This window comes from Borrelia nietonii YOR (assembly GCF_023035795.1).
Lineage (GTDB): Bacteria > Spirochaetota > Spirochaetia > Borreliales > Borreliaceae > Borrelia > Borrelia hermsii.
Window position 1 is genome coordinate 1 of the sequence record NZ_CP073156.1, and the last position, 57,671, is coordinate 57,671.

The 57,671-nt window shown below is 30.0% G+C and carries 51 protein-coding genes and 20 pseudogenes (1 of these 71 running past the window's edge); 41 read left to right on the forward strand and 30 right to left on the reverse strand.

All coding sequences use genetic code 11. From position 1 onward, the window contains the following. Positions 1-1,311: 1,311 nt before the first annotated feature. The 4 genes and pseudogenes from bhYOR_RS06545 to bhYOR_RS06560 all read right to left on the reverse strand — a co-directional run. Positions 1,312-2,376, reverse strand: coding sequence for a variable large family protein (locus tag bhYOR_RS06545; protein WP_025434368.1), 1,065 nt, complete (start codon positions 2,374-2,376; stop codon positions 1,312-1,314). A 287-nt stretch (positions 2,377-2,663) separates the two neighbouring features. Next, on the reverse strand, positions 2,664-3,335 hold the full coding sequence (gene bdr, locus bhYOR_RS06550; RefSeq protein WP_025400430.1) for a Bdr family repetitive protein: 672 nt from the start codon (positions 3,333-3,335) through the stop codon (positions 2,664-2,666). A 74-nt stretch (positions 3,336-3,409) separates the two neighbouring features. Next, positions 3,410-4,063: pseudogene (locus bhYOR_RS06555) on the reverse strand (variable large family protein); the annotation flags it as partial. Between the two features lie 96 nt (positions 4,064-4,159). Beyond that, positions 4,160-4,504, reverse strand: a pseudogene (locus tag bhYOR_RS06560) (variable large family protein); the annotation flags it as partial. A gap of 16 nt (positions 4,505-4,520) precedes the next feature. Here bhYOR_RS06560 and bhYOR_RS06565 point away from each other — a divergent pair. The 3 genes and pseudogenes from bhYOR_RS06565 to bhYOR_RS06575 form a co-directional block, all read left to right on the forward strand. Then, positions 4,521-4,831, forward strand: a pseudogene (locus tag bhYOR_RS06565) (variable large family protein); the annotation flags it as partial. Between the two features lie 231 nt (positions 4,832-5,062). Beyond that, positions 5,063-5,707 (forward strand): Vsp/OspC family lipoprotein, encoded by a 645-nt coding sequence (locus bhYOR_RS06570; protein WP_025434370.1) that lies wholly within the window; start codon positions 5,063-5,065, stop codon positions 5,705-5,707. A gap of 494 nt (positions 5,708-6,201) precedes the next feature. After that, on the forward strand, positions 6,202-7,062 hold the full coding sequence (locus bhYOR_RS06575) for a P12 family lipoprotein (RefSeq protein WP_025434371.1): 861 nt from the start codon (positions 6,202-6,204) through the stop codon (positions 7,060-7,062). Positions 7,063-7,566: 504 nt separating this feature from the next. Here the strand turns inward: bhYOR_RS06575 and bhYOR_RS06580 are convergent. Then, a pseudogene (locus tag bhYOR_RS06580) lies at positions 7,567-7,671 on the reverse strand (FAD-dependent thymidylate synthase); the annotation flags it as partial. Between the two features lie 614 nt (positions 7,672-8,285). On the opposite strand from bhYOR_RS06580, the pseudogene bhYOR_RS06585 reads away from it, so the two are divergent. From bhYOR_RS06585 to bhYOR_RS06610, 7 genes and pseudogenes are all read left to right on the forward strand, one after another. Next, positions 8,286-8,558 (forward strand): annotated as a pseudogene (locus tag bhYOR_RS06585) (Vsp/OspC family lipoprotein); the annotation flags it as partial. Between the two features lie 352 nt (positions 8,559-8,910). After that, positions 8,911-8,979 (forward strand): annotated as a pseudogene (locus bhYOR_RS08475) (Vsp/OspC family lipoprotein); the annotation flags it as partial. Positions 8,980-9,013: 34 nt separating this feature from the next. Beyond that, entirely contained in the window at positions 9,014-9,526 is a 513-nt protein-coding gene (locus bhYOR_RS06590; RefSeq protein WP_330378882.1) for a Vsp/OspC family lipoprotein, read from the forward strand. 227 nt (positions 9,527-9,753) lie between these two features. Next, entirely contained in the window at positions 9,754-10,404 is a 651-nt protein-coding gene (locus tag bhYOR_RS06595) for a Vsp/OspC family lipoprotein (protein WP_236842443.1), read from the forward strand. 184 nt (positions 10,405-10,588) lie between these two features. Next, positions 10,589-11,640, forward strand: a pseudogene (locus bhYOR_RS06600) (variable large family protein). A 119-nt stretch (positions 11,641-11,759) separates the two neighbouring features. After that, positions 11,760-12,374, forward strand: a complete 615-nt coding sequence (locus bhYOR_RS06605; protein ID WP_025434372.1) for a Vsp/OspC family lipoprotein — start codon at positions 11,760-11,762, stop codon at positions 12,372-12,374. A gap of 379 nt (positions 12,375-12,753) precedes the next feature. Beyond that, positions 12,754-13,374, forward strand: a complete 621-nt coding sequence (locus tag bhYOR_RS06610) for a Vsp/OspC family lipoprotein (protein ID WP_025434373.1) — start codon at positions 12,754-12,756, stop codon at positions 13,372-13,374. A gap of 125 nt (positions 13,375-13,499) precedes the next feature. On the opposite strand, the gene bhYOR_RS06615 is transcribed toward bhYOR_RS06610, so the two are convergent. The 5 genes and pseudogenes from bhYOR_RS06615 to bhYOR_RS06635 form a co-directional block, all read right to left on the reverse strand. Continuing rightward, a complete protein-coding gene (locus tag bhYOR_RS06615; RefSeq protein WP_025434374.1) occupies positions 13,500-14,525 on the reverse strand; it encodes a variable large family protein in 1,026 nt (341 codons plus the stop codon). A gap of 152 nt (positions 14,526-14,677) precedes the next feature. Beyond that, on the reverse strand, positions 14,678-15,091 hold the full coding sequence (locus bhYOR_RS06620; protein WP_080684325.1) for a variable large family protein: 414 nt from the start codon (positions 15,089-15,091) through the stop codon (positions 14,678-14,680). Positions 15,092-15,517: 426 nt separating this feature from the next. Beyond that, a complete protein-coding gene (locus bhYOR_RS06625) occupies positions 15,518-15,670 on the reverse strand; it encodes a hypothetical protein (RefSeq protein WP_155265638.1) in 153 nt (50 codons plus the stop codon). Between the two features lie 301 nt (positions 15,671-15,971). Beyond that, entirely contained in the window at positions 15,972-17,045 is a 1,074-nt protein-coding gene (locus bhYOR_RS06630) for a variable large family protein (protein ID WP_247088532.1), read from the reverse strand. 151 nt (positions 17,046-17,196) lie between these two features. Next, a pseudogene (locus bhYOR_RS06635) lies at positions 17,197-17,352 on the reverse strand (variable large family protein); the annotation flags it as partial. 274 nt (positions 17,353-17,626) lie between these two features. On the opposite strand from bhYOR_RS06635, the gene bhYOR_RS08375 reads away from it, so the two are divergent. Beyond that, positions 17,627-17,929 (forward strand): hypothetical protein, encoded by a 303-nt coding sequence (locus tag bhYOR_RS08375; RefSeq protein ID WP_051473580.1) that lies wholly within the window; start codon positions 17,627-17,629, stop codon positions 17,927-17,929. A 208-nt stretch (positions 17,930-18,137) separates the two neighbouring features. Then, a pseudogene (locus bhYOR_RS08380) lies at positions 18,138-18,493 on the forward strand (chromosome replication/partitioning protein). Positions 18,494-18,805: 312 nt separating this feature from the next. Here the strand turns inward: bhYOR_RS08380 and bhYOR_RS06650 are convergent. After that, the gene (locus bhYOR_RS06650) at positions 18,806-19,189 is read right to left on the reverse strand and encodes a hypothetical protein (protein ID WP_051480177.1); all 384 of its coding nucleotides are present in this window, start codon (positions 19,187-19,189) and stop codon (positions 18,806-18,808) included. A gap of 552 nt (positions 19,190-19,741) precedes the next feature. Here bhYOR_RS06650 and bhYOR_RS06655 point away from each other — a divergent pair. The 4 genes and pseudogenes from bhYOR_RS06655 to bhYOR_RS06670 all read left to right on the forward strand — a co-directional run. Further along, positions 19,742-20,302, forward strand: a complete 561-nt coding sequence (locus bhYOR_RS06655) for a DUF603 domain-containing protein (protein ID WP_247088534.1) — start codon at positions 19,742-19,744, stop codon at positions 20,300-20,302. A 16-nt stretch (positions 20,303-20,318) separates the two neighbouring features. Then, the gene (locus bhYOR_RS06660; protein ID WP_247088536.1) at positions 20,319-21,671 is read left to right on the forward strand and encodes a PBSX family phage terminase large subunit; all 1,353 of its coding nucleotides are present in this window, start codon (positions 20,319-20,321) and stop codon (positions 21,669-21,671) included. A 40-nt stretch (positions 21,672-21,711) separates the two neighbouring features. Further along, positions 21,712-22,191, forward strand: a complete 480-nt coding sequence (bdr, locus tag bhYOR_RS06665; RefSeq protein WP_025434336.1) for a Bdr family repetitive protein — start codon at positions 21,712-21,714, stop codon at positions 22,189-22,191. A gap of 176 nt (positions 22,192-22,367) precedes the next feature. Continuing rightward, positions 22,368-23,123 (forward strand): annotated as a pseudogene (locus tag bhYOR_RS06670) (variable large family protein); the annotation flags it as partial. On the opposite strand, the pseudogene bhYOR_RS06675 reads toward bhYOR_RS06670, so the two are convergent. Together bhYOR_RS06675 and bhYOR_RS06680 are read right to left on the reverse strand one after the other, a co-directional pair. Beyond that, positions 23,063-23,684 (reverse strand): annotated as a pseudogene (locus tag bhYOR_RS06675) (variable large family protein); the annotation flags it as partial. The pseudogenes bhYOR_RS06670 and bhYOR_RS06675 overlap by 61 nt on opposite strands. A 198-nt stretch (positions 23,685-23,882) precedes the next feature. Next, positions 23,883-24,020: a hypothetical protein gene (locus bhYOR_RS06680; RefSeq protein WP_155265627.1), complete on the reverse strand. Its 138-nt coding sequence runs from the start codon at positions 24,018-24,020 to the stop codon at positions 23,883-23,885. Positions 24,021-24,304: 284 nt separating this feature from the next. Here bhYOR_RS06680 and bhYOR_RS06685 point away from each other — a divergent pair, with 284 nt between their 5' ends. The 9 genes from bhYOR_RS06685 to bhYOR_RS06720 all read left to right on the forward strand — a co-directional run bounded on the left by bhYOR_RS06685 (position 24,305) and on the right by bhYOR_RS06720 (position 30,270). Beyond that, entirely contained in the window at positions 24,305-25,399 is a 1,095-nt protein-coding gene (locus bhYOR_RS06685) for a plasmid maintenance protein (RefSeq protein WP_025400387.1), read from the forward strand. 9 nt (positions 25,400-25,408) lie between these two features. Continuing rightward, entirely contained in the window at positions 25,409-25,969 is a 561-nt protein-coding gene (locus tag bhYOR_RS06690) for a DUF226 domain-containing protein (RefSeq protein WP_247088538.1), read from the forward strand. After that, a complete protein-coding gene (locus bhYOR_RS06695; protein ID WP_025400389.1) occupies positions 25,945-26,697 on the forward strand; it encodes a ParA family protein in 753 nt (250 codons plus the stop codon). Before bhYOR_RS06690 ends, bhYOR_RS06695 begins: the two co-directional genes overlap by 25 nt. Before the next feature lie 40 nt (positions 26,698-26,737). Further along, positions 26,738-27,268, forward strand: a complete 531-nt coding sequence (locus tag bhYOR_RS06700) for a chromosome replication/partitioning protein (RefSeq protein WP_025400390.1) — start codon at positions 26,738-26,740, stop codon at positions 27,266-27,268. Between the two features lie 67 nt (positions 27,269-27,335). Then, positions 27,336-27,452, forward strand: coding sequence for a Bdr family repetitive protein (gene bdr / locus bhYOR_RS06705; RefSeq protein ID WP_241763746.1), 117 nt, complete (start codon positions 27,336-27,338; stop codon positions 27,450-27,452). A gap of 85 nt (positions 27,453-27,537) precedes the next feature. Continuing rightward, the gene (locus tag bhYOR_RS06710) at positions 27,538-27,732 is read left to right on the forward strand and encodes a hypothetical protein (protein ID WP_025400391.1); all 195 of its coding nucleotides are present in this window, start codon (positions 27,538-27,540) and stop codon (positions 27,730-27,732) included. Positions 27,733-28,443: 711 nt separating this feature from the next. After that, on the forward strand, positions 28,444-28,965 hold the full coding sequence (locus bhYOR_RS08385) for a ThiF family adenylyltransferase (RefSeq protein WP_281506157.1): 522 nt from the start codon (positions 28,444-28,446) through the stop codon (positions 28,963-28,965). A gap of 71 nt (positions 28,966-29,036) precedes the next feature. Further along, positions 29,037-29,489, forward strand: coding sequence for a hypothetical protein (locus bhYOR_RS06715; protein ID WP_407933132.1), 453 nt, complete (start codon positions 29,037-29,039; stop codon positions 29,487-29,489). Positions 29,490-29,694: 205 nt separating this feature from the next. Next, positions 29,695-30,270, forward strand: coding sequence for a hypothetical protein (locus bhYOR_RS06720; protein WP_331486844.1), 576 nt, complete (start codon positions 29,695-29,697; stop codon positions 30,268-30,270). Between the two features lie 737 nt (positions 30,271-31,007). On the opposite strand, the gene bhYOR_RS06725 is transcribed toward bhYOR_RS06720, so the two are convergent. Further along, positions 31,008-31,439, reverse strand: coding sequence for an Mlp family lipoprotein (locus tag bhYOR_RS06725; RefSeq protein WP_025434331.1), 432 nt, complete (start codon positions 31,437-31,439; stop codon positions 31,008-31,010). A gap of 196 nt (positions 31,440-31,635) precedes the next feature. Here bhYOR_RS06725 and bhYOR_RS06730 point away from each other — a divergent pair. Next, positions 31,636-32,686 (forward strand): annotated as a pseudogene (locus tag bhYOR_RS06730) (variable large family protein). 122 nt (positions 32,687-32,808) lie between these two features. Here bhYOR_RS06730 and bhYOR_RS06735 read toward each other — a convergent pair. Further along, positions 32,809-33,150: pseudogene (locus tag bhYOR_RS06735) on the reverse strand (variable large family protein); the annotation flags it as partial. Positions 33,151-33,366: 216 nt separating this feature from the next. On the opposite strand from bhYOR_RS06735, the gene bhYOR_RS06740 reads away from it, so the two are divergent. The 3 genes from bhYOR_RS06740 to bhYOR_RS06750 are packed head-to-tail and all read left to right on the forward strand — an operon-like array spanning position 33,367 to position 33,978. Continuing rightward, positions 33,367-33,642 carry a hypothetical protein gene (locus bhYOR_RS06740; RefSeq protein ID WP_025400417.1) on the forward strand — a complete coding sequence of 92 codons (276 nt, stop codon included), beginning with the start codon at positions 33,367-33,369 and terminating at the stop codon, positions 33,640-33,642. Continuing rightward, on the forward strand, positions 33,627-33,830 hold the full coding sequence (locus bhYOR_RS06745) for an Mlp family lipoprotein (protein WP_025400416.1): 204 nt from the start codon (positions 33,627-33,629) through the stop codon (positions 33,828-33,830). Before bhYOR_RS06740 ends, bhYOR_RS06745 begins: the two co-directional genes overlap by 16 nt. Next, the gene (locus tag bhYOR_RS06750) at positions 33,820-33,978 is read left to right on the forward strand and encodes a hypothetical protein (protein WP_155265626.1); all 159 of its coding nucleotides are present in this window, start codon (positions 33,820-33,822) and stop codon (positions 33,976-33,978) included. The genes bhYOR_RS06745 and bhYOR_RS06750 overlap by 11 nt, the downstream gene beginning before the upstream one ends. 938 nt (positions 33,979-34,916) lie before the next feature. Here the strand turns inward: bhYOR_RS06750 and bhYOR_RS06755 are convergent. Next, the gene (locus bhYOR_RS06755) at positions 34,917-35,075 is read right to left on the reverse strand and encodes a DUF261 family protein (RefSeq protein ID WP_080684314.1); all 159 of its coding nucleotides are present in this window, start codon (positions 35,073-35,075) and stop codon (positions 34,917-34,919) included. Between the two features lie 154 nt (positions 35,076-35,229). Here bhYOR_RS06755 and bhYOR_RS08180 point away from each other — a divergent pair, with 154 nt between their 5' ends. The 4 genes from bhYOR_RS08180 (at position 35,230) to bhYOR_RS08190 (ending at position 36,320) form a co-directional block, all read left to right on the forward strand. Continuing rightward, positions 35,230-35,598: a MupG family TIM beta-alpha barrel fold protein gene (locus tag bhYOR_RS08180; RefSeq protein WP_025434330.1), complete on the forward strand. Its 369-nt coding sequence runs from the start codon at positions 35,230-35,232 to the stop codon at positions 35,596-35,598. Positions 35,599-35,692: 94 nt separating this feature from the next. Beyond that, positions 35,693-36,019 (forward strand): MupG family TIM beta-alpha barrel fold protein, encoded by a 327-nt coding sequence (locus tag bhYOR_RS08390; RefSeq protein WP_407933134.1) that lies wholly within the window; start codon positions 35,693-35,695, stop codon positions 36,017-36,019. Positions 36,020-36,070: 51 nt separating this feature from the next. Beyond that, positions 36,071-36,178 (forward strand): hypothetical protein, encoded by a 108-nt coding sequence (locus bhYOR_RS08185; RefSeq protein ID WP_281506158.1) that lies wholly within the window; start codon positions 36,071-36,073, stop codon positions 36,176-36,178. A gap of 19 nt (positions 36,179-36,197) precedes the next feature. After that, a complete protein-coding gene (locus tag bhYOR_RS08190; RefSeq protein WP_276325104.1) occupies positions 36,198-36,320 on the forward strand; it encodes a phospho-sugar glycosidase domain-containing protein in 123 nt (40 codons plus the stop codon). A 708-nt stretch (positions 36,321-37,028) separates the two neighbouring features. Here the strand turns inward: bhYOR_RS08190 and bhYOR_RS06765 are convergent. From bhYOR_RS06765 to bhYOR_RS06780, 4 genes are all read right to left on the reverse strand, one after another. Beyond that, complete coding sequence (locus tag bhYOR_RS06765) at positions 37,029-40,175, reverse strand: type ISP restriction/modification enzyme (RefSeq protein ID WP_025434329.1); 3,147 nt, start codon at positions 40,173-40,175, stop codon at positions 37,029-37,031. 305 nt (positions 40,176-40,480) lie between these two features. After that, the gene (locus bhYOR_RS06770; RefSeq protein WP_155265625.1) at positions 40,481-40,657 is read right to left on the reverse strand and encodes a hypothetical protein; all 177 of its coding nucleotides are present in this window, start codon (positions 40,655-40,657) and stop codon (positions 40,481-40,483) included. A gap of 58 nt (positions 40,658-40,715) precedes the next feature. Next, positions 40,716-40,865, reverse strand: coding sequence for a hypothetical protein (locus bhYOR_RS06775; RefSeq protein WP_155265608.1), 150 nt, complete (start codon positions 40,863-40,865; stop codon positions 40,716-40,718). A 67-nt stretch (positions 40,866-40,932) separates the two neighbouring features. Then, on the reverse strand, positions 40,933-41,838 hold the full coding sequence (locus bhYOR_RS06780; protein WP_247088541.1) for a hypothetical protein: 906 nt from the start codon (positions 41,836-41,838) through the stop codon (positions 40,933-40,935). Between the two features lie 513 nt (positions 41,839-42,351). Between bhYOR_RS06780 and bhYOR_RS06785 the strand changes: the two genes are divergently transcribed. Together bhYOR_RS06785 and bhYOR_RS06790 are read left to right on the forward strand one after the other, a co-directional pair. Then, positions 42,352-42,555, forward strand: a complete 204-nt coding sequence (locus bhYOR_RS06785; protein WP_025400426.1) for a hypothetical protein — start codon at positions 42,352-42,354, stop codon at positions 42,553-42,555. Positions 42,556-42,950: 395 nt separating this feature from the next. Continuing rightward, complete coding sequence (locus bhYOR_RS06790; RefSeq protein ID WP_025434299.1) at positions 42,951-43,403, forward strand: hypothetical protein; 453 nt, start codon at positions 42,951-42,953, stop codon at positions 43,401-43,403. A gap of 392 nt (positions 43,404-43,795) precedes the next feature. Here bhYOR_RS06790 and bhYOR_RS06795 read toward each other — a convergent pair whose 3' ends face one another. Together bhYOR_RS06795 and bhYOR_RS06800 are read right to left on the reverse strand one after the other, a co-directional pair. Continuing rightward, positions 43,796-44,722, reverse strand: coding sequence for a P12 family lipoprotein (locus tag bhYOR_RS06795; protein WP_025434298.1), 927 nt, complete (start codon positions 44,720-44,722; stop codon positions 43,796-43,798). 481 nt (positions 44,723-45,203) lie between these two features. Next, complete coding sequence (locus bhYOR_RS06800; protein WP_247088543.1) at positions 45,204-45,344, reverse strand: hypothetical protein; 141 nt, start codon at positions 45,342-45,344, stop codon at positions 45,204-45,206. Here bhYOR_RS06800 and bdr (bhYOR_RS06805) point away from each other — a divergent pair. Next, positions 45,330-45,580, forward strand: a pseudogene (bdr, locus tag bhYOR_RS06805) (Bdr family repetitive protein); the annotation flags it as partial. The gene bhYOR_RS06800 and the pseudogene bdr (bhYOR_RS06805) overlap by 15 nt on opposite strands. Positions 45,581-45,922: 342 nt before the next feature. Then, positions 45,923-46,119, forward strand: a pseudogene (locus bhYOR_RS06810) (variable large family protein); the annotation flags it as partial. 382 nt (positions 46,120-46,501) lie between these two features. On the opposite strand, the pseudogene bhYOR_RS06815 reads toward bhYOR_RS06810, so the two are convergent. The 8 genes and pseudogenes from bhYOR_RS06815 to bhYOR_RS06850 form a co-directional block, all read right to left on the reverse strand. After that, positions 46,502-46,693: pseudogene (locus tag bhYOR_RS06815) on the reverse strand (variable large family protein); the annotation flags it as partial. A 221-nt stretch (positions 46,694-46,914) separates the two neighbouring features. Beyond that, complete coding sequence (locus tag bhYOR_RS06820; protein WP_155265619.1) at positions 46,915-47,301, reverse strand: Vsp/OspC family lipoprotein; 387 nt, start codon at positions 47,299-47,301, stop codon at positions 46,915-46,917. Between the two features lie 509 nt (positions 47,302-47,810). Continuing rightward, positions 47,811-48,908 carry a variable large family protein gene (locus bhYOR_RS06825; RefSeq protein ID WP_025434295.1) on the reverse strand — a complete coding sequence of 366 codons (1,098 nt, stop codon included), beginning with the start codon at positions 48,906-48,908 and terminating at the stop codon, positions 47,811-47,813. A gap of 139 nt (positions 48,909-49,047) precedes the next feature. Continuing rightward, positions 49,048-49,886: pseudogene (locus bhYOR_RS06830) on the reverse strand (variable large family protein); the annotation flags it as partial. A gap of 608 nt (positions 49,887-50,494) precedes the next feature. Further along, a complete protein-coding gene (locus bhYOR_RS06835) occupies positions 50,495-51,043 on the reverse strand; it encodes a chromosome replication/partitioning protein (protein ID WP_025434294.1) in 549 nt (182 codons plus the stop codon). 15 nt (positions 51,044-51,058) lie between these two features. Next, on the reverse strand, positions 51,059-51,841 hold the full coding sequence (locus tag bhYOR_RS06840) for a ParA family protein (protein WP_025434293.1): 783 nt from the start codon (positions 51,839-51,841) through the stop codon (positions 51,059-51,061). Continuing rightward, entirely contained in the window at positions 51,817-52,377 is a 561-nt protein-coding gene (locus tag bhYOR_RS06845) for a DUF226 domain-containing protein (protein ID WP_025400212.1), read from the reverse strand. The genes bhYOR_RS06840 and bhYOR_RS06845 overlap by 25 nt, the downstream gene beginning before the upstream one ends. An 8-nt stretch (positions 52,378-52,385) precedes the next feature. Beyond that, a complete protein-coding gene (locus bhYOR_RS06850) occupies positions 52,386-53,105 on the reverse strand; it encodes a plasmid maintenance protein (protein WP_025434292.1) in 720 nt (239 codons plus the stop codon). A gap of 1,584 nt (positions 53,106-54,689) precedes the next feature. Between bhYOR_RS06850 and bhYOR_RS08195 the strand changes: the two are divergent. From bhYOR_RS08195 to bhYOR_RS06865, 4 genes and pseudogenes are all read left to right on the forward strand, one after another. Next, positions 54,690-54,816 (forward strand): annotated as a pseudogene (locus bhYOR_RS08195) (variable large family protein); the annotation flags it as partial. Positions 54,817-54,920: 104 nt separating this feature from the next. Next, the gene (locus bhYOR_RS06855; protein ID WP_025434291.1) at positions 54,921-55,580 is read left to right on the forward strand and encodes a Vsp/OspC family lipoprotein; all 660 of its coding nucleotides are present in this window, start codon (positions 54,921-54,923) and stop codon (positions 55,578-55,580) included. A 432-nt stretch (positions 55,581-56,012) separates the two neighbouring features. Then, positions 56,013-56,998, forward strand: a pseudogene (locus tag bhYOR_RS06860) (variable large family protein); the annotation flags it as partial. Between the two features lie 119 nt (positions 56,999-57,117). Continuing rightward, a pseudogene (locus bhYOR_RS06865) lies at positions 57,118-57,671 on the forward strand (Vsp/OspC family lipoprotein) (it continues 75 nt past the right edge of the window).

Sequence of the window (57,671 nt, forward strand, 5' to 3'; positions counted from 1 at the left end):
TTTATAATTTGTTAATAGTATAGAATGTTTATCCATTTATATAACTCATAAGTTTCCACATATAACTCATAAGTTTGCTACTAAAAATTAATAGTTTACATAAAAACTCATAAGTCTATTCTACCTTTTTATACAAAATTAATAGTTTGCATAAAAAACTCAATAATTGCCTTAAAAAAAATATATAGTTACCTCCCTCTTTTCTATATTAATAGTATTATACTTATATATATATATGTTCTCTCTCTAAAAATTTATTTATTAATAATATACCTTATATCCCTATTTATAAAATTAACCCTGATGAATTTATTTTAATTAGTAATCATCTTATTCTCTCTTCTAGCACTATTCACGATTTACTCGGAATTATTATGGCTTCCGGTATACCTTTAACACATTTAAAAGATCCTTTTATAAAAATATTTTATACTTTTAATAACAATATTATTACTTATACATTAAGTAATGGTCTACAGTTTCAACAATATTCTTTACTCAAGCCCAATGCTATTGCTACTTCCATTAAAAATTTAAATAAAAATATTTTATCTTCTATTCATGCATACAAAATTAACTACATCGCTAAAAATATATTCAACTTCTCTATCACTACAAAACATATAATTTCTATCTACTCTTTGATTGCTAAGTCTAAAATTACCTTCAATATATCTATTACAATAATACTCATCTCAATATCCTATTAGATAATCAACCTTGTATACTAGACTTATACGAAAAAATAAACTATATTAAGTCTTTTAACAGACTAAAACTTAATAAAAATAACCTAGATCTATTTAAAAACCATACTAATAAAACTCTCTCTACTATCGCCTCTCTGGTTGAATCTTTCTTCCTTGATCAAACATCAAACAAAACCTACATACCCTCAAATCTTATATTAATCTACACCTCAAACAACTTGGTATACCTTATAAATCTACTAATAGATTGCAAAAACTACTATTCTCTCATATATTTTTGTAATAAAACAATGTACATTTTTGTGACAACTCTTAAAAAAAATACATAAAAGAAAATAACTTTGTTCATCTTAGTAGTAACAATTTGGTAACAACTATATATGAAAATATCTATATTTGTACAAATTTATATTTTTTTTGTACTATTGCAGTGAAATCCTAAAAATTTTTTCAACTCCCTAGCTTAATATCAATTAGTAAAAAGACTTACTTCATACTAATTACCACTAAAAATATTGAGTATTTAGATAAAAAAGCAGAAATACCTACAAGGAATCCCTACTTGTCAAAACTCATTCCAATGAATAAGCAACTTATTATATTACTTAGATTTCACTACACTACTGGAATCTTCTTTTATGCAATCAAAAATATCTTTTAAACATTTATCAACTGTTTTTCTTACAATAGATACTATCTCATTTACAGTTTTACCAACTACTCCTATTAATACTGCACTCACTGCTTGTCCTGGTGCATGAGTAGCAACAGTTGCTAATTTACCATCCTTTGCCATTGCCCTTAATGCTAAACCTGCTGCTATTGCTGATGCATTTGTTTTAATATCATCATGAGCATTTGTATCATCTTTAGTAGCAACTGCAATGTCATAAGCATTTTTTGCTGCACTAATATTACCTGCTTGCTTACTTGTATCCTTAGCTGCTTCAATTACTGCTAATATATCTGCACCACTAGCTGCAATTACTGCTCTCCTGGCTCCACTTAGTGCCTTAGCATCACCACCAACATCACCAGTGCCTTTAAATAACTTTGCAATCTCTTTAGAGTCATCAATAGTTTTATTAGCATTTCCTTTTGGCTCAGTACCAGCTTCCTTTGCTGCTTCATAAATTAAGTTAATCCCTTCAACAAGACCCTTTACACTTGCTGTATTTGCTGGTGCTGCATCCTCAGTATCACCAACATTACCACCAACTTTACCATTAGCACTACCAGTAGCATCCTTAATTTTCCTTGCTCCTTCAACTATCTTTCCTAAAGTATCAATTGCCTTAATAATTGTAGTTTCAGCTTTGTCTTTTATTAAATCAAATTGCTCATTTCCCTTTAGCTCTTCTAATTTATCTTTAGCTATTTTCACTGCTTCTCCAACCTTACCTAATTGTTCTCCCACTGCTTTTTTAGTTGTATCCGCAGTAAGACCAAATGTTTCTTTTAGTAAATTTCCAAAAGAAACAAAAGCATACAAAAATAATTGTCTTGAGCTTGCAATTACTGCACTTAAACTTTTTCCTCCTGTAGCTGCCTCGCCATCCTTACCTGCTTGTGGTTGTTGTCCACTGCCACAGCTAAGAAGTAAAAATAAAGTAATAAGTATAGTTATATTAAAGTTTTTAATTCTCTCACTTAATCTATGCTTCATATTATAGTCCCTCCTTATTGCAAGATAAAAATAAAGTCATTAATAACTCACTTAAAGTAATTCTTTTCATTATTACGTGCCTCCTTATTTTTTCTCAGGGGAACAAGATGGTTAACAAACTTTGAATAAAATAAAAAAAGCTAAGAACATAGATACTTTAATATTACAGAGACTGTGTGTGATACAACAATTAATGAAATTAAATTGTATTTAATGAATAATTAAATGATTTTGATAAGAAAATAATTGACAAAAAATCAATTAAATAAAAGGCTAATTAAATAAATTTACTTTACTAATAATGACATTAATGCTAAGAATATTCCTATATTAAGGGTAATAAGGGTACCAAACATCCAACCATGCAGTCTTAATGTACTCTTAAGTTCCATTTTGTTAACATCAATCTTATTATCTAAATCTTTAATGTCAGATTTTAATTCACTTCTGACTGTATCGACTTTGGTATCCAAGTCTTTAATATCAGATTTTAATTCACTTCTAACTGTATCGACTTTGGTATCCAAGTCTTTAATATCAGATTTTAATTCACTTCTGACTGTATCAATCTTATTATCGAGTTCATTGAATTTAGTATCTATCTTGATGTTAAGATTATTCTCAACATTATCTATTTTACTATCAAGATCTCTAATATCAGATTTTAATTCATTTCTAACGTTGTCAATTTTACTATCAAGATCTCTAATATCAGATTTTAACTCATTTCTAACGTTGTCAATTTTATTATCAAGGTCTCTAATATCGGATTGTAAGGTTGCTTCTACCTTTTCAAGTTTAAGGTTAAAAGTAGTCTCTAAATACTCAATATCCTTGTAAGTAAGTTCATTCTTATAATATCTATAAGATAAATCAATAGCAATATCTCTATTGATACCAGCTCTAGTAAGTTCTGCTATAACCATTTGTTGTGTAATAACAGGTTGTGCAAGTCCCATAAAATCTCCTTATTTGATTATTATATAATATTTTAAGTGTTATAGGAACCTTCTTTTAGTAAAATGTGATTAGCAGCTAATGCCCCAGCTTCATTAGTATTGTCACCAGAAACATTACCTGTCTTGACTTTAGTATTTTTGATTTTATTAATCATAGACCATGGATCTGCTTTAGCTACTTCAGCTGCTAGAGCAGGACCTGAATTAGCATCAGGAGCGGCACCAGCATTTTTACCAACAAGTGCAGTAGGTGCAGTAGCACCACCACCAGCTACCTGCCCACCAGCATCTCCAGCATTAATCTTTACTCCAGACTTATTTGCTACATCAATAATTGCATTTACATTTTCAATTATTGTATTAACGCTAGCCTCTTGAGCAGGTGCAGTAGCACCAGCAAGTTTAATTAGAGCAGCAATTAGTTGTTCAAAGACATCACTAGCACTGTTAATTGCACTCTTAACAGCTTCAATTGTGCTGCTATTAGCATTTTTTGCTTCAGATATTTTATTTGATAGCTCTTTTAACTTATCCTTAGTAGTTGTAAGTCTATCTCCGATCGTCTTAAAGTGTTCACCAACTTTACTTCTCTTATCACCCGATTTAACTGCTGTAAGTCCAAAAGCATCCCCAATAGCATTTCAAAAAATGCCAAAAATCTCTTGGAACCCATGTCCTATCTTAACTAATGAATCAAAGAAAGAAATTTTAGATTCAACAGCAAATTTAACTTCTTAAAGTTAATTACAACAATATAGAAGGCATCTTAGATTTATATCTAAGATGCCTTCTACTCTTATTTTTAAGCAATTAATCTATCTATTTTATTGCTGACCTACTGGTTTTGGAGTTCTTGCTTCATCTATTTTTTCTTTCGCTGTTTTAAGAACATTCTTTACTGTCTTTTTAATTATATCTTCTACTGCTACTAATAGTTTATTTACTGCTGTTATTCCTACTCCTTGTACTTCTTTCCCTCCTCCTGTAGCATTATCAGCTGCGCCTGCTGCTAGTTTACCTGTCTTAACTAATGAGCGTAGTGCTATTCCTCCCGCTACTGCTGCTGCTTTTGCATTAGTTTCACCTGCTAAGTGAGCTGCTTGACCTCCTTTGGCAAAAGAAATTGCACTTGTATCTACAGTCGCATTTCCAACTAATGCTGCATCACTTTTTTGTGCCTTAGCTAATGCAGCTGCTAATGCTGCTAAGGCTAATGCTAAAGATGGGACTATAGCAGGAGCTCTTGCTTTAAGAGCAATGGCAAAGGATGGTAAATTTGCTAATGCAAGTGCCGATGATGGTGGGGTTGTTGCTGCTGAGATTAAAGGAGCAGCTGTAAGTGCCGTTACTAAGGCATTAGATACATTAACTATTGCGATAAGAAAAACAATTGACGGGGGGGCCTTAAAATAATTAAAGAAGCTATGAAAATTAATGCTAATGATACTCCTATAAGTCCTGAGCATAGTACCCTTAAAGCTATTACTAATAACTAGTTAATAGTAAATTTAAAGGATAAAGTTATTGTAAGGGAATTGCTTTTCTTGTTTTTAATGCAGGGGTGTAAGTTTGCCTTATTAAGTAAAAGGTAAGAGCCAGGAGAAATAAAGTCAAGAAATAGAAAACTAAGGGCATAGTTTTCTTAGCTTTTGTTTCTATCTTATTCACAGCTTTTTAACTATCTTGTTCCTTCACTTAAATAGAGCAATAAGAAGGCACGTAAAAAAATGAGAAAAAGAATAAGTGCAATAATAATGACTTTATTTATGGTATTAATATCATGTAATAATGGAGGGCCAGAGCTTAAAAGTGACGAAGCAGCTAAGCCTGACGGAACAGTACTTGATTTGGCAAAAATAAGTAAAAAAATAAAAGATGCTAGTGAGTTTGCAGCAAGTGTAAAAGAAGTTCATACTTTAGTTAAGTCAATAGATGAGCTTGCTAAAGCTATTGGTAAGAAGATTAAGTCCGATGGGAAGTTTGATGCTATGGCTGGTAAGAATGGATCATTGCTTGCAGGGGTATATAATGTTGCGTTGGATATAAATAGTAAATTGACAGTATTAGATGTTAAGGCTGGACTCTCTTCTTTACTTAAGACAAAGGTTACTGCTGCAAAAACTAGTGGTGAATCATTCTCAAATAAATTAAAAACCGAACATACTGACCTTGGCAAAGAAGATGCTACAGATGCTCATGCAAAAAATGCCATAGATAAAAACGATAATACTGGAGGTAAAGGTAAGACTGAGCTTATTGCCCTAAACACAGCAATAGATGAGTTATTAAAGGCAGCTGAGGGTGAAGTAGAAGCTGCAATTGCAGAGCTTACAACTCCTGTTAAGGGAGAAAAACCTTCTCAAAATAACTAACTAGGAAATAAATAAGTTAAGTAGTTATTGTAAGATAAGTTAATTAAGTAAGCTGTAAGAGCTGGTAAAAATAAAGTCAAAAAGGAATAGGAAGCTAGGAGCGTAATGCTTTTAGCTTCTGATGTTATTTAGGGAGTGTTTGATTGTATATCAAATTATTTATATGAGTAAAGATTGAATATAAATAATTGCAAGTATGATATTAAGAGTATATTTTTATTGTAATCAAATAATTAACTATTTTAAAAGTAAGCTAAATGTGTGGTAAGGGCAAGAGGGAAATTATAAAGTTTAGATAATTAATACTAGTTTTATGTCAATGCCCGACAAGATATTTTTGTCCCGTTTTTAGTATTACAAAGTAAGATTATTGTATCATTTTTGGGAATTTATTTTTTTGTAATTTAGAGTAAGTGGTGTATGTTTGCCAATAATTATTGTATCTCAATATTGAGATACAAAATTCAAGTAATTTGATATCTCAGGAGGTAAATGTGAAAAAGAGTATTTTAGCAGTATGTATGTTAACGTTATTGTGTTTGTTATCATGTGATATAGATGCCCTTAATGAATTGCTAATCAAAGCAAGGGAAAAATTTTCAGATGAAAATAAAAATATAGAAGGTTCAGGCCATAATCAAGAAGATAAAGAAGAGCAATTAGATGTTGTTAAAAATATGGAAGAAAGAGGAGTACGTCAAGTGGTTCAGGGCGATCCTGTAGCATCTGTTAATGATGTTATTCCGGTATTGCAATATCCCCAACAAGAAACGATAGAAATAGGGGGCAAAGATTTAATTCCAAGTACTAAAAAAGAAAAGGAAGCAGAAGCAGAAATTGAAAAGGTAAAAAGTGCTCTTGGTAATTATGAATTTGCTAAATTAATTGAGGACGCATGTAAACTAAAAGGTGAATATGAGCAATTAGAATCTAGTTTTTATGATATACTCTCAGACCTCCAAAGGAAAACAAATAGTTATCCTCGAAAAAGTAGGATAGAGAGACAGAACCTAATTCAATTGCAAAATAAGTTAAAGATAAATCTTGAACTTGAAAGACTTATAAATCAAGTTGAAGAAGGACTTAACGAGCTACAGTCTGCAAAATTCTTTTTTGAGAAAGCACAAGGGACTTTAAAAGAAGCTATTGCTGAAAGATTAAAAAATGCATTACGGCCTTCTTTCAGAAGAGTAGCTAATTATTTACTAGTACAATTATCCAGAGAAGCACAACGATATGCAGGAAATTCTTTAGGACAATTAGAATCTTCTTCTATAAAGCTTAATGAAGCAAATGCAAAAAAGAAAGAGATAGAAGAACTCATTGAGGAGGCAAAATCTTCTCTAGCGAGTTGAGAGATAAAAAGGTACTTAAGTAGATTCTAACATTAGTTTTTTAAATAAGAGTTTCCTGTAAAAAGGGAGCTCTTATAGATTTATTTAAATAAATGTAATGTCCTTAGGTTGAATTTATTTAGATACTAATAGATTATTTTAAAGGTTTATGGGGATATGCTTTGTTGAATACTGAGATCGAGAAAGAGAGCTTATTAAATCAGGAATATAAGGTTTTAGACAAAGGTTTTTTTAAAGTCTATTGACTATATGGGTAGTAACGCAAGAATTTCGTATCGAGGAGAGAAGCATTAAGAGGGAAGATAATGAGCTTATCGATTATTTAATCAGAAATGAACAATCTATCATATTTTGATATAGCTCGTAACAAGATTTTTGACTTCTCTTTAAATTACTTATTATATCCTTTGTAAAGTTATGTGTAATTCCTTAATCCTCACCTTGACTATTTTCAAGATATTTGAATCTTTATGTCTTATTCTAAAGGCATATGAACTCTTATCTCAGCAAACTATACGAACCAGAAAACTCATTAATCCTTGCTGTTCTATGTCTCATCCATTGTCCTGCAACAAATATGAAAGCCTTAACATAAAATGTAAACACTACCAAATGGACTTATATGTTATGTGTAAAGGAAGTTTCTAGAATGGCTTTGCTCTTAAGCTTGTGTACTGAATGGTATTTGGCAGATTGATTTAAATAATCTTTTTCATTTTATCAAATTAAGATTGGGGATGTTTATACATTGCTATAAAAATTTATTGTCTTTAATATTATCAAGTTTAGTGTTAGTTATATGAATTATTAGATAGCGCACACCATATTTTGTAAATATTTTGATTTTAAGCAGTTTTATGCTGCTAAAGAAAGTTAGAGGGGATAAGTAATATTTCTTCCATGTGGTTCTTCTGCAAGAAATTTTGACTATTAATCCTTTATTTTGTAAAAGTTCGGTTTTCCAATATTTGGTGAGGTTGCATCATTAACACCGATATTTAAATTATTTTTTAATGCTCGTATGGTAAAGATAACTAAGTTCTGAGAGTATTGAGAGTGCATAAAGCTTTATTTTTATTTATGATAACAGGATAAAGGGCGTGGGGCAGTTCTGAAACAACAGCAACTACACCAAACGGAACAGTTCTTGATTTGAGAAAAATAGGTAAAAAGATAAAAGATGCTAGTGATTTTGCAGCAAGTGTTAATAAGTAGAGACCTTAGTTAAGCCAATAGATGAACTTGCTAAAGCTATTGGGAAGAAAATTAAGCAAAATTCCGGAGACCTTGAAGTGGATAATGGTAAAAATAATAAGAATGGGGAGTTAGTTGCAGGAGCATTTCAAGTAATGTTGACTGTGAAAGCTAAATTGGAAAAATTAGGGAACATGCCTGAAATTTCTGAAGAGCTGAAAGGCAAGATTACTGGTTCTAAGAGTAGATGTAAAGAATTTGTGGGTAAAGTAAAAGCAAATTCTGATATTTCTGAAGCATAGGGCTACAGATGCGCATGTAAAAAAGCTATAGATCAAGTAAATACTCCTGCTGGAGAAAAAGGTTGTGCTGAACTTGTTAAACTTAACAAATCAATAGGTGAGTTGTAACGCAGCAGTAGAAGCTGCAATTATTCCTGTTAAGGTAGCAATACCTGTTTAAAATAACTAAATCATCAGAACTATCGCTAGCTGATAGTTTCCTGTGCCGAAAACAAGAAAATAGTTTCCCTTAAATGATTTTATTTTTCCCAGCTCTTACCTTTTATTTAATTAACTTATCTGATAATAACTACTTAAATTATTTATTCCTTTAATTAGATAATGCATAAGTTAAAAGGAGGCACGTAAAGAAATGAGAAAAAGAATAAGTGCAATAATAATGACTTTATTTATGGTGTTTATGTCATGTAATAATGGAGGGCCAGAGCTTAAAAGTGACGAAGTAGCTAAGCCTGATGGAACTACTTGATTTGGCAAAAATAAGTGCAAAGATAAAAGAGATTAGTGCTTTTGCAGCAAGTGTTAAAGAAGTTCATACTTTAATTAAGTCAATAGGTGATCTTGCCAAAGCTATTGGTAAGAAAATTAAAACAGATGAGACTGGGACTTTAGAGTCTTCTACGGCGGATCAAAATGAACAGTTAGTTGCAGGGGCATTTCAAGTGGTATCAACCGTAAAAGGTGAATTGGAAAGTTTAGTGCAAGTAGATGGAATCTCAGATGACCTTAAGGCGAAGGTTAATGAGGCCAAGAATGCAAATGATGGTTTATTAAGTAAATTTAAGAGTTCTGCAAAGGATAACGAAAGTGTTAAAAAAGATGAAGAGGCAAAAAAAGTTATAGATCGAACCAATGCTTCTGCTACTGAGCTTAAGAAACTTGACACAGCAGTTGATGAGTTGTTAAAAGCTGCTAATGAGGCGGTAAGTGCTGCAATCGCAGAGCTTACCGCTCCTGCTAAGTCTTAGCTAAGGGAATAAATAATTTAAGTAGTTATTATAAGATAAGTTAATTAAGTAAGCTGTAAGAACAGGTAAAAATAAAGTCAAAAAGGAATAGGAAGCTAGGAGCGTAATGCTCTTGGCTTCTGATGTTATTTAGGATATAAATTGTTCTAATGGTTAGATTTAATGTGATCGAATTTCAAGTTTTAGATTAGAATTATGTTTTATTGTGAGTTAAGACATTAAAAAATGTGTGCGCAAGTAATAATTGTGAAAATAAAAAAATTAAGTGCGATAATAATGACTTTGTTTTATTTGTATCTTATGGTAGTGCAGGACCAGCAGAGCAAGGTCAAGTAACTAAGTCTGACGGAACAGTACTTGATTTGGCAAAAATAAGTGCAAAGATAAAAGAGGCTAGTACTTTTGTAGCAAGTGTTAAAGAAGTAGAGACCTTGGTTAAGTCAATAGATGAGCTTGCTAAAGCTATTGGTAAGAAAATTAAGCAAAATTCCGAAGACCTTGAAGTGGATAATGGCAAAAATAATAAGAATGGAGAGTTAGTCGCAGGAGCATTTCAAGTAATGTTGACTGTGAAAGCTAAATTGGAAAAATTAGGGAACACGCCTGAAATTTCTGAAGAGCTAAAAGGAAAGATTACTGATTCTAAAAGCAAATGTAAAGAATTTGTGGATAAAGTAAAAGCAGATTCTGATATTTCTAAAGCAGAGGCTACAGATGAGCATGTAAAAAAAGCTATAGATCAAGTAAATGCTCCTGCTGGAGAAAAAGGTGTTGTTGAACTTGTTAAACTTAACAAATCAATAGGTGAGTTGTTAAAGGCTGCTAACGCAGCAGCAGAAGCTGCAATCGCAGAGCTTACAGCTCCTGCTAAGTTTTAACTAAGGGAATAAATAAGTTAAGTAGTTATTATAATGATAAGTTAATTAAGTAAAAGGTAAGAGCTGGCAAAAATAAAATCATTTAAGGAAAACTCTTTTCTTGTTTTCGGCACAGGAAACTATTAGCTAACGATAGTTCTGATGATAATGCTAATGCATAAGTTAAAAGGAGGCACGTAAAAAAATGAGAAAAAGAATAAGTGCAATAATAATGACTTTATTTATGGTATTAGTAAGCTGTAATAGCGGTGGGGTTGCGGAAGATCCTCAGAGTAAATTTTTAAAGTCAGTAATAGACTTAGGTAATGATTTTTAAATGTGTTCACATCATTTGGAGATATAGTTTCCAAGGTATTAGGTTTTAGTACAGAGACAAAAAAGTCTGATGTTGGGGCTTATTTTAAGACAGTACAAGATACTATACAAGGCACTAAGGATAAACTTAATAAAATTGTTACTGACATGAAGAGTGAAGGCAATCCTAATGCTTCTGCAACTGAGACCGCTGTTAACAAACTAGTTACTGAAACATTTGATAAGATAATTGACGGAGCAAAGATTGCTAGTGATGCTATTGGAGATGCTAGCGACCCAATTGGTAATGTTGCTTCTCAAACAGTTGCTGGTGTTGTTGCTGAAGAAGCTTCGGTTAAGTCTCTTAGTGAAGGAATTGGAAAGATTGTAAATGTAGTACTTAAAAATATAGGAAGTGTTGATGCTGGTACCAATAAGAAAGCTGAAGATGGTAGCGCAAGAGGTAATAATGATGGAGCAGCGAAGTTGTTTGGTAATGCTGCTATTAATGCTGATTCAAAGAAATCAGGTACTGATGCAGCAAAAGCAGTCGGAACAGTAACTGGAGCTGACATATTACAAGCTATTTCTAAAGGCAATGAAGGCAAAGCTGTTAAATTGGCTAAGAATAATGCCGCTAATGCTGCTGATGCCGCTAATGCTAAGGATGCAGTTATAGCAGGAGGAATAGCTTTAAAAGCAATGGCTAAGAATGGTAAGTTTCCTGGTGGTGAGGCCGGTGGTCATGATGATTATGCTGCTGAAATTAAGGGTGCAGCTGTAATTGCTGTTACTAAGGCATTAGATACATTAACTATTGCGATAAGGAAAACAATTGACGGGGGCCTTAAAACAGTTAAAGAAGCTATGAAAATTAATGCTAATGATATTCCTATAAGTCCTGATCAGAGCGCTCCTAAAGCTACTACTAATAGTCAGTAAAGAATTATTAATAAAAAAATCAGTACTAAAAATAATAAAGTCGCTTAAAGGAAACACTTCTCTTATTTTGATGAGGCAGACAGGAAAGATGTTTTCTTGTTAAATTAGGTAAGATAATAATGACTTTATTTATGGTGTTTATGTCATGTAATAATGGAGGGCCAGAGCTTAAAAGTGACGAAGTAGCTAAGTCTGACGGAACAGTGCTTGATTTGGCAAAAATAAGTAAAAAGATAAAAGATGCTAGTGAGTTTGCAGCAAGTGTAAAAGAAGTTCATACTTTAGTTAAGTCAATAGATGAGCTTGCTAAAGCTATTGGTAAGAAGATTAAGGACGATGGTAGTCTTGAGGATGAGACTAATCATAATGGAGCATTAGTGACAGGGGTATATCAATTAATATCAGATGTAAAGAGTAAATTGACAAAATTGGAAACAGGGGCTAGCAAATTTGCTGCTCTAAAGGAGAAAGTTAGTGCTGCTAAGGCCTCAAGTGGAACATTCTTGGATAAATTGAAAGGGGAAAGTGACCTTCGTAAGGAGGGTGTTACTGATGCACATGCAAAGAGTGCCATACTTGTAACAGATGCCACTAAGGATAAAGGAGCAAAGGAACTAGGCGAGCTCAATACAGCAATAGATGAGTTATTAAAGGCAGCTAATGAGGCAGTAGAAGCTGCAATTAAAGAGCTTACAACTCCTGTTAAGGGAGAAAAACCTTCTCAAAATAACTAATTAGGGAATAAATAATTTAAGTAGTTATTATAAGATAAGTTAATTAAGTAAGCTGTAAGAGCAGGGAGAAATAAAGTCAAAAAGGAATAGGAAGCTAGGAGCGTAATGCTTTTAGCTTCTGATGTTATTTAGGGAGTGTTTGATTGTATATAAAATTATTTATATGAGTAAAGATTGAATATAAATAATTGTAAGTGTTGATATTAAGAGTATATTCTTATTGTAATCAAATAATTAACTATTTTAAAAGTAAGCTTACTTTGAATAAGTAAACCAAAAGCATAAAAACCCGTATAATAATGAGTTATGTTATATGTCAATACCAAAAAGTCATTGTGGGTTTTTATTTTTTTATGATATAGGGAAGACACGTAAAGAAATGAGAAAAAGAATAAGTGCAATAATAATGACTTTATTTATGGTATTAGTAAGCTGTAATAATGGAGGGCCAGAGCTTAAAAGTGACGAAGTAGCCAAGTCTGACGGAACAGTACTTGATTTGGCAAAAATAAGTAAAAAGATAAAAGATGCTAGTGATTTTGCAACAAGTGTTAAAGAAGTTCATACTTTAGTTAAGTCAATAGATGAGCTGGCTAAAGCTATTGGAAAAAAAGTTGGTGCTGCTGGTCTTGGTGAGATAGCCGATCATAATGGATCGTTAATTGCAGGAGCATATAGTGTGATAGAAGCTGTGGATACTAAATTAGGAATATTAGCAGGAAAAGTTGGGCTTTTTAGTGATTTGAAGACAAAGGTTAACGATGCTAAGGCTAAAAGTACGGCATTCTTGACTAAATTGAAAGGTTCTACTGCTGAATTTGATAAAGAAGGCGCTAGTGATGCTGATTCAAAGAAGGCTCTTCTTAAAGATAATGGTAATAAAACTAAAGGAGCTGAAGAGCTTGGTAAATTAAATACAGCAATTGATGAATTATTAAAGGCTGCTAACGCAGTAGTAGACGCTGCAATTACTGAGCTTACAACTCCCGATAAGTCTTAACTAAGGGATAAGTAATTTAAGTAGTTATTACAAGATAGGTTATTAAGTAAAAGGTAAACTACACTCCTGCATTAAAAACAAGAAAAGCGTTTCCTTTACAATAACTTCCTTTATACTTACCTTAACTAGTTAGTAGTAGTAGCTTTAGGGGCGCTCTGATCAGGACTTATAGGAGTATCATTAGCATTAATTTTCATAGCTTCTTTAACTGTTTTAAGGCCCACATCAATTGTTTTTCTTATTGCAATAGTTAATGTATCTAATGCTTTAGTTACTGCACTTATTGCTGCTCCTTTAATTGCAGTAACAGCATCATCAGCAGCAGCACTAGGGCCAGCAAATTTACCACCCTTAGCCATAACTCTTAAAGCTATACCTCCTGCTATAGCTCCATCTTTAGGGGCAGCGCCAGCATTTTGAGCAGTAGCTAATTTAGCAGCATCACCATTATCTTTAATCATAGCTTGTAATATGTCAGCACCTGTTACTGCTCCAACAGCTTTTGCTGCATCAGCTGCAACTTTTTTTGCATTATTAGCATCACCAGCAGCACCTGCACCAGCAGTAAATAATTTACCCGCTTCACCATCGCCAGCAGCAGCAGTTCTTGCAGTATTGCCATCTTCAGCCTTTTTATCATCACCAGCATCAGCATTTCCTTTGTCTTTAAGAACCACTTCTACAATTGCCTTTATTCCTTTTACTAGCTTATCAACTTCAGTCCCAGCAGCACCAGCAGCATTAGTAGCAGCAACATTACCAAGTAAGTCATCACCTGTAATACCAATAGCATCACTCGCTGTCTTTGCTCCTTCTATTATCTTATCAAGAGTATTATCAATTAGTGTTTTTACCGCAGTCTCAGTTGCAGAAGCATTAGGATTTCCTTCTCTCTTCATGTCAGCAACAATTTTATTAAGCTTGTCCTTAGTGCCTTGTATAGTATCTTGTACTGTCTTAAAATAAGCTCCAACATCAGACTTTTTTGCCTCTGTACTAAAACCTAATACCTTGGAAACTATATCTCCAAATGATGTAAACACATTTAAAAAATCATTACCTAAGTCTATTACTGACTTTAAAAATTTACTCTGAGGATCTTCCGCAACCCCACCGCTATTACAGCTTACTAATACCATAAATAAAGTCATTATTATTGCACTTATTCTTTTTCACTATTATATTTAACTTCTTATTTTTAATTTAACAAAAAAGAAAGCAACCTAGACACATCTCTAAGCTTGCCTTCTACTTTCATTCCTCAATAATCTAATCTAAATATCTCATATTCTTACTGACCTGGTTATTTTAACTTTTTTGTATTATCTACTTCTTGCTTTACTTTATCAAATACTTTTTTCATTATCTCCCTAATTATATCTTCTATTGCTCCTAACAGTTTATTTGTTGCTCTTGCTACCTCTACTTCTTTGTTATCATTATCAGAATGCAAAGCTAGTTTACCACCATCTTTAACTAAAGAGCATAGTGCTATCCCTCCACTCACAGCATCTGCTAATGCTGAAGTTTGTGCTAATTGAGATGCAGTAGACCCCCCTCTTTCAAACTTTAATGTACTTGTGGTGTTATATACATTGCTTGATATTGTTCCAGCTGCATCTGTCCTTGAAGATTCAACAATTGCTGCTAATATTTCTTTTTCGATCACTGCTGATACTATTGCTGCTGCTTCCAGTCTTGCTATTCCCTCCTGCATTAGAGCCTGCTGTTAAGACCTTGGCACCATTTTCTGAATTAGTTCCTATTGATTATTTTACTGTATTTTTTGGCTCTTCAGCCCTTTCCGTAGTAGCTGTAGTTACTATTCCTTTCAATGCATCATATGTTTGCTTCTAATTTAGCCTTATTTGTGCTACTTCATTTTGGCTGGGGCTTGTAACATCAACTAAACTTGTTAGAATCATCTATATCCTTTAACGACTCTACATGTCCCTTCAATGTTGTCAATGTACTCTTAGGATTTTCAAGCTCTTGATTTGATTTTCAAGCTGGTGCTGATTTTTGTTCATCTCCTGATGAGTTAATCTGATTTTCAATTTCTTGTAGTAATAGCTTGTTTTCTTTTTTTGCTAATTCTGTAAAATATCCCTATACTTTATCCCTAGTTGTATCTGTAGCTACATTAAAGCCCAACGCATCTGTTGCCAACTCTATAAACTAAGAATATTCCCTCAGTACTCCTGCCTATTTCACTTAAACCTCTCCTTGCTCCTCCTGATGTCGCACTCTTCCCTTTTGTTTGTTGTTCACATTCTATCATTAGAAACACTATCATTATTATGTACCCACATAATTTTAAAGTATTTAATTATTTGATTACAATAAAAACATGCTCTTAATATCATACTTACAATTATTTATATTCAATCTTTACTCATGTAAATAATTTGATATACAATCAAACACTCCCTAAATAACATCAGAAGCTAAGAGCATTACGCTCCTAGCTTCATATTCCTTTTTGACTTTATTTCTCCCTGCTCTTACAGCTTACTTAATAAGAGAAACTACACTCCTGCATTAAAAACAAGAAAAGCTTTTCCCTTACAATGACTTTATATTTTTAGTTTGACGATTTATTTAGTAGTTGGTTGAGCATCCCCAGATTCAGTAGCTTCACCAGTAGACTCAGAGTATTTTATTCCCTTTACTGCTTCTCTTATCTTATCTAGATTGCTACTTACTGTTTTCCTAATTATAAAATCAAGTACTCCTAATACCTTATTTACTGCGCTTACTGCTGCTGCTTTAACTGCTCCTTCTTCATTAGCAGCATTACTAAATTTACCACCTTTAGTCATTGCCTTAAGAGCAACAGCAGCAGATAAATCGGCATTTGTTTTAGCTCCAGTACTATTAGCATCAGCTATTTTAGTAGCTAGAGCTCCTACTTCATTATTATCACCAACAGCAAGATTAATACCAGTCTTAGCATTTTTAATTTTATTAATCATTGCCCATGGATCTGCTTTAGTCACCTCAGCAACTAATTTAGGACCAGAACCTGCAGCAGCCTGAGCATTTCCACCAAGTGCAGCAGGGGCATCAGTATTAGCAGCAGCTGTTACCTGATTACCAGCATTCCCCAATTCAATCTTTACACCAGATTTATCCGCTGCATCAATAATTTCCTTTACATTATCAATTACAGCTTTTACACTATTTTCATCAGCAGCTACTGCAGCGCCAGCATTATTAGCATCGCCAATATTAGTATCACCAGCTTCTTTAGCAGTATCAGCAAGTTTAGTTAGAGCACCAATTAATTTATCAAAAACATCACCCGCTCCTTTAATTGCACTCTTAACAACCTCAATGCTACTTCTATTAGCATTCTTTGCTTCAGATATTTCACCTGATAGCTCTTTTAACTTATCCTTAGCATCACCTAAACCTTTTTTTATTCTTTCAAAGTGTTCTCCTACTTTACTTCTCTTATCACCAGATTTAACAGCATTAAATCCTAATGCATCACCTATTGCATTTCCAAAAATTCCAAATATATCTTGAAATCCTTGTCCTATCTTCACTAATGAATCAAAGAAAGAATTTTTACTTTCTGCTGCTAGTTTCTCAGCCTCAAGTTGATTACTACAGCTTACTAATACCATAAATAAAGTCATTATTATTGCACTTATTCTTTTTCTCATTTTTTTACGTGCCTCCTTTTAACTTATGCATTAGATTCAGCATCAAAACCATCGCAAGCAAATAATTTCCCTGTTTTACAGAGAACAAGAGAAGAGTTTCCCTTAAATGACTTTATATATTTCTTATTAATTTTGATTATTTACTTTTAACTTAAGAAGTGCTCTGCTCAGGACTTATAGGAGTATCATTAGGATTAATTTTCATAGCATCTTTAACTGTTTTAAGCCCTGCATTAATAGTGTTTCTTATTGCAATAGTCAATGTATCTAGTGCTTTAGTTGCTGCACTTGTTGCTGCTCCTTTAATTTCAATAAGCAACATCAGTAAATTAGTATTGTAAGTAAGAATATATAGGGTCTTAAAAGAAAGATTAGATATTAATGACTCCATTGTAAATCTTAATAACAATTTAGATTAATATCTAGTTACATAAATTTACTAGTGGATCTATATCCCTTAAAGAGTTGGAATTAAGAGATAATTTACTTTTTTTAAAAACAGAATATGATTACATAATAATTGATGCGCATCCTAGTTTGGGACTTACATTGGTAATGCATTACTGTCCGGTGATTATGTAATGGTTCCAATGACAGCTGAAAAGTGGTCAATTGAAAGTTTGGATTTGTTGGAATTTTATATGAAAAAGTTAAGGATAAAACTTTCGATTTCCATTCTTATGACAAGATTTAAGAAAAATAATACTCATAAACAATTATTAAAACATGTCCAGTCAAAAAAGGGATTTCTAGGGTTTACCCACGAAATAGGAGACTTAAATAAAAAAATCGCCAAAAATGAAAACTTTGATTTTAGCAAGGATTATATTAAGGAATACGAAGATGTGTTATTAAAATTTTTAAAACAAATAAGAATACATTAAGTATGATTATCGGGAATCCGGACGATTGTGTTAACGGAGGAGTTTATATGAAAATTGAACTAAAGAAAAGGGTTCTAGTAAATGAAAAAGATCCTGATGAGCAAAAATTATTGTCTACTAATGAAGAAAAACCCTTGTATTATAATGCTTTGAAAGATTAAAAGCCAATTTTAGAAAAGAAATTTTTCATAAAATAGATAGCATTAGAATTTTAAAGGAAATAAAAGATAATGAATATTATAAGTTAGAGGGATATAAAACTTTTGATACTTTTATAAAAAGTTATAGACTTGCAAAAAATCAAGTCTATGTTTATTTAAAAATAGCAAATACTATGGAAGAAGGATTGGTTGAAGAACAATATATAATTGAGAATGGTATCCATGATTCTCTTCACTATATACAAACTAAGGAAAATATAAAAATAAAAAACTTGGGACAAAATTTAATAAAGCCATTAAGGTTTCGACTTAAAACCAAGTAAGTTATGCTTTTTATAAGAAAAATGTAAAACTTACTGAGTTTATATTAGACAAACTGTTTTTGCATAAAAAAATTTACTAAAGGAATTTATGAATGAATTTAGAAATTTCGAAAAGTAGAAAAGCTTAAGATAGGAAATAGGATGTTAAATCTTTTTTCATTAATAGGAATACCAATGATTATAACCATTATTATATGTCTATAATAAGCAAATTCTTTATAAACAGAAAGGGTTATTGATAAGTGTTAAAAATCATTTAATTAAAAAAAATGTAAATTATTATTTTAAATAATAATTTACATTTTTGAAAAAGATAAGTACGCTTTTTGTCTTTTCCTTTGCTTGCAAAATGTTCTTGATGTATTTGCATAATAGCATCAAATTCAGACTCACTAATAACTACTTCTCTTTTTTGCTACATTAACACGAAGAGAATAGAATACTTCACCATCACAGCTTGTCTCTTTAAAGACATCAGATAGTCTTACATTTTGTATCTCAACACCTCTGCAACCAGTAATACTTAAGATATATACAAACCATCCAGAGATTGGATTGATTTGTATAAGTTTTTTTATACATTTTTTTACTAGTCTGGTTGTTTTGTCATTTAGATAAAATCTTAAAGGAATGTTTTTTGCTTGTTTTGAAGCTTTATTTTTGCTCTTAAGTGTGCTTTTAAGTTGTGACAATTCTTCATTGAGGCGTTCATTTTGCTTTATTAGTTCATTAATAAAGTTAAGATTACTCTTAGTTAAGGGTTTCTTTTCATACATTTTATTGTTAACTAAAGATTTTAAAAATATTTAAAATTAGTTATAAGAATGTTAGCAAATACTAGTATGCAAAGTCAAATTTAGAAGTGTTTCATTGCATATAAAATATCCCCTCTAAGGTACTTTATGTAAGGGGAAAAGGTGTTTTTAGAGGTTGTAGCACAAGATATATAGAATACTTTGTGTTATATTTAACAAATACTTAAAAATATTCCCTGCATATACTCTATTCCTTATTTTAGTAGCTCTTCATTTTGCAATGGTACGTATTGCTCTTTAAAATTTAATTGCCTTCTCTTTGTTAACCAATTGTTTACTTTTTATCTTCTTTTACCATTTTTGTAACCAGTTTAATTTATTTATATTTACTACTTTTTCTAACAATCTCTATTCGTTTATTTTACTTATTTGTTTTTTTTGATTTAAATAATATGTAGCAGTTTTTCTTATGTTGTGTGAGCCTCTTATAAGTCTTAATTGTTTTTGTAAAGTTGATTGTTTTGTTATAAAGTTTATATTGGTTTTGTTAATTTAGACTAGGTTTAAAGAGATATGAGAAGAGTAAAGAAGTCATTTGATGATTATGTTGTGTATTTTAAAGAAGGCAGGCTTAATGACGCACAAATAGCAAAAGAGATGGGAGTAAGTCGTGTTAATGTAGGAAAGATGAGACGCAAGTGGGAAGAGGTTAAGGATGACCATGAATACGTTAAAGAAACTGCTAAGCTTACTATTCGTGAGGATACTTTAACTAATATTTTACTTCATGCTTCACAAAGTACAGCCCAAGCGCGTGATCTTAAAAGTCAGTTCAGTATGGCCAGGAGCATGTTGGGAATTGAATTTATAAATTCATTTAGTCGTTATTTGGAGTTGGAACTTAAAGCCCATAATCACGAGATAGAAGTATTAGAATCTAAGATTATAAGTTTTGATAATAAAATTAGGGATAATAATCTTTCGCATTCAGAAGAAGAGAGTAAGAAGCTTGAAGATTTAAAACTTAAACTGGATGAACTTAAAAGGGAAAGAGAACTTAAGAGGATGTCACTTTATTATAAGACAATGCTTAAACTTAAAGTTACTGATGTTGATGTGAGATCTAAATTTTAAATTTAAAGGTTAGGAAATGGATATATATAAACTACCTCTTTTTAAGGAAATGCAAAAAGAATACAAGCGTGAATTTGGTATTGATATAGCAGATTTAATTAAACTGAAAGCAACTGTAATTGATTTTAGAGGGTTTGAAAAGACATATTTAACTAAGAAACAATGTGAGGTTTTAAAATTAATTGAGAATAATAATCAAAGTAAAATTATCCTTTCAGGTGGCATTGCTAGTGGTAAAACATTCTTGGCTTGCTATCTATATCTAAAGATGCTCATTAAGAATAGACATTTTTATAAGCAGGATACCAATAATTTTATATTAGGTAATTCTCAAAAATCATTAGAGATTAATGTTTTAGGGCAGTTTGAAAAGATTGCTAGTATGCTTAAAGTGTCCTTTACGCCAAAGTTTTCTAATACATCATATTTTGAAATAGACTCCTTAAGAGTCAATCTATATGGGGGAGATAAGGCAAGTGATTTTGAAAGGTTTAGAGGTTCTAATTCCGCTCTTATTTACGTTAATGAAGCAACTACACTGCATAAGGAAACGCTAATAGAATGTTTAAAGAGACTTAGAGTAGGTATGGAAACTATTATATTTGATACAAATCCAGACAGTCCAGAACATTTTTTTAAAACTGATTACATTGATAACAAGAAAACTTATGCTACATATAACTTTACAACATATGATAATGAACTAATTTCAAAAGAATTTATTAAAAGCCAAGAAGAGATTTATAAAGACATGCCAACATATAAAGCAAGGGTACTCTTAGGAGAATGGGTTGCCTCATACGATTCGATATTTACCAATATTAATCTTACAAGTAATCATGAATTTAAGGCACCAATAGCATATTTAGATCCTGCATACAGTATTGGAGGTGATAATACTGCTCTTTGTGTTTTAGAAAGAGTAGATCAAAAGTATTATGCATTTATATTTCAAGAAAAGTTACCAGTCAGTGACCCTAGGGTATTAAATACAATTAAAACTATTTTAACAAACCTTAATGTACATACACTATATGTTGAAGATAGGGATGATACTTCTGGGCATGGGAATGTGACTAAAACTTTTCTTAAACTTAGAGCAGGTATGAATCATGAGTTTAGAATTGCGCCAATTAAACCTATAAGTAATAAATTTACTAGAATTGCTACGTTAATAGGACCATTTGCAAGTTCTAACTTAAGTATTCTAGACTATTCAAGCAAGTCAGCAATTGCTGATATTTATAAGTACAAAGGAGATGGAAAGAGTGCTGATGATTCATTAGATAGCCTCTCAGCAGCATATTTATTCTTAACTTCAGGTACGCGTTCTCTTAAAGCACATTTTACTAAAAGAAGGTTCCTATAACACTTAAAATATTATATAATAATTAAATAAGGAGATTTTTATGGGACTTGCACAACCAGTAATTACACAACAAATGGTTATAGCAGAACTTACTAAAGCTGGGATAAATAAAGAGATTGCTATTGATCTGTCTTACAGATATTATCGCAATGAGCTTACTTACAAAGATATTGAGTTTTTAAAAGAAAACTTTGATATAAAACTTGAAAAGGTAGAGTCAAGCTTGCAAGCTGAGATTAAAGCAGTCAAAACTGAGCTAGATAACAAGATTGACACTAAATTCAATGAACTTGATAATAAGATTGATACTAAATTCAATGAACTTGATAACAAAATAGACACTAGGTTCAATGAACTGGATAACAAAATTGATACTAAATTTACTGAACTTGATAACAAGATTGATACTAATACAATAGAACTTAAAAGCACATTAAGATTACATAATTGGATGTTTGGAACCCTTATCACCCTTAATATAGGAATATTTTTAGCATTAATATCGTTATTAGTAAAGTAAGCTTAAGTTAAGTAACTCCTTCTTTAATTGACTTTATGTTAATTATTTTTTATCAAAATCGTTTAAATTTTTGTTAAATACAATTAAACTTTGATAATTGTTTCATCAAGCTCAATATTTGAAAGGTTAAAGCACCTATGCTCTTATCTTTTGTTTTTATCTAGTCCTCTGAGTTAATAAGGAAGCACGTAATAATGAAAAGAATTACTTTAAGTGCGTTATTGATGACTTTATTTTTACTTCTTAGTTGTGGGAGTGGACAACAGGCTGCAAACTCAGGTAATCCTGGAACAGCGGGAGTAGAGCAACAAGGGGTGGGGAGTTTAAGTGCAGTGCTAATGGAGGTAGGTAGAAGTGCTGAGAATGCCTTTTATTCATTTTTAGAGTTACTCTCAGATACATTAGGCTTTACTGCTAAATCAACTACAAAGAAGAGTGATGTAGGAGATTATTTTAACAGCTTAGGTGAGAAGCTTGGAAAAGCATCAGATGAATTAGAAGAGGTAGCAAAAAACTCAAAGGTAGAAGGAGAGGGAGCTAAAGATGGAGCAATAGCTGTGGCAATTAGAAGTGCAGTTGATTCTGCTAAAACTACTTTAAGCACATTAAAAACCCATTTAGACTCTTTAGGTCAAGTAGGTGATGCTAACAAGGTAGGAGATGCAAATACTGTTCAAGGTGTAGGAACAACACCAGATGAGCCTAAGTTAAAAGCAGCATATGATGCATTTAAAGGGATAGTAGAGGAATCAGTTAATGCAGGTGTTGTAAAGCTAGAAACAGGAAATACAACATTAAAAGCAAATGAAGGCGCAGATAATAAGGATGGTGCTAAGATATTATCTACAAATACTAATCCAGATGCAGGAGATGTAGCTAAAGCTGCAGCAATACTAGCAACAGTAAGTGGCAAGGAAATACTAGCATCATTAGCAGCAGCAAACAATTTACCTGCTTCACCATTACCAGCAGCGGTTCTTGCGGTAGAACCATCTTCGGCTTTTTTATCATTTCCGGCATCAGCATTTCCTTTGTCTTTAAGAACCACTTCTACAATTGCCTTTATTCCTTTTACTAGTTTATCAACTTCAGTCCCAGCAACACCAGCAGCATTCTGAGCAGCAACATTACCAATTGGATCATTAGCATCTCCAATAACCTCACTAACGATCTTAGCGCCTTCTATTATCTTATCAAGTGTTTCAGTAATTAGTTTGTTTACAGCAGTCTCAGTTGCAGAAGCATTAGGATTTCCTTCTCTCTTCATGTCAGCAACAATTTTATTAAGCTTGTCCTTAGTGCCTTGTATAGTATCTTGTACTGTCTTAAAATAAGCTCCAACATCAGATTTTTTGTCTCTGTACTAAAACCTAATACTTGGAAACTATATCCCCAAATGATGTGAACACATTTAAAAAATCATTTCCTAAACTTACTACAAACTTTAAAAAGTTATTCTTTGCAAACCACCCATCTATTGTTGAACCAACCAAGTTATCACCATCCTTAACGCGTTTGAAATAATTATACTTGTCTATCCCATTAGCATATTTATTTTTATGAAAAACAGCAACTTCATCACCATACATACGTACAAATTCATCAAAACTTAAATTTTCTAATACCTTTCCTTTTCTCATGCTTAACTTTTCTTCAAATGGAATTTCTATATCCACAGCTCCCAAAACCTTTTAAAACATTAGCGTTGCAACACTATCAACACCAATAAACATGCTTTCAATTTCACTTGCCCCAATTCTAGACAGCTCTTGACGTTGAATACTAAATTTAACCTTAATTGTTAAACTTGAAACATGCGGTTTTGCCAACTTTCGGAAGCTTACGTCCTATTCTGCTTATTTTGCTTGTACCCTTCTGTTTATCCTTAATCCGCCCTTGGCCTTGAAACGCAAATGACTCAAAATCTTCTAACATTTTTTGATAATACAAACCAAATTGTTGCATGCCAACCCCTACTTTATTCCCATTTGTTTTTGTTATATTATTTTTTGTTAATTTTATACAAAAATCTTTTTACTAAAAGAACTGTTTACTTTTTAATATTTATTGAGTTATCATGGATAATATAAATTCATAGTACAGGAGAAAACATATGAAAAGCACAAAAAAACCTACCAACAAATACCAACATAAATTAATCGTTTTGATATCAACACTAAATTATATGAACCTAAATCTTGAACAATATACCCAAAGTGACATACTTTATTATTTCAATAATAATATGAAAAGAAATGGTCAAAAGCCTGTTAAACTTAAAACACTACAAAGCTATCTTTATAAATTAAAAAAAGAATTTAAAATAACAATTAATTATCACAGGCATTTGGGGGTTAACATGGGAACTGAAATTTATTATGAACTTAAATATCCCAAGAAAGAATGTTACAGCATAATCAATAAACTCTTTAGAGATAAAAAAGCAAACAGACACAAAAATCGCGTTAATGAATATCTTAAAAAAACTTGTAATCAAAATAGCAATGTAGAAAAATGGGAGTGTTCTTATAATATATATAATAATAAAGAGAAAGAAAAGAATTCAAAATCTATAGAAAGACTACAAATAAAGAAATACGCCAAGAAATGCAATTTCAAATCAAATAACTTCTACTTTATTCTCGATCTAAAAATAAGCAAAGAAGACAAGATTAAACTACTAAGAATATCCAAAACATCTGAAAACAGTACATACAAAAAAATCAATAGTATTAAGCCAAATAAAAGCAAGCTTAAAAGTAAACAGAAAGAATTAAGTAGAATACTAAGTGAAATAAAAACTAACTTAGAAAACGAAGGCTATGACGATAAACAGTTAGAAACCCAAATACAAAGCGTATACGAGCAATATCAAAACAAACCGCACTTTATCATAGAAAATGATAAATACAGTGATTTAAAGAAGATAATAGGAAAGATTAAAAATACAGTTGAGCATGTTAAAACAATTATAAAAGAAGATGCAAAAGGCACTAGGAACAACGTATTTAGCATACTTCTTGATCAGTTAAGAGATAAAGTGGACACATCGGTTTTAGTATCAATATTAAAAAATTATTTGAGTAAACAGGATAAATTAGAGTATAGCAAGGTATTTAGTAATCATTATTACCATGAGCTTTTAGAATTAGTAGGGGATGGTGGGAATTATTTAAAATTAGGAGAATCTGAGAAAATTACCAGTTAAGGATTAGTTATGGAGAGTGTATTAGAACGCCGTAAAAGAAAGGAATTAGAAATTAAGGAAAAAAGAGACAAGCCCATCTTCACCAAGATAGAAAGTTATAATAACAGGACGTTATATCACACAAAAATCATGATGGATTTCCTTGCATTTGGGGTTGATAAAAGACAAAAGTATAAGTTTTTTATCGCGTTGAGGGGCTTGTTTAATCAATCAAAAATAGAACTTTTTAGTTTATTTGCTTTAAGGGATGATGATAAGTTTTTGGGTATTTATTATGGCTACAGAAAACCAATAAGAAACATCATAACAAGATATGAGGAGAATGGGGTAATGAAAGTAGTCACGTTTTCAAAAGTTTACTACATAGAATTTAGATTTCAAAAGGGAAGTGTCTTTTGCTATATTAAAGGAATTTCTTACTTGCTTAGGAAAGAAAAAATTGATACGAAATATTACAAATCTTTAATTGAAAAACTTGTGAACTTAGAGGAGCAAGTATATGAATTTTACAATAAAAAATTACCAGATGGGGGTCTTATAACGAAATGGATAAAAAAAAGACAAAAATAATAACAATTGCAAGTATTAAGGGTGGTGTTGGCAAAAGTACAACTTGTTTGATATTTGCAACTTTATTAGCCCAAAAACATAAAGTGCTTTTAATAGATATGGATACTCAAGCTTCAGTTACTAGTTATTTTTTTATGACAATAGAAAAGCGGAATATAGATTTGAAAACCATTAATATATACGAAGTTTTAAGGAACAATGTAGGCATTCATGATTCAATTATAAATATTGGAAGCAATCTAGATTTAATTCCTAGCTACTTAAGTTTGCATAAGTTTAATAAAGAGGCAATAACATTCAAGGAGATTAAACTGCAAAAACAATTGCAAAATTTAGAATTAGATTATGATTATATAATAATAGATACAAATCCTAGCTTAGATTATACTTTAACCAACGCTCTTGTAGTTAGCAACTATATAATAGTACCTATGACTGCAGAAAAATGGGCAGTTGAGAGCTTGGAGCTTTTGAGTTTTTCTATCGATGACCTAGCGATAGAAATTCCTGTTTTTATAATTATAACAAGATTTAAAAAAAATAATACCCATAAAGAACTGTTTAATTTGCTTAAAGAAGATAAGAATTTTTTGGGATTAGTATCGGAACGAGAAGATTTAAACAAAAAAATAGCAAAAAATGATATATTCAATTTGGGTAAAGATTATATATTAGAGTATGAAAGTATATTAAATAATTTTTTAAAAAGGATTTCAATGTCCAGTTAACTGGACATTATTTCTTATCGTAGCAAGAAAGGCGGCATAAATGGATATTATAATAAATAAAAGAAATTTAGAAACATTGGATGAGATTAAGGGTTATTACAATAAGCTAAAACAAAAGTTAAAATCTAATTTTCAACAAGAAATTTATTATAAAATGGAAGCCATTAAAATTTTAAAAGAAATAAAAGATAATGAGTATTATAAGTTAGATGGATATAGAATATTTGAAGATTTTATTAAAGATTATAAGTTGGCAAGAAGTCAGGCTTATGATTATTTAAAGATAGCAACGGCTTTGGAAAATGGTATTTTGGACGAGAGCTATGTAGTAGAAAATGGAATTACGCAAGCGATTGCATTTTTAAGAACTACATCAAATAAGTTAAAAAAGTCCAAACGCAATCTAATAAAACCATTACGTTTTCAACTTAAGAGTCAAGAGAGTTATGATTTTTATAAGAAAAATGCAAGATTTACAGGCTTCATATTAGATATTCTCTTTTCAAGTAAAAAGGATTGGCTGAGACAACTTCAAAATGAATTTGAAATTTTTAAAACAAAAAATAAATAAAGAGCGTTTATGAATAATTTAGTGTATAGAACATATAGAGCAGAAGATTTAAGGATGGATTTCTTAAATGAGGGGGTTTACTGAAGAAGTAGCAGGTTTTATTTTACTTCATAATGATAATTATCATTATGAAGTCTTACAGAGAAAAAATGAATTTATTAGAATAACAAATGATTTAATGTAGGGAAGAATTTGCAAAAGGACATATCTAATTTAGAATGCAATTTACTTAAAAAATACAAAATAATAATACAGTCTTAAGAGAAGAAATGAAAAAAGATAATGCGATCTTAAAAGAAGAGTTGAAAAATAGTACTGCAGTGTTACTAGAAAAGCTTAAGGTAGGAAATAGAATGTTAAACTTTATTTCATTAATAGGAATGCTCATTATTACTTTTATTTTTGTATATAATAGCGAACTATTCTGGGAAAGGGTAATGATATTAAAAAATAAGAATAGTTGATTTTACTTTAGATTTATTGTATGCTAATTATTGTCAGTAGTGCTATTTGTTTTAGTGCTACCTGTACTATGATCATTTCAAGTAGCCTTTAGAGCTTAATTAAGAATTCTATTAAGGATGTTTAATTAAGCTCTAAATTTTTATATTCAGGTTTAATAAATTCAATATTTTGGTAGATTTTATGTTTTTCCAGGTACAGATGGAGAATCACTTAATACAAAACCTTACAATAAATGATAAAAAGAGAATCTATTAAATTAAAGTTTAACAAAAAAATATATTTTCATCTGTTGAGACACACCTGCCTTACAGAAATATATGGGGAAACCCAAAATATTAGAATTAGTTCAAGGAATTGCAGGCCATGCAGATATTTCAACTACAATGCTCTATATCCAAGTTGTTCCTATCAGAACAAATGAAATTATGATAAGATGAAAATACAAAGGAATTAGACAAACAAAAAGATATTGTGTTATTTATATTAATAAATAATTTACAAAAAAATGAGAAGTATTTTTATGGAGAATGATATAGAATTTAATATCTTGAAAATAAATTCATTTTTTTAATGAATTATATAAAAAAATAAGCTTAACGGAGGTAGCGATTATGCGTGGAAAAACACTTAACTGAGACTTAAAATCGAGTGTATCAAGTTGTTTATAAGCATTTGGTATGCTAGATTTTAAATATTTAAAGGTTATAAAAATGACTTATATAAAAAATCCAACTTCGTTTTTTAATAAATCCACTTCGGGGAATCTTATTAATTTAGGTCAATTTCAAATTGAAGTAGATGATAGTCTGTTTGAGCATTTGCTTGATATCGTAATATTTGCACAGAATGAAAAAACATATGAAGAATTAATATCATTTGCTACTGAAAATAATATTAATAGTAAAACTATTAAGTTGTCCTTAGATAAGAAAATATTAATTCCTTTTTATACACATACACATCCTCAAAATGGTATTTATCTAAAAAATAAATATTTCCTAGATCTTTTATTAACACATCCAGAAAATTTTAATTTAGAAAAAGAGCATGTTATTATCATTGGATGTGGTGGTATTGGAAATTTTATGACTTATTCTCTTGCTACTTTGGGATTAGGATCTATGACTTTTATAGATGAAGATAAAATAGAAGAATCTAACTTAAATAGACAATTTTTATTTGATTATGATTTTATAGGAGGTAATAAAGTAGATATAATTGAAAAAAAATAAAATCACTAAATAAAATTATTAAGACTCAAACATATAAACAAAAAGTTTCAACAAAGGTACTAGAAAGTATTTTGTGTAATTCAAAAATTAAACCATCTTTAATAGTATTATCAGCGGATGATGATTATTGTCTTCCTTTAGTTAATAAATTTTGTATTGAATATTCTGTTCCATTTATAAATATTGGCTATCTTAATGATTTTTCAGTTATTGGTCCATTTTATATTCCTGATATTTCGTCTTGTTCCTATTGTACTGATATTGGAGTTATAAAAATGCCATCATCTTCTATGATAGAAGACAAAATAATACTTGCAAATAAGGATTATCAAGCCCCTTCTTTTTTTACTAATAATGCAATTGCCTCAAGTATGGCTATTATTGATATAATGTTTTATTTTGGAGGTGAATATGAAAGGATTAATTCTTTAAATAAGCGAATTGGTATTAGCAATCATGATTTTTCATATCATTTTATTAATATTAAAAAAAATAAATTTTGTAATTGTAATAAAAATTTATGATAGAGTGTAAGCATCAAAGATATTATTTTTATTCATTATTTTTATCGGAATTTGCAAGGACATTGCCACATGCTGTTTTAACTATTATTTTAATAAATAAAGGTTTGCAATTGAGAGATATTGCTATAGTGCAAATGTTTTATATGTTAGCAATTATTTTTTTGAACTTCCTTCAGGTGTAATATCAGATATTTTTGATAGAAAAATTGTTTATTTATCATCGATTTTTTTATCAATGATTGCTTATTTTATTATTTTTCAAACATCATCATTTATAATTCTTTGTATTGCTTGGTTTATATATGGTATGTCATCTGCAGTTAATACTGGTACAATTGATGTTAGTTTTACTCGTGTATATCAAAGTAATTCGAAAAAGTTAAAAGCATTTATATCATCTATGAAAATAATTTTAGGTATTGGTGCTATTTCAGGTGGATATGCAGGAAGTGTATTATTTTTATATGTTGATGAAAAAATTTATCTTATTTCATTATTTCTGTATCTAGCCTCATCTTTAATTACAATTTTTTTTATATCAAGTGATAAAAATACGGATCATAAGAAGGAATGTTTAAAATTATATATTAATCAATTTAAAAGTAATATAATTACGTTATTAAAATCTAAAATGTTAATAGAGTTATTTATTTTAATTAGTTCTATTCAGTTTTTTTTCAACCTTTTTATTTGTACTGGCAAGCAATTTTTATTGATAAAAATGTTCCTATTAGTATATTTGGAATTATATATATATTATTTCGTTTATCAAATATTATAGGAGCATGGGTATTTAAAAAAATTAGACATTCAAGCTATGATTCTTATGTTATTTTAGGTATCATATTTTTATTATCAATTTTAATAAAAATAGTTTCACATATTTACGTATTTATTACTATAATGACATTTCTCGTAATTTTAGTTTCTCTTTATTCTAATAATTTAGAATATTTTTTACGAAAAAATATAGATTCAAAAATCTTAGGGACTATAGCTTCTATTAATAGTACAATATCTCGTTTATTTTCATTTTTAGTATTGACAGCATGTTCAATTTTAGCTAGCTTTATAAGCATAATAAATACATTTATTTTATTAATACTTATTTTTTGTATTTTATCTATCCTTGTGATATATAAATTTACGGATAATAAAAGAGAAGACATAAAGTAAATTTGAATTTGTGTTTAATACTTTAAAAGTAAATAATGAATTACTTTCATCAAGTAGTTATATGATTTTGATATTTTGGCACAAAATTATAGTTTCTTATTGCTTCCCTCTACAGGGTTTAATCCCCCTTCCTTTTTACCATAACTTAATTTTTCTCTCTTCTTCTAACATTTTTGTAATCAGTTTAATTGATTTCTTTATCTAATTCTTTTGTGAGAATTTCTATTTATTTGCTTTGTTATTGTTTTTGATTGCTTCACTTTCTCTTAAATCTTTATTTTTTAAATACGCTTTTTTAATTTTTTCCAAAACAGCATCTGAATTTTGTGTTATGGGTCTTATTTATCCACCTGTCCCACAAGTGCTTGATGCTTGTTCTTTAAATTTATCTAAATCATTACTATTACCTTCAAATGAACCTTTTACTATTTGTTTAAAAGTTTCCTTTTGCTGGCTAGCATTGTCACCTGTACATTTTGCAAGCTCACTCTGTATATGATCTAGTGCAAACTTTATCTTAGATTCATCAAAACTTAAAAATTTTTTAAAATCATTATCATCACCCAAAGCCCCTTTTAAGAAGTTTAATCCTTGTTTTTGGTTATCACTTAACTTGTCTCTTAATGCTTCCTCAGGTGTTTTTTGTACTTCTTGTGCTTGTTCCCTTAAGTCGTCTCTTTTAGATCTGCTTTTAATTCCTTTGTCCTTATTGGTATCTTGACCGCAACTACTAATTAGTAGTAATAAAACCAAAACAAAATTAATTTTACTCATATAAATCCCCTTATTTTTAATATTTGTGATTTAAACAATATATAGCAGTTCTTTTGGTGATGTGTGGATTTTTGTAAGTATGTATTGTTTTTGTAAAAATTATTACTTTTTTTGCATTTTAGTAGGTTGAAAAAGCTTTTTTGGCTATTTAGCTTTTTGATTTATAGAGAAGAGTAATAAGGGAGCACGTAAAAAAATGAGAAAAAGAATAAGTGCAATAATAATGACTTTATTTATGGTATTAGTAAGCTGTAATAGCGGTGGGGTTGCAGAGGATCCTAAACATGTATATTTAACATCTATAGCTAATTTAGGCAAAGGGATTCTTAGATGTTTTTGTGACTTTTAAAGATATGGTTATTGGAGCTTTTGGTATTAAGGCTGATACTAAGAAAAGTGATATAGGTAAGTATTTTACTGATATTGAGAGCACTATGACAACAGTTAAAGAGAAGTTGCAAGATGAAGTTGCAAAGAACGGTAATTACGTAAAAGTTAAAACAGTTGTTGATACGTTTATCACTGACACATTAGATAAGATTGCAAAAGGTGCAAAAGAAGCAGCCAAAGGTGCTACAGGAGAAGATAAGATTGGTGGTGCTCCTACTGCTGGTCAGGATGCGGCACCTGCAGAAGCAGCAAGTGTTAACGCTCTTGTTAAAGGAATTAAAGAAATAGTTGGAGTAGTTTTAAAAAAGGATGAGGGAAATGCAGACGCTACTAAGACAGCAGAAGCTGAGAAGAAATCAATTGGCAAGTTGTTTGGTACTAACGCTGCTGATGGAGCAGAAGCACATGCAGCAGCAGCAAGTGCATCAATAGGGGTAGTAAGTGGTGCTGACATCTTGCAAGCTATTGCTAAGTCTGATGAAGCTGGTGTTGGTGAAATTGAGATTAAGAAAGCAAAGAATGCGGCAGAGATTGCTGTTGCTAAAAAAGAAGCTGCTAAGGAACTTGAAGTAGCTGAAGTACAAAAGGATGCAGTTATTGCAGCTGGTATAGCATTAAGGGCAATGGCAAAGGATGGTAAATTCGCTGCTAAGAATAATGAAGAGAAATCTGCCCATGCAGTAAATGGAGCAGCAGCAAGTGCAGTAGGTAAGACATTAAGTACTCTAATAATAGCAATAAGGAATACAGTTGATAGTGGATTAAAAACAATAAATGAAGCATTAGCTACAGTTAAACAAGAAGATAAGTCAGCAGAAGCAACTAATCCTGCAGAAGCAACAACTAATGGGCAGTAAATAAATAACTAGTTAGGGGTAAGTATAAAGGATAAAGTTATTGTAAGGGAAACTTTTCTTGTTATTGATGCAGAGGGGTAGTTTACCTTATAATAATTTTATTATTTAATATTTATTTCTTATCAGTTATTAGTAGTAGCTTTAGGAGTGCTCTGTTCAGGACTTATAGGAGTATCATTGGCATTAATTTTCATAGCTTCTTTAACTGTTTTAAGGCCCCCGTCAATTGTTTTCCTTATTGCAATAGTTAATGTATCTAGTGCCTTAGTAACTGCACTTATTGCTGCTCCTTTAACTGCAGTAGCAACATCATTACCAGCAGTACCATTAGCAAACTTACCACCTTTAGCCATTGCTCTTAAAGCTATAGCTCTCGCTATAGTTCCATCTTTTGCATCAGCAGCGACACCAGCTTGAGCAATAGCGACACTATTCTTAGCTAGCTTAGCAGCATCACCATTATTTCAGCCAACCTTCACTGAAATATGCAACATACTCATAAAATGATTTCTTTAACCTATTCATACTTCTTTGACCACAGTTTAAGTAAGCATAAACCCTATAACGAGAAGTAAACTTTACACAATCAATAACCACTTACACCCACACAAATATCTATACATTATTAAAATAACTAGTTTATACTATTGCCTAAAGATTAAAAAAAGAGAAAGAATAATATGGTTAAATTTATAAAGCTATTAATATTTTGCGGTACATTATCTTTGTATTGTTGTAAAAATAATGAAGCAGCTAAAGTACAATCACTAAGTAGCTCTAAAGAGACTAGGAACGGTTTACAAAAAAGAAATCCTAGAAACATAGAAACGGTTATCACTCTGACCGATGATGAAAAAAGAAAATTTAATTCATTAAAACATGCATTTAATAAGGTACTTTTAGCACCACAGCATCAACTTAACAAAAATCGACTGCATAAATGCTTAAATTTTTGAATTGGCTTTATGGTAAAATACCAAAACAAAAAGAATTAGCTAATGCTTTTACTATTGCTTATAACTTCTTAAATGATAAGAGAAAATTAAAAGCAAGTAATAAAGATTTTGATATTTATATAAGCGATGGTATTAACTATCAAGTCAATAAAACCGGCAGTTGTCAAGGTGATGATGGTGGCAAATGATCATAATGGAAGTAATGCCATATACATATATTCCAAATCTACTCTAGAGCACATTTTTAACGAATATAGTAATGAAACAATGCTTGAACATCTTAAAAGCGATCTTTCATACCATGGTTCAGTAAATCTGTTCCAACTTTTACAATAGAAAAATTAATCGGATATGCCTTTAAATAAAGGAATAATGATAAAGAAATCTGGTAATTTAAATAATAAAAAACACAAAGCATGTGTAAAATACTAGATGGTTATTCTTATGCCAACAAATAAATAAGAATAAAAGTAAAATTTAAGAAAGTCGATTTAAGAAAGGTAATTAAAAAGAGAGATTTAAGAGGAACACAACTAAGTCAAGCTAAACTGATTACAAAAATGTTCAAAGAAGAGAAAAAATTAATTCGTAGTTGACAGAGTAGAAGAAATTAAATTTTAAAAGTAAACAAGTATCATTACAAAGTACAAAATTACTAAAATGATAAATAGAGTAATTGTAAAGTAAAATAGTAAGGATTTGTTAAAGGATCCCCGGGGCCCCGCGCCCCCCCCCCGCGGGCCCTTGCCTTAAAAAGGCTTCTTACTATTAACAATAGATACTCTACAAGCAATATTTACATACAATAAAATGACTGCAAAATTGATTTTGCATTTAAGTATTTTGATAGCTTTTAGTTAAAGACAAAATTGCACGAAAAAAGAACACCTAACTACTGATAACCTTAATTTTAAAATTACAGAGTTAATAAAATGAAATGAAGAATTGTCACAACTTAAAAGCACACTTAAAAAGATAAGACTAAACAATCAAAAAACACTTCTGTAAGGGTTTTACTTTAAAAATAAGACAAATCATATGTTTAAGCGGTATATAAAAGAGCTTAAACTCACTAAGCCAATAGCAGAATGGGACTGTATACTTGTTATCAATTAATGGCTATAGAGACGTTGAGATACAAAATGTAAAACTTACTGACGCGTCAAAATAAATGAATAGTGATTTTATTTTATATTCCTTACGTGTTAATGTAGCAAAGAAAAGAAGTAGTATTTGCATAAGAGAAGTAGTTATTAGTGAAGATAAATCCGATGCTATAAATGATATCCCGGAACACCTTTGATCTTAACTTCACTTATCTCAAATTCATTACCTGTGCATCTATAAATATGACTTTCCCACAGCATACTTGTCTTAATACCAAAACTTTGAAGTATACCGAATGAGTTTAGAATATAACAATTATTTTTCATATATCCTAACTAAATAAATTAGTAACAATTATTGTTAATATCACCAATATTAAATTGTATCTTTCTTCAATACATTCTCACCATTCATTGTTCCATAATCAATTAAAAAGCTATTAATGCATTGTCTAAAGATAAAGTTTAAGAGGTGTTTAAAATGAAAGAAATGGAAATATCAATATATCCGATTGTAAGTCCAAAAAATAAAATTATTGAGTATCTTGAAAAAAGTGTATCTTTAGGGTTTACGAGAGTATTTGCATCGTTACTTCATATTGATGGGGATGAATTTATTACTTTCAAAGAAAGTATCGATATAGCAAGAAAATATGACATGAAACCAATTGTAGATGTTAATCCCAAAATTTTAAAAAAACTTAATATTGATTTAAGGGATCTGAAAAATTGTTATAAACTTGATTATTTCAAAAGACTTGGGATATGGGCTATTAGACTTGATCTTTCATTTACAGGAATTGAAGAATTCTTAATGACCTTTAATGATGGCAACTTAAAATTGAATTAAATATAAGTAGTATCAACAATCACATAAACACCATAATGTTTTTAAGCCAAATAAAAATAATTTACTTGGATATCATAATTTTATCTACACCGATATACAGACCTTTCAAGGGATTTCTTTAGAAAAACAACGCAAAAATTTAAGCAAACCTCAATACCTACCAGCCGCATTTGTTAGTTCAAATGTAGCAGAAGAATGTGCAAGAGAAATTGAAAAAGATGGTGTTCCTACACTAGAAAAACATAAAAATAAAGATATTGAACTCCAAACTAAAGATCTTTTTAAAGAAGATATGGACGCGGTATTAATCTCAAATTGCTTCCCAAGTGATTTAAAGCCAAAGAAAATATCTAGAGTAAATAGGTATATATTAGAATTGAAAGCTAGATTAAATCTTAATATAACTTATATAGAAAGATAAATAAGTTTAGATAATTTACATTTTAATAGAGGAGATCTGACTTCCTATAGAATTAGATCAAGCAAGGCCAGAGAATACTATAAGGATAAAAACTTAATAGTACATTCACCCGATGAGATTAAAAAAGGCGATTTATTAATAGATTTTTTAAATATTTAGGATATAGTGGAGAATTTCAATGGCACTCAAAAATACACCTAATAATAGTCTCGTTAATGTAGTGGGTAAAATACATGAAGATGAATTATACCTTCTTGATGAGATAGAAGCTTGGGAAAAATTTAAAAATTATAGAATCTAAATAAAAATTTTTATTAATGTTATGTAAGTTGTTTTCAGGGTTTGAATGCTAAGGCTAATTCGAAAAAATTATTCAATGCTTAAAAGCTTTTTAAGTCAAAAATAGGGAGTTTGTTTTAAAGATATTGTCCTATGGTTTTTTCTAAAAATGGCATTTTGTTTATACTCTACATTTATAGTACGTTCAAGTATGAGTCACAATTACCTTCATAAAAATATATTATTGATTTATTACTATCTTTTTATTTGAATATAAAACGTTAATATTAACGTAGTTTCTATTGTAATTTCTATTATAGACGTAGGTTTAAATATGCTTTTAGTGTTAAAAGTATTAATGTAAATACACTTTATCTTGATGGGGTAATTATTAGTAATTTAAAATTAAAGGTAGTAGATTAGAGACTAATTTTAAATTAAATAAGTTAAGCAAGGTAAGATTTACTATTATGGCAACTTATCTAAAATGTTCAAATAGGATTTAAAGGATTTTCCATTTGAGATTGTCAATTGAATATGTTTATTGTCCAAATTGTTTGAAGAGCTTAAGAAGGTAAATTTGCTTATAGTTTTAATTCTAGATATACAATTTGATTACCTATTTAATCGGAGCTAAAGCAACTTTTGTTGATTTAAGTACCCCTTACTTGTAAGTTTCTTTATCATAAAGCAATGATACTAATGCTTTGTAATAAGCAAATAATTTGGTTTATAGATTGCAATTTTGACTATCAAATTCTTCAAGTTTACAAGTTATTAAGTCAATCTGTTTTTGAATATTAATTGTATAATGCAGTATTTTAATAACCTTTTCAAGGTATTCAATCTCATCAATACTTAATTTTCTACCTTTTCTATACTTTAGATAACTCCTAAGTACTTGATAAGCACCAATAAAATATTTGTATACTTCATAAGGAGTGTTAATAAATTTACACAATGAATTATAATAAAGTTCTTTTGTACTTTTATTGTAGAAAATTTTTTCTATTATATGATTATTATCTCCAATATGTATTCCGATATTGCTATCAAGTTCTGAATCATTTTTCATCAAATGAACATTAATAAGTTTAATTCCTAACTTGCTAAGTTTTTCAAAGGTTTCAACTGAATCTACAAAAATGATTTTTGGAAAGTCAATTTTTAAGAATTCAATAAACTTAGTTCTATAAATCTTTGAATAAAGTACTGCATAAATATAGCCAAGTATCTCTTTTGCATCAAATTCTTTACTATACTTAAAATTAATAAAGTCTTTAAAAGTAGTTTTAAAGTTTTCTTTTATTATGTCTCCAAGCATCCCTTGATCTTCTTTTATATAAAGTGGAAAAACATAGCTACATCCTGAAAAAAAATTTTTATCCATAATATTGCAAGAAACTAATGCATGATGAAAATCATTTAATGACAAAGTTCTTATTGAAAAAAAACTTATATTATTCTCAATTTCTAAAATATGTCTCATTATTTTATATCTTGGCCTTGCTATAACACCTTTGCTTTCAGTGTAGTAAATAAATCTATTATCAAATGGTCTGTAAGCTATTTTCTTAACATATTTTGCATAGATGTTTGTAGATTTTAAAAATCGCTGGACTATTGGTAATTTCCAATCCGTAGAGTCTGTCTGTAAATCATACTTATATCTTGCTGTCTGTTCATCAAGATAAGCTAGGTCATTGAGTTTGCTTAAAAGTTCTTCTTTTGTAAAATTAATTGCAATTTTATCTTTTTGGGTTTCTATCCCAGCAATATATTCTATAAAAATATCTTCCAAAGAAACTCCTTTGCTATAAACATCCTCAATTTTTAAGTCTTTTTTAATAAATAAATAATTAGGAGGTTTACATTGAAGTTTTTCTGCATCAATGCTAAATATAGTATTTTTATCTAAAAAACTATATTTCTCTTCTCTACTACCCTTTATACTTTTGTAGTAAACATTAGCTAGTTTATTTTGCTTTGATTTTTCTTTATATTTAATAAAAATAGCAATAGCAACTCCAGTTTGAATATCAAATATATTCTCATCGGTGCTACCATCATCTGTTTTTTCTTTTTTCCTTAAGTTGCCATGTAAATTAAAAATATAAATTTCATCAAAAGTTTTAAGTAAATGATATCTCATTCCTCTAAATGTTATGTTATCAAGGTATCCATTATTAGTAATAATTCCAAGGAGTCCTTCATCAGCATTTTCAATTTTGTGTTCTGAAAATCTGATAAACTTCACATAATCATCATTTAATGATACAATATTTTTTTCATTAAGTGGTGTATTGTCCATTGTTTTATAACTTTTAATTAAGTTTAAGATATAATTATTATTATTCTTTGATTCTGCATTGTAAGGAGGATTACCAAGAATTACCAAAATTGGTTTATTTTTAATCTCATTAACGAGTTTATTCTCTTCACTGATTGCAGGAAAAAATGCTTTAAAACTTTCCTGATTTGAGGTTAATGTTACATCAAGAGTATTTGTTAAAAATATTTGTGGTCTTAAGTGTTCATTTCCAAACTTGAAATCACAAACTTTCTTTAAGAATTGACATAATTTTAAATGAGCAACTGCATATGGAGCCATAAGATATTCAAAACCATATATATTTTTAAGTATATGATCATTAATGTAGTCTTTTTGTTTTCCAGTTTGCTTTGGAATTTCTTTTAAAATGCATTTAATGACTTCAAGTAGAAATGTGCCAGTACCAGTAGCAAAGTCTAGTACAGTTACTTCTTCCCTATTTGCAAAACCATTCTCTAGACCAAAATTATATTTTAAAATCTTATTCAAACTACTCACAATAAAATTAACAACAGAATGTGGCGTGTAATACACCCCCTTACTTTTTCTTAAACTTTTGTCATATTTAGCCAAGAAGTCTTCATAAAAGTAGAGATAAGGGTCTTTTACATTATTGTCACTTGATTTTACATTTTGAGTAAATGAAAATTGTTCAAAAATCGTCTTGGAATCAATATTATTAACAATATCAATAAGCTCTTCTAGTATCCATCTTATACTATCATATTCCCTACTGCTTGCAATATTATCAATTAGTTTTAGTATATCTTGTATTAATGCAAAATTATTAGGTATGAATTTTTTAATATTATCAAAGTCAATTCTTGAGTTACTTGTATTATTAAGTTTTGCAAGAAAAAATCCGTATGCAATAGTTTGTGCAATTGAGTCTGCAAACTCACTAACTTTAAGCTCATTGTTATATATATTGCCCTTAATGATACTATAAGTTCCTACTAAGGTATTTTGTTTTTTTAAGTTTAGATATAAATCCAGGTGTTGTTCTACTAAATCCTTTAAAATTTTCGTTCTTCTTGCAAGTAAGCTAGCTAATTTTTCAGCACTTTCAATCTTTTCAACAGGGGTTTTAAAAAATTCGTTTAAAATACTTACAATTTTATTTGATTTGGCATTATCAATTTTTGTATTATTTTTTTCTAAATCAGTTTTAAATACCAAAACTTCTCTTAAGTTAAGATTTCCATTTTTTATCCATATAAACTCAATATAATTTGTTAGTAAAATATTATTTGATAGTTGTTTGTATTTCTCAATTTGAAGACTCTTTAATGTGTCGTCCAAATTTTGTTCAATTTTTTTTACTTCAATATAACCTATTATGTTTCCGTTATTTCTAATAATAAAATCGGGAGCACCCAAGCCTTCCTTGTGGCGTCTGGGCTCGTGTTGAATTTGGATGCTTGGGCTTGGTTTAAGCTTGTCAAGAAGCTTTTCTAAATGTGCTCTATCAGTAAGTTCTGTTTTATCTTCCATTACAGTACTTTTTAAATTATTTATGTATTCTTGAAATATATTTTTATCCATTCATATAACATCTTATTTTATGCTTTTTAGCACTTTAAGGTTTTCATCAAAAGCACAAGCACAAAACAAAGATATCAATGATAAAATCATTGATATAATATTTACTAATTTTTTTGATACATATATGTATATATCAAAAAATATGAATTTCAAAAATTCACCAATAAAAAAATAATAACTAAAAAGTATAAATCATCATTACGTCAGCATTCATTAGATTGATACCTAATTTAAATAAATAAAAATTGTTTGAAAATCATCTCAGTATCAATTATATTGATAATATAAATAATCTCTTCTAGTATTCATATTACATTATTAGATTCACTATTATATGTTTCTACTAAAATATTTTGGTTTTTTAAGCTTAGATATAAATCCAGGTGTTGTTCTACTAAATCCTTCAAGATTCTTGTTCTTTTTGCAAGTATACTAGCTAATTTTTCAACACTTCCAATCTCTGCAGCAGCATTTCTATCCATTTATTAAATATGGATCCTATTTATGTTTTTCAAGATTGTTTTGGATTTTTACCAAATTCTAAACTTTAGACCAGTAATTTGACATATCATCAACATTAAGTACCAATCTTTTCCTATCTCTTATAACCAAACCCCTATCCATTAAGTCCGATAAATATTTCCTTATTCGATAATCAGTCACATTTGCATCTTTAGTAATTTTACTCAAAGGCTTTATAGTACGCTTATCATCTTCTAAATTAGATGCAATAAACCCAAATGATTCATCAACTCTTTTAAACGGTTTTTTTATTCTTTTTTAAACTAGGGATTCGACTACCTTGTATCTTTTTAACCTTACTTCTTGTAAGTAATGGGATAGCGTGTAATAACTTTTGGCCATAAAACTTATGATAAGCATTATGTATTATACAGAATGCCATTGCTAAAAATATATCTAGACAAACAGACAATAATAATAATAATAATAATGAATAAACAAAAATTATATTAAGATAATCATCTCTAGCAATAACAACTGATGTCCCATTTAAAACATTAGCCGCTTTAATGCGATTATTATCTACAGCTGTTGCTTCAATCAAATTACCAAGCTTGAAACGCAAATCTTTCAAAGATTGCAAATACTCATCCCTTTGATTAAATAAATCCTTATTTTCTCTGTTTGCATTTTCAATTTCTCTCATGTAATCTTGCTTCATAGTTTTATATGTATAGTCCAAATTCAAGTGCTTATTCTTGGCAAATTCTATACGATCATTATTATTTTTAATCTTAACATCAATACTAGATATTTCACCTTCAATTATCCGCTCTTTATCATAAAGTAGTCTGCGAAGACCTTCCTCTTTTTCACTTTGACTTTTTTTAACGCTCAAAACAGTATCCCTAATAGTATCTTCAAATATCAAACTAAAGAAACTCTCAAAACTCATCCATGAACTTACAGACTGTGTTACAAGTCCTATTACTAGTAATACAAATATTGCTACTTTCTCTAAGCACGCAAACACTGAAACCTTAAGCATACCTTCAACTGCACGCTTCCTTAGTAAATACAGAAAATACAATAATATTGAAGATGGTACTATTATAATGACTATTGTAAATGGCAGTGTGAAATATAGTTTAGCATTACTACTAACATTATAACTTGAAATCCCTCTATGAGAATGTAACACATTGAAGAAAAATAAAAAGAGAGCAAACATTATCAACCAAATGTTGCGAATAAAAAATTCAAAATTAAGTCTCAGGGAATCTATAACACTAAACTCAACATTACAATTTTTTTGTTCTATTACATTTTTTACTTATCATAAAAGACCCTTCTCTTGATTATATTTCTATGCAACTAACAATTTTACATGCTCTTGACTAATTCACTTTGAAATCAGAAACCTAACACAAATTGTTGTCTCTACGAAATTCCTAAATATTTTCCTAAAGCCACAAATAATTGTGCTACAAAATATGACGCAACAAGTGTAGCAATAATTGTCAAAGATGAAACTAATTGCCCTTTAATCCTAATTAACTCTCAATTAAAGTCAATCGAGAATTAATCTGTCCTAAATCATTATTTTTTAACTCTTTCTAGAATTCTTTGATAACCGATTTATATTTAATGCATCAATCTAAATTAAAAGGAAATATGATAAATATATGACAAGACAAAGTATTTAAGCTTAAGTTTGCTTTTAAGTTTTATTAGTTGTGACTTACTACTTAATGGTGAACTTAAAGATAAATCCGTTAATTTACTCGGCAAAATTTATTCTGTATTAGATACTAGCAAAGAGACTGTTAATCCTTATGATAATGCTAATCAAAATAGTATTCCTAAAAAGTCAAGAAAAAAAGACATACAAAAAAAGATCAGTTACCACAAAGAATAAGTGGCTTTACTAAAAAAAGTACTCTTCAAAGCACAGAAGGGGAAACAAATTTTCCAAATCTTAATAGAATATCCCCTGTTGGCATTAATTACAATGCACACCCAGGCAGTTTTAAAAGCACTTCAAGTAGCAATTATCTTCAAGGCAATAAAATCATCGATTCAAATAGCTTTGACTTCTCTTATGACTCTGCATATAGCCTAAGTGGACAAAACAGTTTTAGTCAAGATTACTATGAGGAAAATGAAGACGATTACAATTACAACAACTATGATCAGGAAGATGATGATGAAGAGGACGATGACAACTACGGAGAATATGAAGACAAAGACGATAAAGAAGAGGCAAGATTAGACAGGGAATACAAATCACGTTCAAGAAAAACCAAAAATAGCGTGAAGAAAGCACTTGAAATAGCTAGACAAATAAGATATGATTGGGGAACAATTGAATTCCTTACAATAAAATTAGACCCTAATTATGAGATAAGACTTACACACAAGGAAAAACAAGAGTATCAAGCAAAATTATCTAAGTTTAATAAAAACAAGTTAACAGAAGATCTCACAAAACTTTTAAATGCAATTGAAGAAAGTATAAATGACGCTATAGCTCTTACTAATATTCCTGAATACCCTGGTAACTTCCAAAGCGATCTAGATTCAAAGACAAAATTAGAAAAACTTAAAGCAGAAGTAAGCTCTTTGCTTGAAAAGGTACAAGTAAGTCATAAAACTAATTATCAAGCATACGAAGAAATAGAATCACCCAAAAGAGTACCTCCACAGACTAAATATGAGTTGAAGAAAGTACTAAGATTACTTGACGGTACTACTAGTGCTAGATAAATTTGTCTTTAACAATTAAGTACTTTAAATTAAAAGTAAAGATAGGCTTATTTATAGACTATCTTTACTTTTATATATACTCATTTAATTATTGTATAAACCTTACATTCCTGAGTTAACAAATCTCTCTTTTTTTAACTCTCAGTATTCAATCTTCATGTATCTTTAAAATCTGTTTATTGCTCAATAATAATAAAAATCTTTAAAAGATTTCAAAAACAACTTAAAACAATAATCCTTACGCTTAAAATGTAATAAAAAAATAAATGCATAATCAAATTTTAAATATAATTATTTTTAGAAATTTATTTAAATAAAATTTAAGAGAGTCCCTGATAAAAGGACTCTTCTTGCAAATACTAATGTTTAAAATATTTAAACCTTTGCCATCCTTATCTTACAAGATTTGCTAAAGAAAATGTAGCCTCTTTAATGAGGTTTTCTATACCCTTCATTACTCCCACTGTTTCAATTATTCTCATAGAAGAAGATTCTAATAAATTTAAAGAACTTTCTGCTTCACTTCGTGCTTTTCTGGATAATTGTCCTGGTAAATTTCCGTTTACTCTTCTAAAGGAGCAACCTACACGTGACTCACTCTCTAATCTCTTGGTAATAGCTTCTTTTAAAGTTTTTTGTGCTTCTTCAAACAAACATTTTGCAGATATTCGCTCATTAAGTCCACTATCAACTTGGGTCATAAGCATATCAAGATTAGACCTCTCCCCATTTAACCTATTTTGCAATTGAGTTAATGCTCGTATCTTTGATCGTTCCTGTATTCTATTCTTTCGAAAACTTACTTCCAGTAAACTAACTTTATCTCGGAGTTTATTAATCGCATTATAAAGGTCTCCTTCTACTTGTCTATATTTATCTTTAAGTTTACGTACATCCTCAATTAATTGATCAAATTTAGAACCACTAAGAACACTTTTTACCTTTTCAATTTCTGCTTCTGCTTCCTTTTCTTCTTTAGTATTTGGAATTAAATCCTCTTCTTTTATCTCTATTTTTTCTTCTTGAATATAATATGGATACCCTTGTTGAGATACTGAAATCCCTACATTAACAGGCGCTACAGGTTCTACTTCAATGTCTTGTTGTATTCTCTCACGCTCTTCGAGACCATTGACAATCTCTCCCTGTTCTTCTTGAATGTCTTGATTTCCTTGTATATAGTGTAAATCTTTATTATTTTTGTTTCCATCTAAAAATTTTTCCCTTGCTTTACCTAGCAAATCATTAAGGGCATTTATATCACATGATAACAAACACAATAATATGAACATACATACTGTTAAAATACTTTTCTTCATATTTGCCTCCTGGGATATTAAATTACTCAATTATTGAGTCTCAATATTGGATTAAAATAATTATTTATAAATATATACCATTTAATTTAAATGGCAAAAATAATTTTATAAAATTGCAATTATTTTAATCTATGCCAATTAAAAGCTATATACAATTATTTTACTAAGTAAATTTATAAATCAAATAAAAAAAGTTAAAAATAAAAACAGAAGCTAAGAGCTTCTGCTACATTTTTGATTTAATTTCTAAAAAATACCGAACACCTGTATAAATCTTTTGTATTAATTTTGAATTCTAAGCTCATTGGCTCTTTTAACCTTTAACAAGAGTAAGCATAATACAATAATTGGTTTTTACTAAATTTTATTAAAAAAAATAATTGATTCAAAGAAAGTTTAAGATGAGGGGTTAATTACCTAACATTAATATTAATGCTAAATTATTCCTACATTAGGCGCAATAAGAATACCAAGCATCCAATTATGTAATCTTGGATTCCATTTTATCAATTCCCATATCTTTTCTAACAAGAAAAATCTCATTGCTAACAGTATCGATTCTTTTATCAAGGTCTTTAAATTTAGTATCTACACAAGAAGGTTCTTTATGGGATATGCACAACCGGTAATTACACAGCAAATGGTTTTAAGTGAGCTTGTTAAAGCTGGGATAAAGATATTGCTATTGATTTGTCTTGCAGATATTATCGTAATGAGCTTACTTATAAAGATATTGAGTATCTTAAAGAAAACTTTGACGTAAAACTAGCAATGTTAGGGCGTAGCTTAAAATTTGAGATTAGAAAGCTTGATAATAAAATAGAGATTGTTGAGAATAATTTAAATGTAAAGACAGATATAATATAATATTATATATATTATAGAAACTTTATCTTCATAAAATGTGCTTTAAGAGAGCGTGTACCCAAAGTTAAGAGTAAACATGCTGCAATAATACTGCATATTTATTTTAAGCGTAAGAAATATCTTAGCAAAACTACCCTGTCCAAATACATTATCTTCAACATAAAGTATATTCAAATTAAGGTTAGTAAGTATGGTTTAATTTTGAATCATATGTTGGATGGTATTCGTAAAGCTTTTCTTAAATTAAGTGATAAAGTCTATCAATTAACTCAAATCGAGTTTAATAAAGTGTTCTGGATAGTTCAGCATCGGATTTAAATTTATAGGTAATGATTTTTAAATGTGTTTACATCATTTGGGGATATAGTTGCCAAGGTATTAGATTTAGTACAGAGACAAAAAAGTCTGATGTTGGGGCTTATTTTAAGACAGTACAAGATACTATACAAGGCACTAAGGACAAGCTTAATAAAATTGTTGCTGACATGAAGAGAGAAGGAAATCCTAATGCAGCTGAAGTCGATAACGCTTGATTTTTAGCTTAACATCAATAACCCTTGTCCCCTTTAGTATCTGTCATAAAGGTGATAGGGTTTTTTATTTTCGAACTTATTATAGCTAAAATAGAGCCACTAAAAGTAGCATTTGTTGTCTTTAAGCTATCTTATTGCAAGTTTTTTAAAATAAAAGGAGAGCTCACTTCCCTTCCTTATACAAGGACAAAAGAAGTGTTTTCCTTAAAATGACTTCATATTTTAGTATCTAGTATTTACTTAACCAATTGCTAATAGTAGCTTTAGAGGTGCTCTGAACAGGACTTATAGACGTATCATTAGCATTAATCTTCATAGCATACTTATCATCCATTTTTTAAGGGCTGTTTGAGTAGCTTGAACGGTATCTTGTTGTCTTGAAGTAAGCTCCAATATCAGACTTTTTAGTATTGGTGTTAAAACCTAATGCACCAGCAACCATATCCCCAAATGATGTGAACACATTTAAAAAATCATTCCCCCAAGTCTATTACTGACTTTAAAATTTACTCTGGGGATCTTCCGCAACCCCACCGCTATTACAGCTTACTAATACCATAAATAAAGTCATTATTATTGGACTTAATTTTTTTCATTTTTTCCATGCCTCCTGGATCTTTTTTTTGACTTTATTTTTTAGATTACTTATCTTCTAGTTAAATACTAATATTATAATAATCACTTAAATTATTTATCACCTTAGTTAAGACTTAACAGGAGCTGTAAGCTCTGCGATTGCAGCTTCTACTGCTGCGTTACAACTCACCTATTGATTTGTTAAGTTTAACAAGTTCAGCACCACCTTTTTTTCCAGCAGGAGTATTTACTTGATCTGTAGATTTTTTTTACATGCTCATCTGTAACCTCTACTTTAGAAATATCAGAATCTGCTTTTATTTTATCCGCAAATTCTTTACATTTGCTCTTAGAATCAGTAATCTTTCCTTTTAGCTCTCCAGAAATTTCAGGCGTGTTTCCTAATTTTTCCAATTTAACTTTTACAGTTAATACCAATTGAAATGCACCTGCAACTAAAGATCCATTATGGGTTCCATCAGTACCTAGGGCATCGGGGTTCTGCTTAATTTTCTTTCCAATAGCTTTAGCCAGCTCACATATTGACTTAACCAGAGTCTCTACTTCTTTAACATCTTTTGAAAACTCAATAGCCTCTTCTATCTTTTTACTTACTTTTGTTTAATCAATTACTATCTCATCAGGCTTAGATACTTCCTCACTTTTAAGCTCTACCCCATTATTACATGATATTAATACCAAAAATAAATCATTATTATTGCACTTAATTTATTCCTTTCCAACACCTATCCCAATTTCCCTCTTGCCCTTACCACACATTTAGCTTACTTTTAAAATAGCTGATTATTTGATTACAATAAAAACATGCTCTTAATATCATACTTACAATTATTTATATTCAATCTTTACTCATATAAATAATTTGATATACAATCAAACACTCCCTAAATAACATCAGAAGCTAAAAGCATTACGCTCCTAGCTTCATATTCTTTTTTGACTTTATTTTTACCAGCTCTTACAGCTTACTTAATTAACTTATCTTACAATAACTTCTTATTTTTCATTACAACAATATAGAAGACATCCTGGATTTATCTCTAAGATTGCCTTCTAATCTTACTTTTAAGTAATTAATCTAACTATCTATCTTATTTCTGACTTGCTGCTTTTGGAGCTCTTGCTTTATCTACTTCTTGCTTTACTTTATCAAGAACATTCTTTACTGTCTTTTTAATTATATCTTCTACTGCTACTAATAATTTATTTACTGCGGCTATTCCTGCTGATTGTGCTGCTTTGTCATCGTTATTAGTATTATGTGCAGCTAGTTTACCATCTTTAACTAAAGAACGTAGGGCTATCCCTCCTGCTACTGCTGATGCTTTAGCAGCGGCTTTCGCTAAATTATTTGCATTACCTCCTTTTGCAAACTTTAGTGCACTTGTATTTGCATCTGCATCTACTGCTCCTAATGCTGCATCATTTTCTTTTGATATAACTATTGACGCTAGTATTTCCTCTCCACTTACTGCTGAGACTATTGTTGTTGCTTTACCTGCATCTCCCACTGCTGGTGCTGCATCTGTAGCCAATATTTTAGCTCCGTGTTCTGGATTAGCTACTCCTATTGATTGTTGAGACAATGTTACCTCACTTTTTTTTGGTTCTTCAACTTGTTGTGTCTTAGCTGTCTCCACTATTCCTTTCAATGAATTATATGCATTCTTTAATTCAGCATCAGCTGCCGCTACTCCTTGTTGATTACTTGTTGCCTCGCCTACTACCTTGCCATCACCTATTCCTTCTAAAGACTCTAAATGGCCTTTTAATGTATTTAAAGTAGTCTTAGCTGTATCAACTGCTGCTCTAATTGCCTTGTTTAATAGACTATCTTTAGATTCTTCTATTTCTGACTTTTTTGCTACTTCTTCTAACTCTGCTGATGCTTCTCCAAGTTTTTTACCTAAAGCAGTAAAATAATCTCCTACATCACTCTTCTTTGTAGTTGATTTAGCAGTAAAACCTAATGTATCTGAAACTAACTCTAAAAATGAATAAAAGGCATTCTCAGCACTTCTACCTACATCCATTAAAACTTCACTTAAACTTCTTCCTCCTGTAGCTGCTGCTGCGCCATCCTTCCCTGCTTCTACTGCCTGTTGTCCACATCCTATCATTAGAACAACTATCATCATCATTATACTTATATTTAACTTATTAATTATTGCACTTATTCTTTTTCTCATTTTTTTACGTGCCTCCTTTTAACTTATGCATTACCTTCATCATCAGAACTATCGCTAGCAAATAGTTCTGATGATTTACAAAAAGGTAAGAGAAAGTGTTTTCCTTACAACGATTTTATATTTTTAGCAGTATTACTTATTAGTTATCAGCAATAATTTTAGGGATATTTTGTTCAGGACTTATAGGAGTATCATCAGCATTAATTTTCATAGCATCTTTAACTGTTTTAAGTCCTGCATCAATTGTTTTTCTTATCGCAATAGTTAATGTATCTAATGCCTTAGTAACTGCACTTACTGCTGCTCCTTTAACTGCAGCAGTAACATCATTATTAGCAGCAGTGCTGTCATTAGCAAATTTACCGCCTTTAGCCATCGCTCTTAACGCTATACCCCCTGCTATAGTTCCATCCTTAGGGACAGCAATAGCAGTACCGGTTGTTTCTTTAGCCAATTTAGCAGCATCACCATTATCTTTAATCATAGCTTGTAATATGTCAGCTCCAGTTACAGCTCCAACAGCTTTTGATGCATCAGCTGCAACTTTTTTTGCATTATTAGCATCACCAGCAGCATTAGCGAATAATTTCCCTGCTTCACCCTCAGCAGCAACAGCAGTTCTTACGGTAAGACCATCGGCTTTTTTATCGGTACCAGCATCATGTTTACCTTCATCTTTAAGTACTACATCTACAATTGACTTAATTCCTTTTACTAGTTTATCAACATCAGTCCCAACAGCACCAGCAGCTGCACCAGCACCACCAGCAGCAACATTACCAATTGGATCACTAGAATTACCAATAGCATCACTTGAGGTCTTTGCTCCTTCTATTATCTTATCAAATGTTTCAGTAACTAGTTTGTTAACAGCGATCCCTGTTTCAGCTGCATTAGAATTTCCTTCTCTCTTCATGTCAGCAACAATTTTATTAAGCTTGTCCTTAGCACCTTTATAGTATCTTGTACTGTCTTAAAGCAAGTTGACAAAGCCAACTGAACAGCAATGATTGACTTTTTACAGAATAAAAAATTAATAATCAAAATTTTAAGGAAAGGAATCAAATAAAAGCAATATTACACATAATATATAGCATGCTCTTATATGCTTCTCATACTTCGTGAATATCATTGGATTCATTTTACTTATTAAATCACTTGTATTTGCTATTTATATTCACTGCTTCGATTTTTATTTATACTACTTGTATTTTACATTTCATTTCTTGTTATATAATTTGCATTATGAATTTTTAACACTCCTTAGAAATAAATATTTACAAAGATCTTATAACAAGAAATGTCTTTGTTGGAAGATCTTTGTTGTATCATTTTTAGTAACTTTTATATAAAGAATTTTAGATGGCATAATAAAAGATAAGTTTCAAACTCCAAAATAAAAAATCAACTCTTCATTAGATACTCTTTAAAAAAAGCATCTAATGAAGAGTTGAAATCTCCAATGGCGAAAACTTACTAGGATGTGCAACAATAAACACATACTAACACGTATCAATATATACCAAATTTAAAATAAAATCAACCATTTTTAATAGTTATAAGAACTATGTAACTACTCAATAAGTTTACCCTTTAAACTGATTTAAAAACTCTTTAAGCAAATCTTTTCTATTTGTAAAAGGCTCATCCAACAAAAAACCTGTAAATTTTGCATTTTTCTTATAAAAGTAATAACTTTCTTGTATTTTAAGTTGAAAACGCAATGGTTTAATCGGATTCTGTTTTGACTTCTTAACAATACTATTATCTTCTAACTTTCTAATGGTATTTTCAATTCCATTACTAGCTACAAAATCATAATCAATAACACCTTGTTCTATACCTGCTGCTATTTTTATATATTTATATGCTTGGGATTTCGCAATCTTAAAATCAGATAAAAAGCTATAAAAATTCTTATATCCATCAAAAATATATAACTTTCTTTCATTTATTAAACTGAGTATTTTTGCTGTTTCTATTTTATTATAAATATCGTCTACCGTTAAAGATTTTAGTTTGTCCTTTAATCTTAAATATTCATCTTTACGATTGTCTTCTGGTAATTTTATTTCCAAATCACTCCCTTTTATATTAACCCTTCTTCCTACTATCATTTTATTTTTATCTTTCATTTGCACTCCTTTTGTCTATAACTGGACATTTCGTTTTTGTTTTTGTTTTTTCTTTAAGAGATTATTTAAAGATTTCTTATATTCTTGATAATAGTCATTATTTAAAGAAAATTCCTTTCTATAAAATACTGTCTTTTTTATGTCATCTCTTTTAGGAATAATGCCTATCAAGTTCTCTCTATAGCGAGTTTCTAACTCTGATATTATTTCTTTATCAATACTCTGTCTTTCTAAAGCACCCGTTACCAAAAAATTAGGCAAGAGGTCTTCGCTATAAACTTTTTTTGTAGCATCTATTATCAAATCTATGCTTTCAACTGCCCATAAATCAGAATTAATGGGAATGACTAGATAATCAGCAACAATTAAGGCATTATTTAAAAGATGTCCTAAGCTAGGATTTGTATCGATTATTATATAGTCATATTTGGATTTAACTGCTAACAATCTTTTTTCTAATAGATTATCCTGCAAAGGAATACTTTCGGAATTAAAAGAAGACAATTCTAATGAACTGGGAATTACATCTATACAATTACTTACATTAAAGATACAATTTTCTATGTATTTCCTTTGTTTGAAAATTTCATATAGGTTATATCTTTCGATATCTATGTTTTGTTCTTGCAATTTGAATAAAAAATAACTGGTAATACTGGCTTGGGGATCACCATCAATTAGCAAAACTTTGTAACTTTCATGTGATAATATATTGCTAAAGAACAGGACACTTGTACTTTTTCCAACACCGCCTTTAATCGATGCTATAGTTATTATTTCTGTTTTTTTTCTATCCATCTTGTTATAATCCCTCCATCTGGTAATTTTTTATTGTAAAATTCATATATTTCTTTTTCTAATTTCATCATTATTTCGATTAATTTTTTGCAATATTTAGTTTCTAGCTTTTCTTTTTTAAGCAAATAATAGATTCCTTGGATATAACAAAAAACACTTCCTTTCTTAAATCTAAACTCAATATAATAAGCCTTTGAAAAACCATATGTCTTAATTGCTCCATTTTCTTCATATTGTGTTATGATATTCTTAATTGGCTTCCTATATCCATAATAAATACCTAAAAATTTGTTATTATCTATTAAAGAAAATAAGTTAAACTGATATTTCTTTTTTCTAGACCAGCTTCTTAAGATAATAAAAAATTTGTTATTATCATTTTTATCGATCCCAAATGTATAAAAATCTATCATAATTTTTGTGTGGTACAGTGTCTTATTATTTTTTTTCTCTATTTGAATAAAGAAACTACTCTTTTTTTTGGGCAACTTAATTTCTGACTCCCTTTCTTTTAATCGTTTCAATGAGTTTTCCATGTTTTTCCTTAAAATTTGTTTTTTATCCCATAGCTCCTGTTAGTACTATTTTCAGTCTTTAAATTCTTCAACCATTCTTTTGTTCTCATCATGGCCTCTTCATATCTCTTTTTGTTTGCATTATCTTCTATTTTATCCAAATATCTTATTGTTTTCCATTTAGATACATTCCGTATTAAAACATTTGTGTTATTTGTCACTTCAATTTTTGTTTCTTTTCTTCTTTTTTCTTTATTATTTATACATTTATTATTAGTTATGTTATGACTGACATTTTTAGTTGCATTTTTAGATTTCAAAATTTTGACCCCCTTATTTTTGGAGTATTTTTTTTGTGTTTCTTTTGTGAATTTATATATTGCATTAGCATCGTGTTCGATAATTTCTTGTTTGGCTTTAAGTAGTCTTTTTAAATTGTTAACGCTGTATTTAGTTACTGTATATCTTATGTATGAGCCATTTCCTTCGCCCAGTCTTAATAAATTCTTTTTAATAATGCCTTTGTTGTATAGAAAGGCTAAATCTTTTCTTAAGGTTCTAAGTGTAATTTGTTTAAGACTGTCTTTAAACAGAAAAATGTTTAATGCATTTAGAATTATTGTTTGGTTGTACTTAATTGCATTTTTTTGAAAGTATCTAAGTATTGACAGTATTTTGTAATATCTACTATGATATTCCTTTAATGGTTTTGTGTAAGGCGGCGCCTTTTCATTGTGAGTGCTATTCATTGTTTTTCTCCTAATAAGTTTTACTATTAATTATGATAACGCAATACCAGTTAAAAAGTAAACTTTATGAAGTAGTTAAGCATTCTTTTTTCATACAATTTTTTTTAAACTAAAAGCTATAAAAATACTTAAAGTTAGTTACAAAAAATGTAAGCAAATACTAGTAAGCTTAATCAATTTTAGAGATGTTTCATTGCATGTAAAATATTTCTTTTAAGGTGCTTTGTGTAAATAGAAAGGATACTTTTTACAGGTTTGGTTAAGATTTTTCTAGTATACTTATTTTATCCAATTCTTTACAAATATTTAAAAATATACCCTACATATATTTTATTTCTTATTTTAGTAGCTATTAGTTTTGCAATGATATATATTATTCTTCAAAATTTAATCCCCTTCTCTTTGTTAACTCGAGGTTAACTTTTTATTTTCTTTTGTCATTTTTGTAATCAATTTAATCCATCTTTCTTTACTATTTTTTGTAGGGATTGTGATATGATATACAAAAAATTTCCTAATTTAAGAAAGCTATTTGTGTTGTTTTATTGTATTTTTATAAATCTTTTTTAAGATCAGATAATTTAATTGTAAATGAGTAGCCTTTATTGTTAGGAAAATTTAGGAAGATATAATCGGTTTTTTTATCATCTTTTGCTTCAACATATACATTTTGGTGATTTACAGTAATAGTTTCTAAATCATCTTTGAATATTCCTTGTTTATTATTATCCTGACTGTTATTAATCTATCTTTTAGTTTTCAAACTTCTTCCATTAAACATTTCATTTTGAAGTTATCAACCCCATTTTTCAATCTTTAAAAGAGAAACAGTATTGCTACCATCATAATTTTACTGCAATTTCTAGTATTTTGATTTATAATAAAAAAGTATATTCTGATTGTCTTTTTTATTATAAATACACATCATTATCATATGATTCTGAATCGTTCTTCTTTTTTTCGGATTCTGATAAAGTTGAAAATGAAGTGCTAATGGCTCTTAATTTAATTTCTTTAATGTTAATTACATTGGTTTTGGAATTGTGATATTTTGACTGTGTTAATATATTAACCGGTTTTGGTAATGCTGTAGTATTTGATGCTTATTATAATACTAGGGATGGTGGGGTATCTATTGAGTCTTTTTGTTTTGGAATTCTTTGTGTTGTTTGGGTAGAACATTTTGTGTTTGGTTGTCTTGAACTATTGGGAATTTTGGTGATGTTATTAGTACTATAGGATTATGTAAAATATTATATAAAAATTATATAAGAAGTTTTTATGCAAAATTCATCATGTCATTTTCTTAGTAGTACATAAATTTTATGGACATGTAATAGGGGATATTATATACCAAGAATTTGTAAAGATGGGTATGTAAGGTTTTATTTCAAATGATCTTTCTAAAAGATATATCGTAGTGAGCTTACTTATAAAGACCTTGAGTATTTAGAGAGTAACTTTAACTTGAAATGTTAGAACGTAGTTTAAAATCCAAGATTGCATTTGTTAGCAATGAGTTTTTTCTTGTTAGAAAAGGTATTGAAATTAATATAAATGAAACTTAAGCAAGATATATCTAAGACTATTGCAATAAGAAAAGCTATTGACTCAGAACTTAAAACAGTTAAAGAAGCTATGAAAATTAATGCTAATGATACTCCCTATAAGTCCTGCTCAGAGCATTCCTAAAGTTAATACTAATAACTAATAAGTAATACTATTAAAATATAAAGTCATTTAAGGCAAATTATTTGCTAGCGATAGTCTTGGTGTTGAGGCTAATGCATAAGTTAAAAGGAGGCACGTAAAAAAATGAGAAAAAGAATAAGTGCAATAATAATGACTTTATTTATGGTGTTTATGTCATGTAATAATGGAGGGCCAGAGCTTAAAAGTGACGAAGTGGCTAAGTCTGACGGAACAGTACTTGATTTATCAAAAATAAGTGTAAAGATAAAAGATGCTGTTGCTTTTGCTAAAGGTGTTAAAGAAATAGAGACCTTAGTTAAGTCTATTGATGAGCTTGCTAAAGGTATTAAGAAAAAGATTGGAGCAGCTGGGTTAGTAGATGACAATAATGGTAATGATAAGAATAATGCATTGATGGCAGGGGCTTACAGTGTTTCATTGGATATAGTAGGAAAGTCAAAAGCTTTGCAAATTCCAGAATATATTAAAGATCAAGGTGTAACTGATAAAGTTACCGGGATTTCAAGTGCTGCTGAAGCATTTGTTAACAAGTTAAAGGAGAAGAATAATGTTTTAGGAGTTGATCAAGGAGCCGCTACTGATGATAATGTAAAGAAAGCTATAGATAGAAATACTCATCCTAATGGAGAAAACGGGTCAAAAGAGCTCCAAGCACTAAACACAGCAATTGATGCGTTGTTAACATCTGCTAATGGTGCAGTAGAAGCTGCAATTGCAGAGTTTGCAACCCCTGCTAAGCCAGCAGCTCCCGTTAAGTCTTAACTAAGGGATAAATAATTTAAGAAGTTATTACAAGATAAGTTAATTAAGTAAGCTGTAAGAGCAGGGAGAAATAAAGTCAAAAAAGAATATGAAGCTAGGAGCGTAATGCTTTTAGCTTCTGATGTTATTTAGGGAGTGTTTGATTGTATATAAAATTGTTTATATGAGTAAAGATTGAATATAAATAATTGCAAGTATGATATTAAGAGTATATTCTTATTTGTAATCAAATAATTAAATACTTTAAAAGTAGTTTGAATTTGTGTAGGTAAAACAAAAGCATAAAAAACAGGATAATAAGTTTTATTTTATTTCAATGCTAAAAAGTCATTGTGGATTCATATTTTTTTATGATATAGGAAGGCACAAAAGAATGAAGAAGAATATGTTAAGTGAAATGTTGAACTTTATTTGTGGTATTAGTGAGTTGTAATTGCTGAATCAGAGGAGCCTAAGACTGTGTTTTTAAAGTCAGTAATAGACTTAGGGAATGATTTTTAAATGTTTTTACATCATTTGGAGATATAGTTGCCAAGGTGTTAGGTTTTAGTACAGAGACAAAAAATCTGATGTTGGGGTTTATTTTAAGACAGTACAAGATACTATACAAGGCACTAAGGACAAGCTTAATAAAATTGTTACTGACATGAAGAGTGAAGGCAATCCTAATGCTTCTGCAACTGAGACCGCGTAAAAACACCAATTGATAATACTCTTAGTAAGATAATAGAAGGAGCAAAGATTGCAAGTGATGCTATTGGAGATGCTAGCGACCCAATTGGTAATGTTGCTTCTCAAACAGTTGCTGGTGTTGTTGCAGAAGAAGCTTCGGTTAAGTCTCTTAGTGAAGGAATTGGAAAGATTGTAAATGTAATACTTAAAAATATAGGAAGTGTTGATGCTGGTACCGATAAGAAAGCTGAAGATGGTAGCGCAAGAGGTAATAATGATGGCGCAGCAAAGTTGTTTGGCAATACTGGTATTGCTGCTGATTCAAAGAAATCAGGTACTGATGCAGCAAAAGCAGTTGGGCAGTAACTGGTGCTGACATATTACAATCTATTTCTAAAAGTTCTGAAGGCAAAGCTGTTAAATTGGCTAAGAATAATGCCGCTAATGCTGCTGATGTTGCTAATGCTAAGGATGCAGTTATAGCAGGAGGAATAGCATTAAGAGCAATGGCTAAGAATGGTAAGTTTCCTGGTGGTGAGGCTGGTGGTCATGATGATTATGTTGCTGAAATTAAAGGCGCAGCAATAAGTGCAGTAACTAAAGCACTAGATACATTAACTATTGCAATAAGAAAAACAATTGACGCAGGCCTTAAAACAGTTAAAGAAGCAATGAAAATTAATGCTAATGATACTCCTATAAGTCCTAAACAGAGTTCCCCTAAATTTACTACTAATAGTCAGTAAAGAATTATTAATAAAAAAAATCAGTACTAAAAATAATAAAGTCGTTTAAAGGAAACACTTCTCTTATTTTTATGAGGTAGATAGGAAAGATGTTTTCTTGTTAATTAGGTAAGATAATAATGACTTTATTTTTGATATTAATATCATGTAATAATGGGGGATCAGATCTTAAAAATGAGGAAGTAGCTAAGTCTGATGGAACAGTACTTGATTTGGCAAAATAAGTAAAAAGATAAAAGATGCTAGTGATTTTGCATCAAGTGTTAAAGAAGTTCATACTTTGGTTAAATCTATTGATGAGTTGGCAAAGGGTATTAAGAAGAAAATTGGTGCAAATGGGCTGGCAGATGATGCTAATGCTAATGCTCACTATACTCCGTTGCTGGCAGGTGCATATAGTGTGGCTGTAGCTATAGAAGAGAAATCCGCAAAGTTGAAAGTTACAGAATCTATTAATTTTAAAGATTTAAGTGAAAAAGTTCAAGGCGTTGTGAGTGTGTCTAAAGAATTTACTGCTAAGTTGAAAGCTGAAAATGCTGTTTTAGGACTTGCTAATGGAGCCGCTACTGATACTAATGCAAAAAAAGCCATAGATAAAAGTGATTCTACTGGAGACAAAGGGGTTTCAGAACTTATTAAGTTAAATACAGCAATAGATGGGTTGTTAAAGGCA

Excerpts from the sequence above, each read along its gene's own strand:
- bhYOR_RS06545 (WP_025434368.1), bottom strand. The coding sequence starts at position 2,376 with ATGAAGCATAGATTAAGTGAGAGAATTAAAAACTTTAATATAACTATA.
- bdr (WP_025400430.1), bottom strand. The coding sequence starts at position 3,335 with ATGGGACTTGCACAACCTGTTATTACACAACAAATGGTTATAGCAGAA.
- bhYOR_RS06570 (WP_025434370.1), top strand. The coding sequence starts at position 5,063 with ATGAGAAAAAGAATAAGTGCAATAATAATGACTTTATTTATGGTATTA.
- bhYOR_RS06590 (WP_330378882.1), top strand. The coding sequence starts at position 9,014 with ATGGAACTACTTGATTTGGCAAAAATAAGTGCAAAGATAAAAGAGATT.
- bhYOR_RS06605 (WP_025434372.1), top strand. The coding sequence starts at position 11,760 with ATGACTTTATTTATGGTGTTTATGTCATGTAATAATGGAGGGCCAGAG.
- bhYOR_RS06610 (WP_025434373.1), top strand. The coding sequence starts at position 12,754 with ATGAGAAAAAGAATAAGTGCAATAATAATGACTTTATTTATGGTATTA.
- bhYOR_RS06615 (WP_025434374.1), bottom strand. The coding sequence starts at position 14,525 with ATGACTTTATTTATGGTATTAGTAAGCTGTAATAGCGGTGGGGTTGCG.
- bhYOR_RS06620 (WP_080684325.1), bottom strand. The coding sequence starts at position 15,091 with ATGCAGGAGGGAATAGCAAGACTGGAAGCAGCAGCAATAGTATCAGCA.
- bhYOR_RS06625 (WP_155265638.1), bottom strand. The coding sequence starts at position 15,670 with ATGATAGTGTTTCTAATGATAGAATGTGAACAACAAACAAAAGGGAAG.
- bhYOR_RS06630 (WP_247088532.1), bottom strand. The coding sequence starts at position 17,045 with ATGAGAAAAAGAATAAGTGCAATAATAATGACTTTATTTATGGTATTA.
- bhYOR_RS08375 (WP_051473580.1), top strand. The coding sequence starts at position 17,627 with ATGGTTCCAATGACAGCTGAAAAGTGGTCAATTGAAAGTTTGGATTTG.
- bhYOR_RS06650 (WP_051480177.1), bottom strand. The coding sequence starts at position 19,189 with ATGTATGAAAAGAAACCCTTAACTAAGAGTAATCTTAACTTTATTAAT.
- bhYOR_RS06655 (WP_247088534.1), top strand. The coding sequence starts at position 19,742 with ATGAGAAGAGTAAAGAAGTCATTTGATGATTATGTTGTGTATTTTAAA.
- bhYOR_RS06660 (WP_247088536.1), top strand. The coding sequence starts at position 20,319 with ATGGATATATATAAACTACCTCTTTTTAAGGAAATGCAAAAAGAATAC.
- bdr (WP_025434336.1), top strand. The coding sequence starts at position 21,712 with ATGGGACTTGCACAACCAGTAATTACACAACAAATGGTTATAGCAGAA.
- bhYOR_RS06685 (WP_025400387.1), top strand. The coding sequence starts at position 24,305 with ATGAAAAGCACAAAAAAACCTACCAACAAATACCAACATAAATTAATC.
- bhYOR_RS06690 (WP_247088538.1), top strand. The coding sequence starts at position 25,409 with ATGGAGAGTGTATTAGAACGCCGTAAAAGAAAGGAATTAGAAATTAAG.
- bhYOR_RS06695 (WP_025400389.1), top strand. The coding sequence starts at position 25,945 with ATGGATAAAAAAAAGACAAAAATAATAACAATTGCAAGTATTAAGGGT.
- bhYOR_RS06700 (WP_025400390.1), top strand. The coding sequence starts at position 26,738 with ATGGATATTATAATAAATAAAAGAAATTTAGAAACATTGGATGAGATT.
- bdr (WP_241763746.1), top strand. The coding sequence starts at position 27,336 with ATGAGGGGGTTTACTGAAGAAGTAGCAGGTTTTATTTTACTTCATAAT.
- bhYOR_RS06710 (WP_025400391.1), top strand. The coding sequence starts at position 27,538 with ATGAAAAAAGATAATGCGATCTTAAAAGAAGAGTTGAAAAATAGTACT.
- bhYOR_RS08385 (WP_281506157.1), top strand. The coding sequence starts at position 28,444 with ATGACTTATATAAAAAATCCAACTTCGTTTTTTAATAAATCCACTTCG.
- bhYOR_RS06725 (WP_025434331.1), bottom strand. The coding sequence starts at position 31,439 with ATGAGTAAAATTAATTTTGTTTTGGTTTTATTACTACTAATTAGTAGT.
- bhYOR_RS06740 (WP_025400417.1), top strand. The coding sequence starts at position 33,367 with ATGGTTAAATTTATAAAGCTATTAATATTTTGCGGTACATTATCTTTG.
- bhYOR_RS06745 (WP_025400416.1), top strand. The coding sequence starts at position 33,627 with ATGCTTAAATTTTTGAATTGGCTTTATGGTAAAATACCAAAACAAAAA.
- bhYOR_RS06755 (WP_080684314.1), bottom strand. The coding sequence starts at position 35,075 with ATGAAAAATAATTGTTATATTCTAAACTCATTCGGTATACTTCAAAGT.
- bhYOR_RS08180 (WP_025434330.1), top strand. The coding sequence starts at position 35,230 with ATGAAAGAAATGGAAATATCAATATATCCGATTGTAAGTCCAAAAAAT.
- bhYOR_RS08190 (WP_276325104.1), top strand. The coding sequence starts at position 36,198 with ATGGCACTCAAAAATACACCTAATAATAGTCTCGTTAATGTAGTGGGT.
- bhYOR_RS06765 (WP_025434329.1), bottom strand. The coding sequence starts at position 40,175 with ATGGATAAAAATATATTTCAAGAATACATAAATAATTTAAAAAGTACT.
- bhYOR_RS06770 (WP_155265625.1), bottom strand. The coding sequence starts at position 40,657 with ATGGATAGAAATGCTGCTGCAGAGATTGGAAGTGTTGAAAAATTAGCT.
- bhYOR_RS06795 (WP_025434298.1), bottom strand. The coding sequence starts at position 44,722 with ATGAAGAAAAGTATTTTAACAGTATGTATGTTCATATTATTGTGTTTG.
- bhYOR_RS06825 (WP_025434295.1), bottom strand. The coding sequence starts at position 48,908 with ATGAGAAAAAGAATAAGTGCAATAATTAATAAGTTAAATATAAGTATA.
- bhYOR_RS06835 (WP_025434294.1), bottom strand. The coding sequence starts at position 51,043 with ATGAAAGATAAAAATAAAATGATAGTAGGAAGAAGGGTTAATATAAAA.
- bhYOR_RS06840 (WP_025434293.1), bottom strand. The coding sequence starts at position 51,841 with ATGGATAGAAAAAAAACAGAAATAATAACTATAGCATCGATTAAAGGC.
- bhYOR_RS06845 (WP_025400212.1), bottom strand. The coding sequence starts at position 52,377 with ATGGAAAACTCATTGAAACGATTAAAAGAAAGGGAGTCAGAAATTAAG.
- bhYOR_RS06850 (WP_025434292.1), bottom strand. The coding sequence starts at position 53,105 with ATGAATAGCACTCACAATGAAAAGGCGCCGCCTTACACAAAACCATTA.
- bhYOR_RS06855 (WP_025434291.1), top strand. The coding sequence starts at position 54,921 with ATGAGAAAAAGAATAAGTGCAATAATAATGACTTTATTTATGGTGTTT.